This window comes from Aliivibrio sp. S4MY1 (assembly GCF_028765545.1).
In the GTDB taxonomy this organism is placed as follows: domain Bacteria; phylum Pseudomonadota; class Gammaproteobacteria; order Enterobacterales; family Vibrionaceae; genus Aliivibrio.
Window position 1 is genome coordinate 115343 of record NZ_JARACP010000010.1, and the last position, 57671, is coordinate 173013.

A 57671-nucleotide genomic window follows, 5' to 3' on the forward strand; every position below is an offset into this window, starting at 1 on the left:
GTTGATTACTCTTTTGAGTGTATCGGTAACGTAAACGTTATGCGTGCTGCACTTGAGTGTTGTCATAAAGGTTGGGGGGAATCAATCATCATCGGTGTTGCTGGTGCTGGCCAAGAGATCTCAACTCGTCCATTCCAACTTGTGACTGGTCGTGTATGGCGTGGCTCTGCATTCGGTGGCGTTAAAGGTCGTACTGAACTTCCAGGTATCGTTGACCGTTACATGCAAGGTGAGTTCGCTCTTGATGACTTCATCACTCACACTATGGGGCTTGCAGATGTAAACGCAGCGTTCGATCTAATGCACGAAGGTAAATCTATCCGTACTGTTCTACATATGGATAAGTAAGTAAAAGTAAGGGGTTAGATACTCTAGCCCCCTTCTCTACTTTTGATCTCCAAGTGCTTTATATAAAGACAACATGCTTATCTGCGTGGGTGGCGCAATGTATAGATAAGCTTACTGAATGTGTAATTCTTTATTTTAAAGCACTTCAAAATCAACCAGTAGATTTCTATTCAATACAGTGATCTCGCTGATATGAATCAAAATATAAAAGGGCTCATCATGACAATCGAAAATATCAGCCAAGCAAAAGTTGCGGGTGGTTGGCACAAACAATACACACATACTTCATCATCTCTAAACTGCGATATGCGCTTTGCTATTTTTCTACCTGCAAACGCTTCTGAGACAAATCCTGTTCCTGTTTTATACTGGTTATCAGGCTTAACTTGTACTGATGAAAACTTCATGCAAAAAGCGGGCGCATTCAAAAAAGCGGCTGAATTAGGCATTGCGATTGTTGCTATGGATACAAGCCCTCGTGGTGAAGACGTTGCTGATGATGCAGAAGGCGCATACGATTTTGGCCTAGGTGCAGGGTTCTACTTAAATGCAACTCAAGCGCCGTGGAATCGTCATTATCATATGTATGACTATGTGACAAAAGAACTACCATCGTTAATCGAAGAGCACTTCCCTGTATCAGATAAAAAATCAATTTCTGGTCATAGCATGGGTGGCCACGGTGCAATTTCTATTGGGTTAAAAAATCAAGACGCATATCAGTCTATCTCTGCATTTAGCCCTATATCTAGCCCAATTAACTGCCCTTGGGGTCAAAAAGCATTAGGTCTATATCTTGGTGATAATAAAGAGACTTGGAAAGAGTACGATAGCTCTGAGCTACTGAAAAAAGGCTCTAAGTTACCAATTTTAGTTGACCAAGGTGAAGCTGATGGCTTCTTAGAAGAACAATTAAAGCCTGAATGCTTACTTTCTTCAGCTGAGCAATCGGGTGCCGATGTAGAAGTAAGAATGCAGCCTGGCTACGATCACAGCTACTTCTTTATTTCGACGTTTATCGATGAACATCTAGAGTTTCATGCTGCTTATTTAAATAAATAATACTGATTTAAGATAAGCAAAAGCATAAATAGCAAAATCCCAGAGTAGGTTCTCCTTCTCTGGGATTTTTTATGTTTATATATTAATTTTCTATAATTAGATAAACGCTAACACTGGAGAGATACAAAGAAGTATACCCGTCACAATAATTAGATTAGTTGATAAACCTTTGTACTTATGAAGTGTTGGTACTTTATGAACTAGATATGCAGGGATTAAACAACCTACCAAACCAAATACAGGACTACAAATCGAAGTAAATGATAAAATAGGCGCATTTAACGCAACAGCAGACCACGCAAGTAAAATAATAAACACCGTTATTAGTTTATTAACTACCTCTTTATTAATTGCAGACTCATCCATACGTCTTAACAATAAGTTCATTGCAATACCACGACATGCTTCTTGGAATGCCATAAACACACCAAAGAATGAAGTTACGACAGCAAAAATATTAATCACAATACCGGTAACCGTTGCCCAACTTCCTGGGAAGTAATGAGCAATAATCGCTAATGCAGAGATGTTTTTATTCATTGCCTCTGTCGCTTGCTCTTGGCTTATTGCAAAGGTAAATGACACTGCAAAAAAGAACACAACAACGAATAAGATAGCAAAAGCAATATTCATCGCTCTTAGTGATTTATAACGCGCAACTTCGATTGATTTCTCACGTGAACGGTATGAGATAACCATAGGGCTCAGAGATTGAATAAAAAGAATAGACGTTAAGGTAAATGGAAGCGTAATAATCGCATCTTTTAACATTGGACCAAACGATCCCATTGCTGGAATATTAGAAAAATCCCAACGAGAAACCAATAGCAGCCCCATTACAGCAACTAAAGATAAAACCGTGACCGCCATAAAACCAGATAATTTAAATAGCAGTTTTTCACCTTTAGAACCAATAAATGCAAGAACACAAATTAAACCTAAACCATAAAAAACATTGTCATTTAAATGCCCTTCCGTTACACCAAAAGAATGCAAATATGAAGAACTGTCATTAGTTACTGCTAATGAGTAAACTAATACCCAGATAACCAACATAATAAAATAAAGAACACCTAAAGCCACTCCCCAATTCTTACCTAAATAACCAGTAATGACACCAGGGTAATCCGTACATGTTTTTGCTTCTGCAAGAGTATTAATAAAAAGTTTTTGAAACAAATACATGGCTGGATAGCCAATAATTGAAGATAAAAGGAAAACCCAAAGCCCCATAATTCCTACTTGAACAGGTAGAAAAACAATACCCGCACCAATAGCCATACCAATACTAATCACTATCCAACCAATATCAGTGCTGTCAAATTTAGTGGCTTTTTTCCATTCAGAATCAGTCATATTACTTTGATCACGACCAAGTCCTGCTAATGTAGCTGTGTTCATATAAAACTCCATCTTTGTAGGGATCACTATTTTTATAATTTTAAAGCGACAAACCGCCGCCAACTTGCAACTTTTGAAGAATTTACTCTCTAATTTAAAAATAACAATGCAATTTTATTTGAAATGATAGCGAGATCTCAGTTCGTAAAACAAACAAAAACTTACTACAAAGTAATTGCATTCCCTTGAGAATAAGCATAAATTTAACTCACACAAATTAAATGCAATTATTTTTGCATAATTACAGTTAAAACTTAAAATCAACAATAGTTGCAAAAAAGGACAGGACATATGAAGCAAATTATCGTGGCAAAATCAGCACCAGAAGCAATCGGCCCTTATTCTCACGGCACCGCATTTAATGGGCTTATTTTTACATCGGGTCAATTACCTGTTGATGGGTCAACAGGCTCAGTTGTTGAAGGTGGAATTACTGCTCAATCTGAAATGTCTCTTAAAAACTTAATTTCAGTAATTGAAGCAGCAAATGGGGATGTTAATACGGTTTTAAAAACGACCTGCTACCTTGCTAACATCACTGATTTTGCTGCATTTAATGAAGTATATAAAACGGTTTTCCATACAGACTGCCCTGCACGATCGTGCTTTGCTGTAAAAGATCTTCCACTTGGTGTACTTGTTGAAGTAGAAGCAATTGCACATCAAAAATAATAATTAGATAAAGGTGAACAAAATGAACTCTACCTGGAAGCAATACATCACTATTTTAAAAAATGTTGTGAAACCAGCTCTTGGATGTACTGAACCTATTTGTGCAGCCTATGCTACAAGCGTAGCAACGCAGATGCTTGGAGAAAAACCAGAAACTATTGATGTTTTTGTCTCTGATAATTTGTATAAAAATAGTATGGGTGTTTTTGTTCCAAGAACAGGTAGAGTTGGCCTTGCCATTGCTGCAGCTACAGGAGCTACTGGCGGAGATCCAGAAGCCGGGTTGGAAGTACTAGCAAAATTAAACGAATCTCAACTCAATGAAGCTCAGCAGCTGATTGATGCAGGACACGTTCAAGTAAAACGAGAAACCACAGATGAATTTATCTATTGTCGCGTTATCGTTAAAAGTTCACAACAGCGTGCAGAAGTAACGATCAGCGGAGGTCATACGCTAATTGTTGAAAAACGCCTAAATGGTAATATCATTTTTTCCCTTGATTCTTTATTACCAAAAGCCTCTACTGCTTCTATTTGTGATGGCGTAGATATCACAATATCATCGATTTATAACTTTGCTACTCAGGCTGAGTTTGATGACATTAAATTTATTCTTGAAGCCAAAGACCTCAATATTGCACTCGCTCAAGAAGGATTGGATAATCCATACGGCTTAGAAGTCGGTCGAACTTATCAAAAGAACATAGATAATGGCCTGCTTTCAAAAAGCTTAGACAGTGATATTTTAATTTACACCTCTGCTGCATCTGATGCTCGAATGGGCGGTGCTACCTTACCGGCAATGTCTAATTATGGCAGCGGTAATCAAGGTATAGCAGCAACAATTCCTGTCGTTAAAATGGCTGACTTTTATAACGCCGATGAAGAGACGTTAGCGAGAGCATTTATTATGAGTCACCTTGGGGCTATTTATATCAAATCTCATTACCCACCACTATCAGCATTTTGTGGCAACGCTGTAACCTCGGCTGCCGCCGCTATGGCGATGGTTTATTTAGCTGGTGGGACATTCGAACAATCTTGCTCTGCGATTCAGAATACTATTAGTGATACGAGTGGAATGATCTGTGATGGAGCGAAATCAACGTGTGCAATGAAAGTAGGAAGTAGTGCTCAATCAGCCATGAAATCATCTCTTCTTGCTTTAAATGACCATTGTGTAACGAAGCAAGGTGTTATCGCAGAAGATGTAGAAAAAACCATTAAAAACATAGGTAGAATGATAACAACAGGCATGCCGAATATTGACCATGAAATCATTGAAATAATGGCATCATAATGAAAAGATGTCACTATTAGCTAGTGACATCACTTCCCACTAACATAAGAGTATCTATGCTACATAAACTATCTACAGCCGATAAGCTAATTCTTCAATCAACCTTTAGTATCGTTGATGGCATTGCTGCTATGTTTGGAAAACATGTCGAAGTAGTATTGCACTCTTTAGATTCAGACAATCCATCAATCATTAAAATTGCTAATGGGCATGTCACGGGTCGTGGTATTGGTGCACCTATAACCAACTTAGCATTAGAAAAGCTAAAAGCGGGTTCTGATGTATCAACCCCTTATTTCACACGAACAGATAAAGGCGAATTAATGCGTTCTGTTACTTCGATGATTCGAAATGAGGCAGGGATACCTATCGCTTTACTTTGTATGAACTCTAACCTTGACGTTCCAATGAACAGTTTCTTTATGGATCTGTTTCCTCAATCAGCTCAGTTAGCAGCGTCACCAGAAACCTTTGCAAAGGACAGTATAGAAATGCTAACGGATTCGATTTCAAGAATACAGAGTGAAGTGTTAGAAGATGAAAGTATTGCCGTCTCTCGAAGAGTCAGAACCATTGTTGAACGTTTACACCACCAAGGTGCATTCAATATCAAAGACGCCACTCAGATCACAGCTAATATTCTTAATGTGTCGAAAGACTCTGTGTATCGTTATCTAAGAAAATTTAAGTAATCCCCCTCCTCCTTCTTCACTTTCATAAAAAAGCCCTGAGAACTTACTATTCTCAGGGCTTTATTTTTTACTAATACAAATTAACCTGGCAGGTTATATGTATATGGTGCTTGGATACCTAGAGGAATGCCTAGCGCCCAGTAAGCAAGTAGGAATACTGTCCAACCAATTAGCATAGCAATAGAAAAAGGCATCATTAAAGAAGCCAATGTACCGATACCCGTTGATTTAACATAGCGTTGGCAGTAAACCACTACTAATGGGAAGAATACCATTAATGGTGAGATGATATTTGAAACAGAATCACCTACACGGTATGCCGCTTGAGAAAGCTCTGGAGAGATACCAACACCCATTAACATTGGAACAAGTACAGGGCCAATTAGAGCCCATTTAGCTGATGCAGAACCAATAAGCAAGTTAACGAATGCCGTTAGTAAGATCATACCAATAATCGTTAATTGACCAGGAAGCTCTAATGCTTTTAAGAAATCAGCACCGTACATAGCTAAGATAGTACCAATATTTGATTGACTGAAAGCAACTAGGAACTGTGCACAGAAGAATGACATAACCATGTATGCACCCATAGTACCCATTGTTTCTGACATTGCTTTAATTACATCATTGCTGCTTTTAAATGTGCCAGATACACGTCCATAAACGATACCAGGAATGATAAACAGAATGAAAATAAGCGGTACAATTGACTGCATTAAAGGCGCTGAGAATGATGTAATTTGGCCATCAGGAGAGCGCAGTGCTGAATCTTCAGGATAAATAAGTGCGATTAATAGTGCGATACCTGCAACCATTGCCCAGCCAGCGAACTTAAATGCTTTCGATTCAATCTCTGTAAAAGAGCCTAAATCTGGTGCTGTTTCTGCATCTTCATCAACTGGAGTATTTGCTAAACGTGGTTCGATAATCTTATCAGTTACATACCAACCAATAACAACAATTAGAATTGAAGAAAGGCCTGTAAAGTAAATATTTGCCAATGGGTTAACAATGTAAGTCGTATCTAGTACTTGTGCTGCTGTTTGTGTAAAACCAGCTAGTAATGGATCGATTCCCGATGGGATAAAGTTTGCAGAGAAACCGCCAGATACACCCGCAAATGCAGCAGCGATACCCGCTAATGGATGACGACCTGCTGCGTGGAAAATGATACCACCTAGTGGAATAACTAAAACATAACCTGCATCTGCTGCTGTGTGTGAAACGATAGCAACAAGAATAAGCATTGGTGTTAATAGTTTAGCTGGTGTGAAGTTCAGCATTTTCTTTAGGCCAGTTTGAATAAAACCTGAAGAGTCAGCAACACCAACACCTAACATCGCAACTAATACGATACCTAATGGAGCAAAACCTGTGAAGTTCTTCACCATTGTTGCTAAAAAGTTTGCTAATGAATCACCAGTTAAAAGGTTTTTCACTTGGACTGCATCTTGAGTAACAGGATGAATCAAGTCAAATTGTACTTGTGATAATAGCGCTGAAAGACCCCAAACAATTAAAAGGCCCCAGAAAAACAGTAGTGCAGGATCTGGGATCTTGTTACCTACTCGTTCGATTGTATTTAGAAAACGATCCATACCACTTGGCTTAGATGCTTTCTCTGCTGCTTGGTTACTCATCCGTAACTCCATCTATTATTAATGTTGTATTTTCAGAAAAGAATTTGGAAATTATGTGACTTCTCTTAACTTTTCTTTTGCTGAAACAGTGTAAACCACTTAAGAAAGAAATAGAGCATTTAGTTGAATAATTTAGAAGTGCAAACATATATTTTGTAAGATAAGTTTTCATTGAAACATATAACTAACAATATAAATTACTACACTTTACAATTGAAACAAAAAAAGCGCCTTTCGGCGCTTTCTTAAATTAAATCAGATTCATTGAATCAGAGATTATTCCCATTCGATTGTTGCTGGTGGCTTACCAGAAATATCGTAAACAACACGAGAAATGCCACTAACTTCATTGATAATGCGGTTAGATACTTTACCTAAGAAATCGTATGGTAAATGTGCCCAATGCGCTGTCATAAAGTCGATAGTTTCTACTGCACGTAAAGAAACAACCCAATCATATTTACGACCATCACCCATTACACCTACAGAACGTACTGGTAAGAATACCGTGAACGCTTGAGATACTTTGTGGTAAAGATCCGCATTGTGCAGCTCTTCAATGAAGATAGCATCAGCACGACGCAATAAGTCACAGTACTCTTTCTTAACCTCACCAAGAACACGAACACCTAAACCAGGCCCAGGGAACGGGTGGCGATAAAGCATATTGTATGGAAGACCTAATTCTAAGCCAATCTTACGCACTTCATCTTTAAATAGCTCACGTAATGGCTCAACAAGACCCATCTCCATGTCATCAGGAAGACCACCAACATTGTGGTGAGATTTGATAACGTGCGCTTTACCTGTTTTCGATGCTGCTGATTCGATAACATCTGGGTAGATAGTACCTTGAGCTAACCATTTTGCATTTGATAGTTTCTTCGACTCTTCATCGAAGATATCTACAAATACGTGACCAATGATCTTACGTTTCGCTTCAGGATCTGATTCACCTTCAAGTGCATCTAGGAAACGCTTTTCAGCTTCAACATGAATGATCTTAAGACCAAACTTGTTACCGAACATTTCCATTACCTGCTCTGCTTCATTTAAACGAAGTAGACCATTATCAACAAATACGCACGTTAGTTTGTCACCGATTGCACGGTGAGCAAGCATAGCGACTACTGATGAATCTACACCACCAGATAAACCAAGAATCACTTCATCATCGCCTACTTGCTCTTTAATTCGAGCAACGGCATCTTCAATGATTGATGCTGAAGTCCACAGACCTTCACAGCCACATACATTAAGAACAAAGTTCTCAAGCATTTTTAGACCGTTTTTAGTATGAGTTACTTCTGGGTGGAATTGAACACCGTAGTATTTTTTCTCTTCGTTCGCCATTGCAGCGTAAGGACAAGTTTCTGTCTCTGCAATTTTTACGAAATCAGATGGGATTTCAACAACTTTATCACCGTGGCTCATCCAAACATCTTGAGTCGCTTCAAGATCTTTAAACAGCACTGATTCACCTGTTACTTGTACCGCAGCATAACCAAATTCACGCTCAGTAGACGTTGCTACTTTACCGCCAAGTTGTTCTGCCATTGTTTGCATGCCGTAACACACACCAAATACAGGAACACCAGAATCAAATACATATTGAGGAGCACGAGGAGAATTTGCTTCAGTAACACTTTCAGGACCACCAGATAAGATGATGCCATCTGGGTTAAAATCACGGATGTCAGATTCTTCTACATCCCAGCTCCAAAGCTCACAGTAAACACCAATCTCACGGATACGACGCGCAACAAGCTGCGTGTATTGAGAACCAAAATCTAAAATAAGAATGCGTTGATCGTGGATATTAGTCGTCATTAGTCTTTCTCAAAAAGTCATTTATTTAGTGTGGCTTCACTATAAAACCACACGCTTAAAATTGAATTTGGTACAAAGTTTTTTCTTTATATTTCACAGCAGAATCATGCGAGTTCTAGGAAAAGGCACGGAGTTTACAAGTGTAAATGAGTACCTTTGACAACGAAATCGGAAGATTCTGCAAAGAAAATTAAGAAAAATTAGCCTAGGCGCTTCTTTTAACCCAAACGATAATTAGGTGCTTCTTTCGTGATTTGAACATCATGTACGTGAGACTCTTTCATCCCTGCACCTGAAATACGAACAAATTCAGCTTTAGTACGCATGTCTTCAATCGTTGCTGAACCTGTTAAGCCCATGCTTGAACGTAAACCACCCATTTGTTGGTGAACGATCTCTTTTAGACGACCTTTGTATGCGATACGACCTTCGATACCTTCAGGAACAAGCTTGTCCGCTGCATTATCAGATTGGAAGTAACGGTCTGAAGAACCTTGAGACATAGCACCAAGAGAGCCCATGCCACGGTAAGATTTGTATGAACGACCTTGATAAAGAATAACTTCACCCGGTGCTTCTTCTGTGCCAGCAAACATTGAACCAACCATTACACATGATGCGCCAGCTGCGATTGCTTTACATATATCACCAGAATAACGGATACCGCCATCAGCGATAACTGGAATACCATGAGCCGTTGCAACTTCTGCTGCATCTGAAATAGCCGTAATTTGAGGAACACCCACACCTGTAACGATACGAGTTGTACAAATTGAACCAGGGCCTATACCTACTTTCACAGCACTTACACCAGCATCGATTAATGCTTTAGCGCCTGAACCAGTTGCTACGTTACCACCAATGATTTGTAGATCAGGGAATGAAGCACGAGTTTCACGAATACGTTGTAAAACGCCTTCTGAATGACCGTGAGATGAATCGATAAGTAGAACATCAACGCCGGCTTCAACAAGAGCAGCAACGCGCTCTTCGTTACCAGCGCCAGCACCAACAGCAGCACCAACACGTAGACGACCACGCTCATCTTTACATGCGTTTGGTTTACGTTCTGCTTTATGGAAATCTTTTGCAGTGATCATACCGGTTAGTTGGAATTCATCATTCACTACCAATACTTTCTCTACACGCGCTTCATGCATTTTCTCTTGAACTTCTTCACGAGTTGCACCTTCTTTAACAGAAGCTAGGCGTGCCTTTGGTGTCATAACAACGTCAACTTTCTTAGATAGATCTGTTACAAAGCGAACATCACGACCAGTAATGATACCAACAAGTTCGTTAGTTTCAGTTACTACAGGGAAGCCTGCAAAACCGTGTTTTTCAGTCAGATCTTTCACATCTTGGATAGTTGCGTCAGGACGAACGGTTACTGGAGCAGAAACAACGCCAGCCTCAAAGATTTTTACTAAGCGAACTTGTTCAGCTTGCTGTGCAATAGACATGTTCTTGTGGATAAAACCGATGCCACCCTCTTGCGCTAATGCAATAGCAAGGCGCGCTTCTGTCACTGTATCCATTGATGCTGAAATCATAGGGATATTTAGAGAGATAGTCTTCGTTAACTGAGTGCGAAGATCAGCGGTGTTAGGAAGAACTGTGGAGTGTGCTGGGACGAGTAAAACGTCATCGAAGGTTAAAGCTTCTTTTGCGATTCGTAGCATTTGCAATATCTCACAACATAAGTGTTTAAAGGAATAAATCCCACTTTATCGTTTCGCATAATAAAGTGTTTTGGATTTGATATTGCAGACGGATTATACGCACGGCGCAATCGCTTGGCTACACATTTATTTATTTTTAATTTGCATTATCCCCCTTGCTATGTATTATATTGCCGCTAATTCCTATAGCCATGTCTAAGGCATTATCATGTCTCTCGATTCTAATCCTCGCATCTTTACAGTCTCACGTCTTAACTCTGAAGTTCGCCTATTATTAGAAAATGAAATGGGCATTGTTTGGCTTGTTGGGGAAATATCAAACCTTACTGTTCCCGTCTCTGGGCATTGGTATCTCACGCTTAAAGACAGCCAAGCACAAGTCAAATGTGCGATGTTCAAAGGCAATAATCGTCGGGTTACTTTTAAGCCTCAAAACGGTAAACAAGTTCTTGTTAAAGCTCGCCTTTCTTTATACGAACCCCGCGGCGACTATCAACTAATTATTGAAAGTATGCAGCCCGAAGGTGATGGTCGCCTTCAACAAGAGTTTGACCAGCTTAAAATGTCACTTGCTGCAGAGGGTCTCTTTGCACAAACCGCTAAACAGCCTTTACCTGAACAACCAAAACGTGTCGGTATAATTACCTCGCAAACAGGCGCTGCTTTATTTGATATTTTAAACGTATTGAAACGACGAGATCCTAACCTACCCGTAGTAATTTACCCAACCATGGTTCAAGGTGCAGGTGCGGCAATTCAAATTGCACAAGCGATTGGGCGTGCAAATAGTCGTAATGAGTGTGATATTTTGATCGTCGGTCGAGGCGGAGGCTCATTGGAAGATCTTTGGTGCTTCAATGAAGAGATCGTCGCAAGAACCATTGCGGCAAGTGAGATCCCAATAGTGAGTGCGGTTGGCCATGAGATCGACGTTACCATTGCCGATTTTGTCGCAGATGTTCGAGCACCAACACCTTCTGCAGCGGCTGAATTGGTAAGTCGTGATTTGTCTTCTCAACTGCAAACGGTTAGCCATCAGAAACGACGATTAAACAGTGCAATGGATCGCTATTTATCAAAACAGCAGCGTCAACTATCAACTCTTCAGCATCGTCTTGAAAAACAGCATCCACAAATGCAGTTAAACAATCAAAGCCAAAAGCTCGATGATTTGAATCAACGTTTGATGACGTATATGCAGCAACGTTTACAACGTCACCAATACAAGGTTGAGAACCTAACTTTACGCTTAAGTAATCTATCCCCTGCCAAAAAAGTATCTCAAGATAAATTACGAATAGAGGAACTAAAGCGCCGTTTACTCGATTCAATGGACAGAAATCTATTAATGCAGCGTCATCACTTAGCATTAGCAGCAGAGAAGCTCGATACCGTTAGTCCATTAGCGACATTACAACGCGGCTATTCCATTACTCGTAATAACAAAGGAGCGGTTGTCACTTCAACAAAACAAGTTGAAACTGGTGAAAGCATAACCACTCATTTTGCTGATGGCGAAATTACCTCAACAATAATTAACTAGCCTGAACTCAGGCTAGTTGGATCTCATTTCTACAAAGTCGGTTTTCGCACGAGACTTAGATTTCAACTCATTACAATCATGACAAAAATAGCTTGCTGCACCACACGCATTAAGCTTTTCCATCTCCTTATTGCAATCAGGACAATAAGCCACTTTTTTAAAATCGATCTGACAAAAATCACAATGATATCCTTCTCGTTGCCAGCGTAATTCAGACTGACATTTTGGACATTCGTTTGTTTGCATCACTTTTTTCCTTCTTAATCTATTTCAAATAAACACAGTATCTCTGTACGCATTTAAAAGTGTGGATCTTTATGCTTATAGGGATCTGATCAGCGATCATGCCCTTTAAGAACATTTATATAACCACACCCCGAAAGCATTAGTTACATATCCTGTTTTTCAATTTTAAACGATATAAAACTTCGATATCGCTCATTAAAAACAGAAGATCCAGCACATCAATCAGTATTAACCTTTTCACTTCAACCGAAAGCATGAAAATAATACCAAATACAGAAAAAGAGTTACATCTTATGTAATTTCGACTTTACACTCGCTTAATAGAGCGAGTTAACATTAATAATTCTTGCTCATCTTGTGCGTTAAGCTGAACGTTAATCTCTTGATATTCTTTAAAAGAAGAGACATGCGTTCCACCACAAGGAAGCTTAGCAATACCATCTATACCAAAGTCAGCTATCCAGTAACGTGAATCAGTTAACGCTTTGCCTTCACACTCAATAGAAACTTCATTTTCTAAGGCAAGCCACACACTAATCTGTTGATTCACTTGCTCTGCAATACTCTCAAGATCCGACATCATCTCTGCACTATTCAACCCTCGTTTACGTAATGTTTTACCTAAACGATATACATCTTCGCAATGATCTTCTGTAACAAAGCTAGTTTCTTGAGCATAGCTATTGAAATTGTAATGACCCAGTTCATCTTTTCTATCTGCATCTTTACGCCAGTAATTAGCATGAAGCACTTTGTTTAATGCCAAATAAGCGATATGACCAGCACTGTGTCCACGACTCAATGAATCTTGGTATTCTTTATCAACCTTTAGCTCAACAGTATTTTCTACTGCTATATCGGCATCTTTAGATATTAAATGCGAAACAACAAAAATCCAGCCCTCTTCTCCACGTTTAATTGGAATATCTTTACCAATATAAAGCTCACCTGTAGATAGTTCGACGGCACCTGTTTGGCAAGTAAGTACAGGGTATTCAATATTATTGATTTGAAGTACACCTTTGTCCTCTGGGTGATCTGGCCAAATATGGCTTACAGGATGAAAAGGCGTTTCTTTAGTAACTATCCACTTTCCTTGCTCTGTTTCTTTAATAAGTTTCACAATGGAATTAGATTGCCACGTGTTATGACAAAATAAAATCTCTGTTGCTGATAACTGAGTCATGATTTTTACCTAAAAAAAACGCCCAACAAATAGGTGGGCGTTTTATTATTGAATAATATTAGTAAAGTAGCTCTAGGTTACTTCTTATTACGGTTTTTCACAGCGCCAACTAGGCGCTTACGTTGACGCTCTTGAGATAGAGTCAATTTACCACCGCGATCTTCAAATGGGTTTTCACTATTCTGGAATTGAATACGAATAGGGGTGCCCATAATTTCTAATGACTTACGGAAATAGTTCATTAAGAAACGCTTGTAAGAAGAAGGTAGTTCTTTTACTTGGTTACCGTGAATAACGATAAGCGGTGGGTTATAGCCACCTGCGTGAGCGTATTTCAATTTCACACGACGACCACGAACCATTGGCGGTTGGTGATCTTCTTGAGCCATTTTCATAATACGAGTAAGAACAGACGTACCTACACGCTTAGTTGCAGACACATATGCTTCTTGTACTGATTCATATAAATGACCAACACCAGTACCATGTAGAGCTGAAATAAAGTGAAGACGAGCAAAGTCAACAAAGCCTAAACGACGATCTAGCTCAGACTTTACTTTTTCTTTCACATCGTTATCTAAACCATCCCATTTGTTCACCGCAATAACTAATGAACGGCCTGCATTTAATGCAAAGCCAAGTAAGCTTAGATCTTGATCGGAAATATTTTCACGCGCATCGATAACCAAAAGAACAACGTTAGCATCTTCTACTGCTTTTAGAGTTTTGATTACAGAGAATTTCTCAACAGTTTCATTAATACGACCACGACGACGAACGCCTGCTGTATCGATTAATACATACTCTTGACCTTCACGTTCCATAGGAATGTAAATAGAATCACGAGTGGTGCCAGGCATGTCATAAACAACCACGCGCTCTTCACCAAGAATACGGTTAATTAGTGTTGATTTACCTACGTTAGGACGACCAATAATGGCTAGTTTTATTGGTTGATCTTGAAGACGAGAAAAATCTCTTTCTGCATCTTCTTCAGTTAGATCTTTTTCTTCTTCTTCGAAATCTTCAAATTCAGTGAGATCAGTCATCTCACCATTTTCATCTTTCAAAGACTCTTCAACAAGCTCTTCCATAAAAGGAGCTAGAGCAAGTTCTAAAAGTGATGTAACACCACGGCCATGTGAAGCTGCAATTTGATAAACCTTGTTCATGCCTAGCTGCCAGAATTCAGCACTTGCTGCATCTGCATCAATACCATCAATCTTATTTACTACTAAGAAAGTTGGTTTTTCACGTGAACGTAAGTGTTTTGCGATAGCTTCATCAGATGATGTTAAACCAGCACGGCCATCAACCATAAATAACACAACATCAGCTTCTTCAATCGCAGCTAATGACTGTTCTGCCATTTTGGTTTCTACACCTTCTTCTGTTCCATCAATACCACCGGTATCGATAAGAATGAATTCTTGCTCTTCTAACTTAGCACGGCCGTATTTACGATCGCGAGTTAAGCCAGGAAAATCAGCAACTAATGCATCCCTTGTGCGTGTAACACGGTTAAACAGCGTCGATTTACCAACATTTGGACGCCCTACCAGAGCAACAACAGGAATCATACATACCTCTTTATTTAATCATAGGCATAGCGCGAGCTAATACCAATTTGATGATGGTTTTAACGGATTTATCAAGTAGTAAAGCCATCACCAAATTGGATTATCTTTCACTATCTAAAAACAATAAAAGGCTCCAAAGCCAAAGGACTTGGAGCCAATTCACAATTATAGCAAATAAAACTTATTTAATTCGCATTTTTTTGATATCGCCTTCGCGAGTCACAATAACAAAGCTATCTTCCACCAAAATTGGGGATACTGAGATACCATCACTGTCAATCTCTTGCTGAGACATAAACAGCCCTGTATCTCTATCCAACCAATGTAGGTAGCCTTCACTATCAGCAACCACGATGTAATTATCAATAATCGTTGGCGATGTTAACTGGCGGTATTCAAGCTCTTCATTATTCCAAAGCTCGGTACCACTTCGTGCATCAACAGCGACAACATGATCTTTTTCTGTCACTAAGAAAAGTCGCTTTCCATCTGATGACATATTCATCGCTGATGAGTAATTACGCTTCCAAACAGGTTGCCCTGTACGAAGATCTAATGCGATTAACTGACCATTGTAGCCAATGGTATATAAGCGCCCACCTAAAATAAGTGGAGATGCATCAACATCAACGAGGCGATCAATTTCTGTTGCCCCTTTTGGTGTACCTACTGGTTGTTGCCATAATAGCTGACCTTTAGAGATCAAAGCGGCTGCTAAACGACCATTAGACATTCCCCAAAAAACACCACCAGAGATACTCACAGGTGCACTGTCACCACGAAGGGTTAAGTTAGGCACTTCACTGTTAATTTGCCATTGTTCTACACCCGTTTCAGCATCAAAAGCAACCAATGCTCCACGACTTGTATGAATAATAACATAACCTTCATCAGCTAATGGTTTTGCAAGTACTTCACCATCCACTTTCTCACGCCATAATTCTTCACCCGTCTCTGCATCAAGAGTGATAAGCTCACCATTCTCAGAACCAATAAATACCTTGCCGTATGTCAGTGTTAAGCCGCCAGATAATCGAGCGGTATCATCTTGCTCTAAATCTTGCTCCCAAATTGTTTTACCATTTTCAGGATCAAGCGCTTTAACCAAACCATCTCGACTTGCAACATAAACTTTTTGATAAGCGTAAACAGGCGTTAAACGAGAAAAATAATGCCCAACGCCATCTCCAATTGAACTTGTCCATTCCGTAGTCGGTTCAAATTGATTTTGAACAACAGGAACCGGTGCCATTACGATTGTATCTTCTTCACTCGCACAGCCAAAAAGCATCGAGAAACCAAAGGTACATAATGCCGCTTTTTTTAACACCTTACGCATTCAGTTGTCCTTACTCTGCTAAATCATCCAGTTTCATTTGAACCGCTTGGTTCATGCCAGCTTGCAGTGCTTCTGTATAAGCCGTGCGTGCTGTTGCTATATCACCTTGACGAAGTGCAATATCACCTTTAACCTCAGCAACACGTGCAGCCCAACTTACAGGTTTCACAGTTGATAATGTTGTTAGTGCTGCATCAAATTGTTCTTGTTGTGCTTGAATACGAGCAATTCGAACTTGTGCAGTAGCAATCAAAGACTCATCTTTGCTGTTACTTGCAATCCAATTTAACTGCGTTATTGCATTATCAAGTTGGCCAGCTTCTACTTGTACTTTTGCTAGCTGAAGAGCCGCTAAAGTAGCGTATTCGCTTTTTTCATTTGCATTAATAAACGCTTGAGTTGACTCAGCGCCTTCTGCACCAGATGCTTGCAATGCCGTTAATGTTTTCTCATAAGACATTGACGCTGTATCTTTTGCTTCAATTTGCGCTGATTGGTAATATTTCCAACCTAAAATAGCACCAATACCAACAACGCCACCAACAACGACTGCCTTGCCATTTTCTTTCCACCAACTTTTAATGGCTTCAACTTGTTGTTCTTCAGTTTCGTAGGCTTCCACGTCCTATCCTCTTAAATCAAATCAGCTAATTTTGCGAATACTTCTGTTTGAGCTAAAGTTTCTTGCTCACCAGTTCGTAAATCTTTTACGTTAACTGTCTGCTCTGCAACTTCACTCTCACCTAAGATAAGAGCAACTGCTGCACCGGCATTATCAGCACGTTTAAATTGTTTTTTAAAGTTACCGCCACCAAAGTGGCACATTACGCGTAAGCCTGGTACTTGTTCACGTAGGGACTCAGCCAGTTTCATGCCAGCCATTAATGTACCTTCGCCAGACGTCACCATGTACACATCAACTGAACGGCGTACGTCAGTTAATTCTAATGTTTCCATTAGTAATACTAAACGCTCTAGACCCATAGCAAAACCAACAGCCGGTGTTGCTTTACCGCCTAGTTGTTCAACTAGACCATCATAACGACCACCGCCACATATGGTACCTTGAGCGCCTAAACTTTCAGTAATCCACTCAAAAACAGTACGGTTATAATAATCCAATCCACGAACTAAACGTTCATTAACTTGATATTGGATACCAGCAGCGTCAAGTAGTTCACATAATCCAGAAAAATGTGTTTTTGAATCATTATCTAAGTACTCAGATAACTTAGGCGCATCACCTAAAATTGCTTGTACATCTGGATTCTTTGTATCTAAAACACGCATTGGATTGGTGTGCATACGACGCTTACAATCTTCGTCTAATACATCTAGGTGTTGTTCTAAGAAAGCAATGAGTGCAACACGGTAGTTAGCACGCGCCTCTAATGAACCAATCGAGTTTAACTCTAAGCGAACGTGTTGATCGATGCCTAATTCACGCCATAAACGCGCTGTCATCATAATCAATTCAGCGTCAACATCAGGACCGTTCAAACCAAATACTTCAACACCCACTTGGTGGAATTGACGGTAACGACCTTTTTGAGGACGCTCGTGACGGAACATTGGGCCCATGTACCATAAACGTTGCTCTTGGTTGTACAGTAAACCATTTTCAATTCCTGCACGAACACAACCCGCAGTCCCTTCAGGACGAAGCGTTAAGCTATCACCATTACGGTCTTCAAACGTGTACATCTCTTTTTCAACGACATCAGTAACTTCACCGATAGCTCGTTTAAAAAGATTCGTTTGCTCAACGATAGGCATACGAACTTCGTTATAACCGTATGCACTGATAACGCGTTTTACGCTATTTTCAACTTTGTGCCACAATGGCGATTGTGTTGGAAGGCAGTCATTCATGCCTCGAATTGCTTGGATTGCTTTAGCCACGTTCACTTCCCAATGGGTTTGTTTATATCTACAATTAATCAGTCTATCTGATTAATATCAATTTGGTTTTCTTTTGATAACGTTGCTGCTTTAGCACGAATTTTTGCTTCTAATTTATCCACAATATTATCGTTATCAAAACGCTCTTTCTGACGTACGCCATCTTCATAGAATGCACTTTTGCGGTTACTTCCCGCAATCCCAATATGTGAAACTTCAGCTTCACCTGGGCCATTTACAACACAACCAATAAGAGATACATCCATTGGTGTGATTAAATCTTCTAAACGCTGTTCAAGCTCATTCACCGTTGCGATCACATCAAACTCTTGACGAGAACACGTAGGGCAAGCAATAAAGTTAATGCCACGAGAACGAATACGCAATGATTTTAGGATATCAAAACCAACTTTGATCTCCTCAACAGGATCTGCTGCCAAAGAAATACGTAATGTGTCACCAATACCTTCAGATAATAATAACCCTAAACCAACGGCTGACTTTACAGAGCCTGCGCGTGCACCACCAGCCTCAGTAATACCTAAATGTAATGGTTGAGCGATTTGTTTTGCTAACAAGCGGTATGAATCAACCGCGAGAAACACATCGGATGCTTTTACACTCACTTTAAATTGATCAAAGTTCATTTTGTCCAATATATCAACATGTCGCATTGCTGACTCAAGTAACGCTTCTGCTGTTGGCTCTTTATATTTAGCTTGAATGTCTTTTTCTAATGAGCCGCCGTTAACACCAATACGAATTGGAATATTTTTATCTCGAGCACAATCAACAACAGAGCGAATACGTTGCTCATTACCGATATTACCCGGATTAATACGTAAGCAATCTACGCCATACTCGGCAACTTTTAAAGCAATACGATAATCAAAATGAATATCAGCAACCAAAGGAACGGAAACTTGTTGTTTAATTAGCTTAAACGCCTCAGCAGCGTCCATTGTAGGCACTGAAACACGAACAATGTCGGCACCGACTTTCTCAAGTGCTTTAATTTGAGCAACTGTCGCCGCAACATCAGTCGTTAACGTGTTTGTCATTGACTGAACTGCGATCGGAGCGCCATCTCCAATAGGAACATTACCCACATAAATGCGAGTAGATTGACGGCGTTTAATTGGGGATTCTGTATGCATGGAATCAACTCATTATTGAGGTAGGGTTAATCGTGCAACTTTACCAGCAGGGTATGCAGATAAATCAACAGGTTTACCTTTATAAATCAGTGTTACGGCACTTGGAGCACCAATAACTAGTTTATAAGGCGCTTTACCTGTCAGTTTTAGTGTTTGATTTGCTTTTTTTACGCCAGAGTACAAACGATTGTTTGAAGCGTCCTGAACTTGTAGCCAACAATCATCATTAAAGGTCATTAGTACATCTTCAGTAATCGCTACAGGCTCTACTACTACGACTTTCTCTTCAGCTTTTGCTTCTGAAGTTGCATCTACTGCTTCATTGGTACTTACGTCTTCTGCAATAGGTGTTTCAAGTTCTTCAGGTCTTGTTTCTAATTCTGAAAGCTTAGTATCAACCTCAAGAGCATTAGTCTCATTAAGCACTAAACGTTCATCTGTAGCGCCATCTTCACCAATAGTGCTTTCTGTAACTTGGGTTGGTGCTTCAGGTGTTACTTCTGTAATTAATTCTGCGTCTTGTTTGCTCTCTAATTGAGCTTGTTCTTGCCACCACCACAAAACAGACATACTAAGAATTAACGAAAAAATAACCCATGTCAGTTTCATTATGCGGTTATCATGTTTTTCTCTTTTCGTTTTACGAGAAAAACTCTGCATATCATGCTCTTCTATCAATGCTTTACCTAATTGGTCTAAAGCATTTAATACTTTGATTTCAGGCACATTGACAATTTTGGCATAAGAACGATAGTAACCACGAGTAAACGTCGCTAATTTTCCCATATCAAATTGATCGGCTTCAATTTGCTGTAATACTTCTACGCGTAAACGTAAACGTGATGAGATATCTTCAAGTGATAATCCTTGCTCCTCACGCGCTTCTTTAAGTAACAAGCCTGGAGCGACTAATGTTTCTACTTTTTCTTCAATATGTTCAATCGTCATAATTTATATAATTCTGATATTCTGTTGAGTCTGGATACTCTTTCCCGAGAATATTTACGTATTTTTTAACCAAATGCGTATTGCCTGCTTTTTTTTCTAATTCTATGAGTAAGCTTAGGCTAACGGGTTTGTATCCATACTTCTTAGTAAATTTAAACAGCGCAATTCTCGGTTCTGAATAGTTACCTTCATCAATATTCAATTTAGCCAATTGAAGGGTGGAACGAACTCGATTCGGATCATGAGCCAGTGAGCGCTCAAAATACGTTTTTGCTGTCACTTTATCCCCACTACTTAATGCGCACATGGCTGCATTTTCATAACTTGCCGAAACAAGGTAATAGTAAGGTTGGTCTATTGCTTGAGCAAACTTCTGTTGAGCTTCCTCATAACGGCCATTTTTACAAAGAAAAACGCCGTAGTTATTTAATACATTACCATTTTTTGATGAAGAACGTAATGCTCGTTTGTAAGCCTTTTCAGCTAATCCATCTTCATCTACTTGTTGGTAATAGTAAGCGAGGGAAGTTTGAGAGCGGTAATAGTCGGGAGCGTATTGTACAGCCAGTTCCAAATTTTCACGGGCTTTGATCATGTTGCCCGCATTTAAATAGCTTAATCCAAGGGTAATTCGAGCTTCAGCAGCTCGAATTATCTCTTCTTGGGTCATGTCATCGGCTTCATTTACCGTGACACAACCAGCACTGATTAACACTCCAATTGTTAATAGTGCCGCACTCCATTTTCTCATACTGCCTTCCCTTGCTGTTATACATCAAGGTTAAACAGTTTTAACAGGGATAGCCTCACCTTGCTGTTTAACTTGAGTACGTTTAGTTCTATCGATTACATCACCCACTAATTGACCACAAGCAGCATCAATATCATCACCACGAGTTTTACGAACGGTTACCGTAAAATCGTATTCCATTAGTGTCTTCATGAATCGATCGATACGTGAATTACTTGGCTTTTTATATGGTGACCCAGGATATGGGTTAAATGGAATCAAATTAATCTTTGCAGGGGTATCTTTTAGTAATTCTGCGAGTTGTCTTGCATGATTCATATCATCATTAACATGGTCTAAAAGGACATACTCTACCGTTACACGACCACGGTTAGCATTTGATGATGCAATGTATTCGCGAACGCACGATAAAAATGCATCAATATTCCAACGATCATTGATTGGCATAATTTCGCTACGTAGTTCATCCGTTGGAGCATGAAGAGAGATCGCTAATGCTACATCGATTTTCCCAATCATTTGCTCTAAGCCAGATACAACACCTGACGTCGATACCGTTACACGACGCTTAGATAAACCAAAACCTAGATCATCAAGCATAATTTCTAATGATGGGATTAAGTTTTTCATATTAAGCAGCGGTTCACCCATGCCCATCATTACAATATTTGTAATTGGACGACGACCCGTTTCTTTTTCTAACCCAATTTCACGAGCAGCACGCCAAATTTGGCCTACAATTTCAGAAACTTTAAGGTTACGGTTAAAGCCTTGTTGAGCAGTTGAACAGAATTTACATTCCAATGCACAACCTACTTGAGAAGATACACATAATGTAGCACGGTCACCATCAGGGATATAAACCGTTTCAACATCTTGATCGCCTACTTTCATCGCCCATTTGATGGTGCCATCAACCGAATGCTGAGCTTCTGATACATAAGGGGCGCGGATCTCACACTTGTGCTTTAGTTTTTCACGAAGTTTTTTGTTGATGTTGTTCATTTGATCGAAGTCATCACAACCAAAGTGATACATCCACTTCATGATTTGATCGGCTCTGAATGCTTTCTCTCCTAATTCCTCAGAAAAAAATGCTCGAAGTCCTTTACGATCAAAGTCCAGTAGATTGATTTTAGCTGTAGTCATGTTGCCTCTCTGATAAATAACATCACCGCGAATATCGGGCGCAGAATTGTACAAGTTTTGAGAGGATATTACTAGTGATTAGAGGCAGGCGAAAAGTCAAAGAGTAGAGACTATATGCACTTTGTGCCTAGATTCTATAAGAGCAGATTCCCATCAGAGTGAGATGAACTACTCTTATAGAGAGCGAAATGGTTTATTTTCTAATTAATATAGAAATCTTAACTTCGCTTACTTTTTATTATGGATTTATTCTGCTGGACGTGGACAGATTTCATCTTCAGCAAAGAAGTAAGCAATCTCACGAGCCGCAGATTCTGGGCTATCAGCCCCATGAACTGAGTTGTAACGCATACTGATTGCATAATCTGCACGTAGTGAACCACAAGCAGCTTCTGCTGGGTTAGTTTTACCCATTAATTCGCGGTAACGAACAACGGCATTTTCACCTTCCAATACCTGAACCATTACCGGACCAGACATCATATAAGCGACAAGCTCATTAAAGAACTCTTTGCCTTCATGCTCTGCATAAAAACCTTCAGCTTGCTCTTTAGTTAAACGCAGCATTTTAGCCGCAACAACTTGCATACCTGTCTTTTCAATACGGCGGTAAATAGCACCAATAAGATTACGTTTAACTGCATCTGGTTTTACAATTGAAAAAGTACGTTCTATTGTCATTTTACTTTCCTTTAAGTTTCTTTTACTTCTCTTGAAGCTATTATTGTTATAAGAAAAAAGACCGAGTTTATGGCTCGATCTCTTATTCGTTATTTAGTAAGTAGGTTCGCTAACGTTCTTACACCTACACCGGTTGCACCGGCTGACCACTTATCTGAAGGAGCTGTACGGTAAGTTGCAGAGCAATCCATATGTAGCCACCCTTTCTTATAATCATCAACAAAGTAAGAAAGAAAACCAGCGGCCGTACTTGCACCTGGCGAGTATGGGCCTGAACCAATATTTGCCAAATCAGCAAAGTTTGATGGTAGCATATTACGATGAAATTCCATTAATGGTAAACGCCATAGCCCTTCATTTTCTTCTTGAGCGGCAACTAGCGCTTTCTGGCTTAACTCATCATCAAAGCTCAATAATGAATGGAAATCATTACCCACAGCCATTTTTGCGGCACCTGTTAATGTTGCACAGTCAATGATAAGTTCTGGGTTTTGTGCTGAGGCAAATTGAAGGCCATCAGCTAAAACTAAGCGACCTTCTGCATCAGTATTTAAGATCTCTACTGTTTTACCATTTTTATAGGTAATGATATCGCCTAGCTTTAATGCTCGCCCAGAGATCATATTTTCAGCACAGCATAAAATCAATTTAACACGCTTATCTAAACCACGAAGAATCGACATTGCAAGACCAGCCGTTGCTAGCGCAGAGCCTCCCATGTCAGCTTTCATTGACGCCATGCCGCCAGAAGGTTTAATGCTGTAACCACCAGAGTCAAAGGTAATACCTTTACCTACAAGGCATGCAAAAACAGGAGCATCAGCATCACCAGTAGGATTGTAATCTAGCTGCAGCATCGCAGATGTGCGCTCAGAACCACGACCTACCGCGTAAATACCAGTCCAACCTTCCGTTAGTAAGTCTTTATCTTTAATTATTTTAGCCGTTACCGTTCCGGCTGGTGCAACTGATTTAATAAACTCAGCAGCCATTGTGGTAAGTTGACGAGGTGCGACTTCTTCCGCCGTTTTATTGATGACTTCACGAGTCCAGTTAGTCGTTAATATCCGATCATTCAGCTCTTTTTCATCCGCCTCAACAAGTGCGGTCCAAGTAACGTCATTATTGCTTTTTGAATCACGGAAACCTTGAACAAAAGACCAAATAGACTCTAAGTTCCACTCAGAACCTTGCAGTTCAACAGCAACAAGCCCTTGAGTTGCTAGCTTTCGAGCAGCACGCTGAATTGCGCTATAAACATCACTATCAGTACAGTGGATCACTGCGCCCTCTGCAGTAAACGAAAGCGGTGCATTTTCACCCCAATGAGCAAGTGCAGCGATTGATGAAAGTTGTACTGTCATCTTTTGTGACATGATGAATCTCCTTTAAGCACGCAATAACTCCATACAATCATGTAGGTGAATTCTACTGATTACTTATATTGCGCTAATACTATGGGTATACTCGAACAAAATGTTCTTTTTATCTAATTTGCCTACTTTATACAGGCGATACAAGGCATTTCACCAAAATCTAAGAGATCGATCCAACCACTCGATGGGAATTTAAGCGTTATTGGTAAAATACTGATTAACTAAAAATATCTTTAATCCCTCTCATCCATCCAGCGCAGGATAATCGCTTCCAATACCTTTTCACCTGAATGCTTAGGGTCGTCATCGAAGTCTTCCAAATCTAATACCCATTGGCGCAAATCAGTAAATCGAACGGTTTTGGGATCAGTATCAGGGTACTTCTCTGATAACTCAATTGCGATATCTCTAGAATCTATCCATTTTAAACTCATCATAAACTCCTTTTTTATGTGGCTACTAACAAGCAATAAAAAGGGCAAGTTTGAGGAGGTAATTACTTACGTCTCAACACTTGCCCTCTTAATCTATTTTAGAATCGAAAGATTAATGATCTTCTGATGCTAAGTTTAGTGTGTATTTTGGAATTTCTACCACTAAGTCTTGCTTAGCCATTCTTGCTTGGCAACCAAGACGAGACTCTGGCTCTAGACCCCACGCTTTATCCAGCATGTCATCTTCAAGCTCATCACTCTCTTCAAGTGAATCAAACCCTTCACGAATCACAACATGGCACGTTGTACATGCACATGATTTTTCACATGCGTGCTCAATAGCGATGCCATTTTTAAGAGCAACGTCTAAAACCGTTTCCCCTTCATTTGCTTCAAGTACCGCCCCTTCTGGGCATAACTCATCGTGTGGTAGAACAATAATCTTTGGCATTTCTATACCTCATCAATAGATTGACCGGCCAATGCAGCGCGAATAGAGGCATCCATTCGACGCGCGGCAAACTCTTGGCTTGCTGCATCAGCTTGTTTTATTCCATCTTCAATTGCTTGCGTATCTGTACCTTGACGTACGACGATTAACGCCTCAATTGCTTTTAAAATTTCTGTTTGTTCTTCTTTTGATAACAATGCATCACCATCACTATTCAAAGCAACAACCAACCCTTCAATAACACGATCGGCTTCTACCTGTTGCTCTGCTAATGCTCTCGCTTGCATGTCTTCTTTGGCGAATGTCATCGAGTCTTTCAACATATTTGCGACTTCATCATCGCTTAAGCCATAAGAAGGTTTAACTTGGATATGAGATTGAACGCCAGTGCTTTTTTCCATTGCGGTAACAGATAAAAGCCCATCAGCATCAACTTGATAAGTCACTCGAATATGTGCAGCACCCGCAGTCATCGGTGGAATACCTTTCAATGAGAAGCGAGCAAGTGAGCGACCATCTTCTACCATTTCACGTTCACCTTGAACAACGTGAACCATCATGCCTGTTTGACCATCTTTAAAAGTGGTGAACTCTTGCGCTTTCGCGACAGGGATGGTGGTATTACGTGGAATGATTTTTTCAACCAAACCACCCATGGTTTCAATCCCTAAAGACAGCGGAATAACATCAAGCAATAACATTTCAGCATCTGGTTTATTACCCACTAAAATATCCGCTTGAATAGCTGCACCAATAGCTACCACTTGATCAGGGTCGATACTGGTTAATGGGGTTTTATTGAAGTACTCACCAATAGATGTACGTACAAATGGAGTGCGAGTTGAACCACCAACCATTACTACTTCCATTACTTCTTCAGTGCTAATATCTGCGTCTTTTAATGCACGACGACACGCCATTAGTGTTTTCTTAACTAAAGGTTGAATCAATTGGTTAAATTCAGAAACAGCAATTGTACCTGACCATTCTTTAAAAGAAATACTCACAGACTCACTATCAGAGAGAGCGACTTTAGTTTCCGTTGCTAACGTTAGCAACTCTCGCTGTTCCTGCTTAGAAAGAGGTGTGTTGATCCCTGCTTGGTCTTTAACCCAATTCGCAATAGCATGATCAAAATCATCACCACCAAGTGCAGAATCACCACCGGTTGCTAATACTTCAAATACGCCTTTAGACAAGCGCAAGATTGAAATATCGAACGTACCACCACCCAGATCATAAACAGCAATAACACCTTCTTGGCCTGAATCTAAACCATATGCAATTGCTGCAGCTGTTGGTTCATTTAATAGACGAAGAACATTTAAACCAGCTAATGTCGCTGCATCTTTAGTACCCGCACGTTGCGCATCATCAAAGTAAGCAGGAACAGTAATAACCACACCTTCCAACTCATCACCTAATGTCTCTTTTGCTCGACGAGAAAGAGACTTTAAGATCTCTGCAGAAACTTGAACAGGATTAACCTCACCTTGAGCTGTTTGAATAACAGGTAAACCATTTTCACTTTCAGTAAATTGATAAGGTAAATCAGGGTAGCGGGCTTGAATATCTTTTAATGAACGGCCCATCAGTCGTTTTACTGAAATAATGGTATTTTGAGGATCAGAAGCAGCTGATGAATACGCATTAGCACCAACACAAATCTTATTGTCTTGATACTGTACAACCGATGGCAGGATAACATTACCTTTCAAATCTGGTAATGTCTTCGCTTCACCACTTCGAACTGAAGCAACCAGAGAATTAGTCGTACCTAAATCAATACCCACCGCCAATTTATGTTGGTGTGGTGCAGCACTTTGTCCTGGTTCAGCAATTTGTAGTAACATGAAAATATCCTTCGTCTATTTGAATTAACCTTTATTGGGTTAACCTAATAATTTGTCTTCTAACTGTTCGACTTCGTGATTCAGTTTATCAATAAACTTCAGCTTTCGTACACTTTGAGCGGCTTCTTGCCAAATTTCACTCTCTAATTGCTGCTGCAATAGCCCTAATTGCTCTTTACGCATAACTGATACGTTCTCAGCAAAATCAAACAATGCACTTTCAGGATCAGAGCTTGATGGTAACGATTCTAACTCCTCACGAAGCTCCATCTGTTGCATCAAAAACACAGGATCTTGCATTGTGGTTTGCTCACCACGAATATCATGACCTTGCTCTGATAGCATGTATTCTGCACGAGTGACGGGGTTTTTAAGCGTTTGATAAGCATCGTTGATTTGCGCTGCTTTTTGAATAGAAAGCAAGCGGTCACGCTCAGAAGCGGTCGCAAAGTTATCAGGATGAAAACGCTTTTGTAATTCTCGGAATTGAAGAGAAAGAAGGCTACCATCCAGTTGAAACTGGTTTGGTAGCCCAAATAATTCAAAATAGTTCATAGTTAACGTGATGCTCTATACGTTGAAACTTTCACCACATCCACATTCACTTTTTACGTTTGGATTGTTGAACTTGAATCCTTCATTTAGACCTTCTTTTGCAAAGTCTAATTCTGTGCCATCCATATAAGCTAAGCTTTTAGGATCAATGATGATCTTTACACCAAACTCTTCAAACACTTGGTCTTCTTCATTTAGTTCATCAACAAATTCAAGAATATATGCCATACCAGAGCAACCAGAGGTTCTTACGCCTAAACGTAAACCAATGCCTTTTCCTCGGCTTTCAAGAAATGTTTGTACACGGTTTGCCGCAGATTCGGTTACTGAGATGGCCATACTACAACCTTTACTATATTTGTTTTGTGGTCATGGAGGTCATTAGTAAATAATGACTTAATTTAATAATAAAGCGCCGTATTTGTACCTATAAGTACAAATTGACGCTTTATAAAACAACTCTAATCTTAGTGCTTGTTACGGTAATCAGATACCGCAGCTTTAATCGCATCTTCCGCTAAGATTGAACAGTGAACTTTTACAGGTGGAAGTTCAAGTTCTTCTGCAATTTCAGCATTTTTAAGTGCTGCAGCTTCGTCAAGAGTTTTACCCTTAACCCACTCGGTAACCAGTGAGCTTGACGCGATTGCTGAACCACAACCATATGTTTTGAATTTTGCATCTTCAATAATGCCTTCAGGAGACACTTTGATTTGCAACTTCATTACGTCACCACAAGCAGGAGCACCAACCATACCGCTACCTACTGACGGATCATCTTTTTCAAATGAACCTACGTTACGTGGATTTTCGTAGTGATCGATTACTTTTTCGCTATAAGCCATGATAAATACCTCTAAATTCTGGAACGTCCGTGTTAGTGGTGTGCCCACTCAACTGTGTTTAAGTCGATGCCTTCTTTGTACATATCCCATAATGGAGACATATCACGCAGTTTGTTTACTGCTTGGCTGATTTGTGCAATAGCGTGATCAATTTCTTCTTCTGTCGTGTAACGACCAAATGAGAAACGAATCGAGCTGTGTGCTAATTCATCATTTAAACCTAACGCACGTAATACATACGATGGCTCAAGGCTTGCTGATGTACACGCTGAACCTGAAGAAACCGCTAAGTCTTTCAGTGCCATTAACAGTGATTCACCTTCAACAAACTCGAAACTGATATTTAAGTTATGTGGTACACGCTGGTCTAAATCACCATTAATGTGTACCGCTTCCATATCTTTAACGCCATCAAGCAGACGATCGCGCATCGCTAAACAATGGTCATAATCTTTTTGCATGTCTTCTTTTGCGATACGGAATGCTTCACCCATACCCACAATTTGGTGCGTTGCTAATGTACCAGAACGGAAACCACGTTCATGGCCACCGCCATGCATTTGTGCTTCTAAACGAATGCGTGGTTTACGACGTACGTATAATGCACCAATACCTTTAGGACCATATACTTTATGTGCTGATAGTGAGATTAAATCCACTTTCATTTCTTGTACATCAAGAGGGATTTTACCCGCTGATTGCGCCGCATCAACATGGAAAATAATCTTACGTGAACGACACAGTTCACCAATCGCAGTGATGTCTTGAATCACACCAATTTCATTGTTTACATGCATGATAGAAACAAGCACGGTATCTTCACGCATCGCAGCTTCTAATTTTGCTAAATCAACAATACCGTTTGATTCTGGCTCAAGGTAAGTCACCTCATAACCTTCACGCTCAAGCTGACGGCATGGATCAAGAACCGCTTTATGCTCTGTCTTACAAGTAATGACATGTTTGCCTTTCTTGTTATAGAAATGCGCAGCACCTTTAATTGCAAGGTTATCTGATTCTGTAGCGCCAGATGTAAATACGATCTCACGTGGATCGGCATTCAATAAAGCCGCAATATTATCACGAGCTGTATCTACCGCTTCTTCAGCCTGCCAGCCGTAACGGTGTGAACGTGATGCAGGGTTACCAAAACATCCATCCATTGTCATATGTTGAACCATTTTATTCGCTACACGCTCATCAACAGGACACGTAGCCGAATAATCAAAGTAAATTGGCAGTTTCATTTTCATCTCCGATAATACAGACGTTTGACCGTCAAAGGCGGACATTAACACCCACAGAATTTGTTAATTTTGAACTCGTTACTAGCCCATGATTTAAGGCTGCATCGATGTTTTGTCTATCTGATACTTGTTGAACTTCATTATCTATCATGAGTTCACCAAGTGTTATTCCATCTAAAAAGCTACTGATGCGTGAGCTTAAGTCACGCCATAGTGTGTGCGTTAAACAACGCGTCCCACCTTGACAGCCTTCTTTACCATGGCATTTAGTTGCATCAACCGATTCATCAACTGCTGAAATAACCATTCCAACCGCAATTTCTTCTGGTTTTAACCCTAAGCGATAGCCACCGCCTGGGCCTCTTACGCTAGCAACTAAACCAGCTTTACGTAATCGAGAGAATAACTGCTCAAGGTAAGATAATGAAATCCCTTGTCGCTCCGAGATATCTGCAAGTGGCACTGGCCCTTCTTGCGCATGCAGTGCAACGTCTAGCATTGCTGTTACTGCATATCTTCCTTTCGAAGTTAATTTCATACGTCACCTCATATCCACACTATTCGTATGGAATGAGTCTCCCATACCTGACTGTTTTGGTCAAGTATTTATCCGACTATTTTAGTCAGGTATTATTATTTGCTTATATTTTCGTCTTTCATGCTTCTTTCTACCGCGGTTAAGATCCCACGTAAGGTACGCAATTCATGCGTTTCAGGTCGGCAACGGTTAAACATTCGACGCATTTTATTCATCACCTGACCTGGATGCGCCTTATTAATAAAGTCGGTATCCGTCATCACTTTTTCAAGGTGCTCATAAAATAATTCTAGTTCGAAGTTTAAAGGGTATTCCGATTCTTGTGATTCACCTTTGTAAGCCTGGCTATCTAACCAAGCCACGCGAGCTTCATAACTGATAGTTTGAACAGCCATTGCTAAATTTAATGAACTGTATTCAGGATTCGCTGGAATGCACACATGGAAATGACATTTCTGTAGCTCTTCGTTAGTCAGTCCTACTCTTTCTCGGCCAAAAATAAAGGCGATTGGGTGCGATGGCGCTTCCTCAATAGCTTTTACACCAGCTTCTCTTGGCTCAAGCATTGGCCACTCAAGCGTTCTTGAACGCGCACTTGAACCAATCACTAAACCGCAATCAGAAATCGCTTCATCTAATGTATTAACTATGCGTGCGTTATTCGCAATATCACTTGCGCCTGCTGCTAATGCAATAGCTTGGCCGTCAACTTCACATTCAGGAGCCACTAATACCATATTAGTTAAGCCCATCACTTTCATTGCTCGAGCTGCTGAACCAATGTTTCCTGAGTGACTAGTGCCAACAAGGACAATACGAATTTTATCTAACATGTTATTTTTCCATCTGATGAAAAGAGCCGCCGGATACTACCATAAAGCAATCTACCTTGCTTCTTTATATATCCGAGATTTTTAACCTTAACTCGCTTTTTTTATAATAAAGACATCAACTGAACAAAAAATAAACGCTTCCTTTTAATAATTAGTTTGTGTATACTCGCGGCCGATTTCTGTTCTTTAACATCTTTTGGGATATAACTATGCATCCAATGCTAAATATTGCTATACGTACTGCGCGTAAAGCCGGTGACTTTGTTGCTAAATCTTTTGAGCAAACTGACAAAATTGAAACAACAAAAAAAGGCAATAACGAGTTTATTACGAACATCGAAAACGATGCTCAATATATGCTTGTTGATATGATCAAGAAATCTTACCCTGATCACAGCATCATTTCTGAAGAGTCTGGCCTAATCGAAGGCAAAGACGCTGACGTTCAATGGATCATTGACCCATTAGATGGCACGACTAACTTCGTAAAAGGTATTCCACACTTCTCTATCTCTATGGCAGTTCGCATTAAAGGCCGTACAGAAGTGGCTTGTGTATACGATCCAATCCGTAATGAATTGTTCACTGCTCAACGTGGTGCTGGTGCTCAACGCAACAACCAACGTATTCGTGTTAAAGAATTAAAAGACATGAACGAGACAATTCTTGCTACGGGTCTTCCTTACCGTCAAAAACAACACGTTGAAAGCTACTCAAAAGTACTAGGCGCGATGTTTGTTGAATGTTCTGATATCCGTAGCTCTGGCTGTCCTTCTCTAGATTTATGTTACCTAGCGGCAGCTCGCATTGATGGTTTCTTCGCTCTTGGCCTTAAGCCTTGGGAGATGGCTGCAGCAGATCTAATCGCTCGTGAATCTGGCGTTATCTGTACTGACTTCTCTGGCAACACTGAATACATGAAGACTGGCGGCCTAGTTGCTGGTAGCCCACGTGTTGTTAAGTCTATGCTTAAGAAAATCCGTGAAAACGGCAGCGAAGCAATGGCTAAATAATCTTAATTGATTATCAAGATTTGAATTCAAAATCTTAATTAAAAAAGGGAAGTGAGTTTATCTCACTTCCCTTTTTTATTGCCTTTAACGTAATTATACCAATCACAGTAAGTAAGTGATCAGAAATAACGCAGGAAAAATGCTTGAGAACAAGGCGAAATTTTTCGATAAGTAGTTATTCTACAATCAAAAATTTCAACGTAGTTATCAAGCATTTTAACCAGTTAGGATGATCAGTTATTTACTACGATTGGTATTAACTATAACTCAACATCCCAACCAAACTCGGCTATTAATCTCTGCCACGTTTCATCAACGTTTGCTTTTATTACTATATTTTCACTAGTAATTGGATGAGTAAAACTCAGCTCTGATGCATGTAATAACAAACGGTGGCTATCCAAATTATCTTTGAATAATCGATTATGCTTGCCATCACCATGACTCGTGTCACCTACGATAGGATGACGTAAATGAGCCATATGACGACGAAGCTGATGCTTTCTCCCCGTATGAGGCTTAAGCTCCATTAAACAATAACGGCTGGTTGGAAATTTACCCGTTGAATAAGGCAGCTCTACTTTAGCTAATGGTTTGTATTCCGTTATAGCTTCCTTCGCTTCAACTTCTTTTGAGGCTTTTTTATCGGCAATTTTATCCAACTCTTTTTTAAGAGGATAATCAAGCGTATCCGCCTCTTCTATCCATCCACGAACAATCGCATGATAGGTTTTCTTTATTTCTCGACTTGCAAAAAGCGGAGATACTTGTGCCGCAATCTCGCTTGATAAAGCAAAGAATAATATTCCTGATGTTGGCCTATCTAAACGATGCAACGGAAAGACATGCTGACCAATCTGATCGCGTAATGTCTGCATCGCAAATACCGTTTCGTGTTTATCCAGCCACGAGCGGTGCACTAGCATTCCTGCTGGTTTATTAATCGCAATTAAATGCTCATCACGATACACAATTTCAAGCTCTATTGGCTCGACGTGTTCTGCTAATAATTCGCCGTTCACTGCGATATTTTCTTCTGTATTCACTTCATTTACCTAATGCATCAATGGCATGACATAAGCGTACAATCTCGTTATACCCTTCTATCTCTTTTAATGCTTCTTCAATATAGGGCGCAATTGAGAATCCTTTTGGTGTTGGTTGCCCATTCTCAATTAGATAATTCATTTTAGGGATAAAAATCCACTGTAACCACTCTGATGCTGACAAAGTATCAATAGCAAATGGCTCAGTACTTGATAAATCGGCTATGGATGGTGACGTAAGTTGCCAATGCCCATAATGCTCTAATTGCTGAGCTAACCGCTCTAATAATGTTGATAATTCTAACGATGTCGTCATATCCGATAAAACTCGCACTCTATGATACTTTTAATGACAAAGGATACCATCTTATCAAGGCTTGGGTATAATCACGACATTACCCATAGAATAAGACAATCATGGATCAGATTTATACGCTTAGCCAACTTATACAACAATCAAATTGTGAATACACGATTTATGACTTAGGTCGCCGTGTTCAACCTATATCAAATAAACAATTTGAATCTATTGAAGCTGGGCAGCAACCTTATCCTTTTCCGCTACAGCGTCATGCTCATTTAGCTATTGCTTATTGGAATGAGGCTAAACAACCTTGGATTTGGTTTTTAAAACTTCCTTTAGATGAACGCGGTTTATTACAACAAGGCGATATTGGTAACTTTATTAAATATGTTGTTGAAGCGATTGGTGTGTCATTAAGTGGTGATTTAAACGAAGAGCAACAACAAAAATTGGCTAGTAACCCTTATACCTTTAAACCTAAAGACGACAAAATGGCCATGTTTCATAGCTTATTACGTTCTGATTTAAAGCAATCCATGAGTCAGTATTATGAACATGCCCAAACCTACCTTTCTGGTAAGAATGGTTGGAATAACTGGCAGTTTGTTGGTGTTCAGGGCTTAGCTGATGTATGCGCAAACCTAAATAAAGAAAACAATGGCACAGTATTACGCAAAGCATTATCTCATTTACCTACCACCGTTTTATACGCCACTCTTGGTTGTTTAGAGCATGTAGATCTACCAGAAAAATTAGCACAAAAGCAGCTAGATATTGTCACTGTTCTTTGTGCTGATGATAATGCTGACCTATTTTTACTGTCGGCACATATCCGCGCCCTTTCAGGTGCTTCAAATCCTATCTTAACTCAGGCATTAACAAACGTTCTATCAAGCGAACGATTAAGTCATCCAGAAGTATTAGTGGCGGTAGCTGGCCGTTGTTGGGCTGGATTAGAAGATATAGTAACTGCAAATTTATTCTTACTACGTTTAGCTCAAACAGGCGATCAACAACTGTTCAATCAACTGTTTGCTGATTTAGTAATGCAACCGAAGCTTCGTATGTGCATGCTTCAGATCCTTCATGGAGAAGCGGACCCTAAACTTGCAGACGCTTTATTAAAATTACAACAAACCACGAAGAGCTAATATATGGACAATCTACTTGCGATATTGGCATTAACGCTTTTCTGTTTTCTTTTTTGGCAACAAAGAAGACAATCAGAATACGCGCATCAAGCCATTCAGCATTACTGTAAAAAAATGGAATTGCAGCTACTAAGTGTCGCAAGAGGATCGTATGGATTTCGCTTACCAAGTGGTAAGAAACAGTTATATACCATGTATGAATTTGAATTTTCTTCTATTGGTGATGATCACTATACAGGCAAATTGATCATGGTAGGCTTTAAGGCTGCAAAGTTTAATTTACCTCCTTATCGAATGGCTGAGGAATATTAACGAAAACTGAGCAGGCCCTCAGTATTGCAGCCTGCTCAATTCCCCCCTTATTTTAAAATATCGGTATTCTTACCACCACGCTTCCCACATAGCACCAACAGCAAAGGTATCTTGTTTACCCGTTTCTCCACGAGTTAAATCTACTTCGGTGTTCGAATCTCCAACCGTTGCATAAAATCTCAGCATTGGCCGAGCACCAGAGTCCATATCGAAACTAATATTTTGAGATAACGTCACTTTCCAAGCATCGTTTTGTCCGCTTTGGTTATCAAAATCAACCAATGAATAACCTGCCTCTAACCATGTAGAATGAATATTGTTCCATGCATAAGTAGGACGCACAATGGCACTGTAGTTAGCTCGGTCATCTTGACTCGCATTTTTATCTTCTAATGATTGATAACCCACTAGGTATTCAATATTAGTTTGATTGCTCATTACTAACTTACCTTCTAACTGCATTAACAACGTCGATAAGTCTTCTGTTTTATTAAAAATATTGTTATCAACGTTATTACCATAGCGAGTTACAAACTTATTGCTCATAATTCCAACACTATGATTTAATTCAAGCGCCAGTTGATACGAGTCAATATCATCGACATAACATGTTCCATTTTTGTCTATGCCTTTACAGCTTGTATCATCTTCTCGATTTTTTTCAGTATTTTTAGAGGAAAAACCATAGTTAGCATAAAAAGAAAGATCTAATGCGTCCGTTAAATTAATTCCATGTAATTTAGATGTAATGGCATAATTACCACTGTCACCAGTACCACCACCATCAACGACTTGTGCTACCGCAGCCATATCAAATTTCACATTACCAAATTCAAGGTTTTTAATACCTGCACCTTGAGAATCATTCATTATCCAGAAATAATCGTTCAAGCCCGTTTGTGGTCGGTTATGAAAATCTCGCCCAGCCCAAATATAGGCATTAGGTTGAGATTCAAAGACATTCGTCGCCCCCGCATAGAATTTCTTCAAACCAACCTCATCACCCCAATGCTCTAGCATGATAACAACATCCCAAATAGTGCCATTATCAGAGACGAATCCTTTAGCGAACTGAAACTCACCGCCATTACCTTCATTACCTAAACGACCAGCAGCATTACCAATCAATTGACCATCGGCAGATACATACTTTTCAGCATCATCTGAAAAATGAAAACCATAACGAGCATATCCAGAAAAAACAATCCCATCAGGAATATCAGTTTGAGGAGAAATAACGAGTGGTTGTTGATCATCTAATTGGATATTATCTAGTGGATCTGTTTCCGCAAAAATAGAAAATGAAGATAGGGTCGCCGTAACAGCCAGAGCAACAGGTAATAATTTCATTATAATTCCTTAAAATAGTAAAACAGCAAATTAAATTACTCACGAATATTATCGAATTATATTTACGACTTACTCATGAACTAATTAAATTATTCACCTTTATATTGCATTCATTCAATACTTATAAGTGTTAAATATTAAGCTGATCACGCACGTTTTATATTTATATATATTTTACTTTTAGGTTTTAAATGGTTCTACTTTCAATAGATAACATTAAAAGCATCAAATTATGGATGCTTTAAAATGATAAACTATTTAATTATATTTTTTGTAGACTCACGAATTATTAAATTTCCTTTTAATATCTCAGTGGTTGCTTTCACTTCTTTATCAGAAATTAATCTTAATGCTTTATCCATTGCTAACTGCGTGATTTTTTGAATTGGAATATTAATCGTTGTTAATGCAGGAGATAAAAATGCAGAGATTTCATCATTATCTATTCCAACAATTGAAATATCCTCAGGAACGCGGATATTCATCTCTTTTAATGCTTTTATTGCACCTAATGCTAAGTGATCATTAAAACAAAAAATAGCGGTAATATCACTCGATCTTTTTAATAACTCTTTGCAGGCTTGATATCCATCTTCTAACTTACCATTTTTTATAATAGTTAAGTTATCATCATAAGTAATACCATGTTTCTCAAGCGTTTCTTTCGCACCTTTTAATCGAATTTGCCCTGTACTTGACCCCATATTAAGGGTAATCATTGCAATTTTTTTATGGTCTAACTCAACAAGATGTTCGATAGCCATTTGACTTGCATCATATTGATCAAAAGCTACTGCATGTCCTAATCCATCAGGTAACGTCCGGTTAATAACAACAAGTGGAATAGGCAATTTTTTCTGAATTTCACAATAATCATCAGCCGTCATGGTACGGCTATAAATTAAAATAGCATCACACTTTCTTGCGACTAATGAATTAATGGCTTCTATTTCAGTTTCAAGTTGATTATGACCATCTGTAACAATTAACTGTTTCCCTGATTCTTCTGCAATTCTTGTCGCCTCTTTGAGTAAAATACCAAAATAATAACCATCAAAGAACGACACAATAAGACCAATACTATTCGAACTATTTGTTGCCAATGCTTGAGCTACGAGACTCGGTTTATAGTTCAATGTTTCCATTGCATCAAAAATCAGTTTTTTTGTTTCTTCTTTTACCGGCCCTTTCCCATTCATTACTCGAGAAACGGTTGCTTTAGATACACCGGCAAGCTTACATACGTCATTGATTGTTGCCATTGAAGCCCTCAAAAATATGTATATGAAATTAGCGTAATAATAGCTAAGTTATTACGCTAAATACACGTTATTATTTATTTTGCAATGCGCGGTGGATCTCAATTAACTCTTGAATCATTTCTTTAGCAAGCATTGAGGTCATAATATGGTCTTGTGCATGTACCATAATTAAATTAACAGGCACTTTTCCTTCACCTTCGTCCAAACCAATGAGTTGTGTTTGTACATCATGTGCTCTTTTTGAAGCTTCTGCAGATTGTTTTAAAAGTTCATCAACTTTATCCCACTCTCCAGATTTTGCTGCTCGTAACGCTTCCATTGCACATGACTTAGATTCACCTGCATTAATAATTAATTCCATTACTGTGGTTTCTAACTCTTCACCTACTAGCATATTTTTTATTCCTATCTACATTTATTCTGCATTATTAAAAAGTGATATACTGCTCCGATTAATCCACTGTCATTATTGAAAGTGCTTTTTTCAATCGAAACTAACTCTTTAACATTAAAATTATTAATTGAACCTTGACTTTTAATAATTTGATTAAATTTATCTTCAATATTAAAGATTAAATCTTCTCGGCTACTTATTGCTCCACCAATGATTATTTTTTCTGGATTTAAAATAAAGGTAAGATTATATAAACCAATAGCAATATTATTATAAAAATCATCAATTACTTTTATTGCAATGTCATCACCTTTTGATGCTAGACCAAAAATATCTTTTCCTGATAAATTATCAATACTATTAATATTTTTTAAATTCGAATAACGACGTCTTAGTCCTTCTCTGACTGAGGCAGTAAAACTCATACTTGCTGTTGCTTTATCTTCAATATCAAATACGTTTTTTGTAAACATATAACCAAATTCTCCTGCCATAAAGCCATGACCTCGAACCATTTGGTTATTGATATAAATAGCGCCACCGATTCCAGTGCCTATCGTAATACAGATAAAATTCTCAACATTTTGTGCTTTTCCGCGCCATTTTTCAGCAAGGGCTACGCAATTAACATCATTCTCTAACTCAACAGGTAACGATAATCTTTTACTCAGTTCATCTTTAAACTGAAAGCCGTAAAAATCATCGATTGCTCCACCAGTTTTCAAATACCCTGTATTTACATCAACAAATCCAGGAAGAGAGAAAGCCGCACCATCAAACGTATACTTTTTTGACCACTGATCTTTTATATCGACAAGTGTGGCAATGATTTTTTCTCCACAAGTTTCAGTTTTCACTTTTCCTTGTTCAAGGACTTGTCCCTGTTCATTTAACACGCCAAACTTTATGTCTGTTCCACCAATATCAAACGAAATATACGTTGCCATAATACGAACTTCTCCCTTTATTTCAGTTAAATATTTTCACCACGAGTAGCGATAACGTCTTTAAACCAATGGAACGACGCTTTTTTCTTACGTGCTAATCCATTTTGATGATCGACGTAAATAAAGCCATATTGTTTTTTATAGCCATTTAACCAGCTCAATAAATCAATCGCAGACCAAGCGTAATATCCTTTGATATGTACTCCACGACGAACCGCTTCTTTTACTGCACCTAGATGATCTTTGATAAAGTTAATTCGCGGAATATCACACACTTCGCCATCAATAATCGGGTCTTCATCACCTAAGCCATTTTCCGTAATGTACAGTTTGATCTGACCATAATGCTCTTTGATCATTTCAAGCCCAGCAACAAAGCCTTCTGGTGAAATTTCCCAATCCCATTTTGTGTATTTTTTATCGTCCATTTTTACTGTGCGATACACATTATCGTAGCTAGGATTCCCAGGAGATCCTGTTGAGTTTTCGCGAGTAATCGTTCGAGACGCCATACTACCTTCAATTTTTTCAACACGTTGTGGTTGGTAGTAATTCAGCCCCATAAAGTCATTCAAAGGCGCAGCTTCAAAAATAGTTTGTAGCTCTTCATCTGTCCAATCAGGTAGGTTACCTTCTTCTTGCAGTTGTTTAACCACGTATTCAGGGTACTTACCTAATAGAATAGGATCATAAAACCAGTTCATACTAAATTGATTTGCGTGCATTGCGGCAAAGTGACTCGCCTCTGAGTCATTAACACCAAATGCAGGGCTAAATACATGACTCAAGCCAATCTCACCAAACTGATTCAGTTTTTTATACTCAATCACCGCCTTAGCGTGTGCATAAAATACATTATGCGTTGCTTGGAAATATTTCTTAGGATCATTTTGGATACCCGGTGGGTGTGCGCCAGCCATGTAGCCTAATGCACAGAACACAACGGTTTCATTGAAGGTAATGAAATGTTTAACACGATCTCCAAATTCATTAAAACATAACTTTGCAAATTCAACATACGCATCACAGGTGGCTTTATTTAACCATGAACCTTCTTTTTCTAACGTAAGAGGTAGATCCCAGTGATATAAGGTAACAAAAGGAACGATGCCATATTTCAAGCATTCATCAATGACGTTATTGTAAAAGTCGATTCCTTTTTGATTAATCTCTCCGGTACCATTTGGAAAAATACGAGCCCAAGAGATTGAGAAACGGTAAGACTCCAATCCCATTTCAGCCATTAATGCGATGTCTTCTTTATAACGATTGTAATGATCAATTGCGACATCACCATTAGTCCCTTCGAACGTTTTTCCTGGAATTTTAGTAAACTCATCCCAATTTGTTGGGCCTTTTCCGTCTTGATCCCATGCGCCTTCTATTTGGTAAGAAGCGGTTGCGGCGCCTAATAAAAAATCATTTGCAAATTTCATCTCGAATTCCTGCTCTACTGCTGCTAACAAATCGATAGCCAACTGATGTTTGTATTGACCTAAGTCTTCTTAGGCCTAGAATATGATTAACCTAAAAGTACTAATGCACCTTTAAGGATCTTGTCACCTTTCATCATGCCGTAATCCATCATGTCGATGACTTCTACTTTCTTATTTACTTCGTCAGCCAATTTCTGAAGCTCATCTTTCTTAAAGCGGATTTGTGGCCCTAGTAGAAATAAATCATATTCTGCTAAATAATCTTGAATTGTCTCAACACCATGGGCTTCAATATGAATCTCCAACCCCTGCAGTTCCGCCGATTCTCGCATTTTTTTAACAACCATTGATGTAGACATGCCCGCTGCGCATAGTAGTAAAATCTTTTTCATAATAACCTCGATAATAATCTAATAAATTTCAATTAAGCTGTTGCTGTCGTTGTTACAGATTCTGTTTCAGGCACTGCTGATTTCGCTTCTTCTTGCGCCGTTAATTTGTCTAGATATTTAAAGAATGGGAAGTACACACATAACGTCATACAGAAGACTGCAACCTGTAATACTGCGGCACTCCATCCTCCAACAATAAATCCACTCAATACCATTGGTGTTGTCCATGGCACTTGAACTGCCGTGAATGGTCCAACAAATCCCATATTAATTGAGGTATAAACCATAATTGCAGACAGCACTGGTGCAGTAACAAATGGAATGAACATAATTGGGTTAAAGATGATTGGTGTTGCAAAAATTACAGGCTCATTGATATTAAAGATGCCTGGAATAAAAGAGAGACGACCTAGCTGCTTAAACTGAACAGAGCGGGCAAATAGCACCATGCAACACACTAAGCCAAACGTTAGACCTGAACCACCAACAGTAATAAATTGGTCAACAAATTGGTTGGTCACTATCTTTCCATTCTCACCAGCAATAAGTGCTTCGCCTGCATTCACTATAGATTGATTATGAAGTGCATTGGCTGTAACGATAGGTCCCATGATACCCATAACAATGACTGGTCCATGGACACCACACCACCAAAGTAAAGAGATAAGTAAAGCAATACCTACTGCACCAAAGAATGAATCAGACATGCTCTGTAACGGTGTTTGAATAATATGGTAAATGGTTTCAATAAAGGTTCTTTCGAACACCACTTCAAAGAATATGTACGTTAAGAAAGCAAGCGTGATAATAATAAAACCAGGAATCAATGATTTAAAGGCGTTAGATACACCTTCTGGCACGCTATCTGGTAGTTTTATAACCCAGTTACGGTTAAAGGCCATTGAATAAATCATGCCAACAACTAAACCAATAACAATAGCTGCAATCATGCCTTTACCACCTAGGAAGGCTTTTGGTATCACACCACCTATATGCGTCACACCATCAGGAGCAACAACAAAAGCGTTCATTACAATAAGAAGAGACACAATGGCTAATACCCCCGCATTTACGCCATTGTGCCCTTCATATTTAACGTAAGTGTAAGCGATACCAAAAGCACCAATTAGAGCCAAAATATCGAATGTTGCACCTACCACTTGAAATAATGGTGTTGACCAATTAGCACCGAAAATACCAGCCATGAATTCGCCGTAGCCATCGATAGGTACAAACGCAAGTAATAAAAATACTGAGCCAATAATGGTCAGTGGCATAGTCAACATGAAGCCTTCTTTAATGGCTACAATTGGTTTTGAATTAACTACCTTTAAGAGCTTAGGAAGGATTTTGTTTACCTTATCCATTATTGTGCTTTGCATAGTTGCCGCTTGCGTACTCATTTTTCACCCCTGAATTGAATTTTAAACATGCGAATTAAATTAACTTGAAATCAATGTAACCGGTTTCAGTAACCGGTTACATTACATTATTGAACAAATTTGATTCAACTCACGAATATTAATCATTTACAGGTTAAAAATGTGATCTCGATGATTTGATGTTTTTTTATACGAAAGGGCTTGCTTGAAGTAATGTAAATCTAACGAATAGAGAGTCCGATAATTCTTCGTATTTGGGATGGAAACTTAGATAGTTGAGGTAAAAAAGAAAAACCCCATTAAACTCTCGTCTAATGGGGCCATAACTCTACTCGCAGCAGTCCAGCTACTCATGGTGCTCCGTGTATCAAATCCTTGATAGTATGCTGAAATCCGTCAGCTTATCCTTTCATCGCTATCCTAGCGGTGTCCTTTACATCATCCTGATGCTTATCCTTCCTCTATCCTAGAGGTATCCACTGTCTTTCCTTAGTAGCAACCATCCTAGCTACTATTGAATCCATTCAATGTCCAATTTTGCTTTCCATGCCGATTACTCATCCTAAGTAACCGAGTGCCTTATCCTAAAGCATACCAAATCCTTGGCTAGTTCCTGTTCCGTGTCAGCATCCTTCCGACACCAATAAGATTACGCTTTTGACTTTTTTGAACAATGGTCTAGCAGCACTTTTTTTATCTGTTTCTCATTACAATATGCAAAGAAAATATCAATTATCTATAAAAACATAAACTTAAATAAATAAAAGGACATATTTACGATAAAGAAAACGATATTTCTCATCCCTTAAGTGAGAGATCTCGCACACTCTCATTCCCATTTTTCTATTCATCTTTAAAACCCACTATTTAAATAGAGAGATCTAGATCACGTATTTATTCTTATAGTAGAAGTGTACATCTTTAGTTATTATGGACTCAGATGAAATATAGGACGTCACAATGAAAAACGTAACGGATGAACTGCAAAAGATATTGCAAGATTTAACTGATGAAGGAAAAAAGCCGACAACGGCTCTTGTTCGCTCACGATTGACTACTCAAGTACCAATGCCAGCCATTATTACTGCAGTTAAATCTTTTAAATCCACTTCAAGCATTCCTAAGATTGAAGTCAAAGACACCCCATTAACAGCAGATGAACGTATTGCTCAACTTGAACTTCAAGTAAAAGAGTTATCGCAACGTTTAGCCGCTCTGGAGAATAAATAATGCAAATTTGGGTAGATGCTGATGCATGTCCTAAAGTCGTCAAAGAAGTACTTTGTCGCGCCGCTACACGTACTGGTATTCAACTGACTTTTGTTGCTAACCATTACATCCCTGTACCAACTGCTTTAAATATTAAATCAATCCAAGTTGAATCTGGTTTTGATGTGGCTGATGATGAAATTGTAAGACGCTCGGAAGCAGGTGACTTGGTGATCAGTGGTGATATTCCCCTGGCAGCAGAGTTAATAGCTAAGAAAGTGCAAGTATTAAACCCTCGTGGTGAGCTTTATACAGAAGCAACCATTAAAGCACGCTTGAACATTCGTGACTTTATGGAGACCATGCGTGCCAGTGGTATTCAAACTGGTGGTCCTGCTGCTCTATCGCAAACCGACCGACGTGAATTTGCCAATCAATTGGATCGCATTCTTGCTAAGTTTAAAAAATAAATCGCTAAAAAATAGAAAGTTAAAAATAAAAAATGGGAGCTCATAACAAGCTCCCATTTTTTATCGGTATAACAGCTGATTAATATCAGTCTTTAAAATCCCAAGACAGGTTACTAACTAATCGACACTCATCGCATTTAAAATCAAATACTTCATGGATAGGCTCTGCTAACGCCCAATCACCATCACATACTGGACATTTACGCGCTTGTTCTTTTTCTTTGCTTTCACCAGCAACACGGTAAATATATAAGTAAGTTGGGATGCCACTAACCACAGCCATACGACGACATAGATCCCAACCACGCTTAAATAAATGACTTTTACTTGAACTAATTTCATGTAAAGACGGATGCTCAACAACAGAACCATTCATTTGCAATTGATCACAAGCACTCCAATCTTCCTGCCATTTAATAAACTGTTTTTGATCGCCGTTAGCAACAGCAGGTAAACGATAAAGAGGGATTGGCTGAAATGTCTCACCATGACGGATCGGAGAACAGGTATGTAAGTGGCTGGTATAAAGAATTTGCCAACTTACTTTTTCACTCTCATCACTCGGATCAGAATTCATATCTTGACCAACAATCTTAACTTTAGGTTGCAGCAACCCAAATTCACTTAATTGTTTAAATGCCAGTTTTACTTGTGGACTATGATTATCAGGATGGAGTGAATCTTCTTCAGGGCAAACAACTCGAGCAACAAAGTTTGTTCCTTTCATAACAACGGGCAACTCACGACCAATCACTTGTCCATTATAACGCAGACAATCTAAACAATAATTGATGGCCTTTTCTACTGCCGCCATAGAGGTATCGCAATAGACTTCAAAATCTAATTCAGTTACAAACATTAACGCTTCTTTCCTAACATCTTGGGGATTTTATCGATTTACTTAAATCAGTTTACTCAACGACAGGTTCCAGTTTTTCTAAAAACTCAACCATCGTTGCTGCCAATACGGTTCTCTTTTTCGTTCCTACCGTATCTAGAATAATCTCACCCGTTTGATTGCAAATAGAGATCACTTCCATTTCATCATCGGTGACGGCAATAAATAATGTTGGGACTAATTTTAATCGGCGTTGCATCACAAGGTGACCTAGCATATTTCCTTGTAAGCGCTCTAAATCTTCATCACTCCATACTTGAAGTAATTCAATATTTATATCACCAAATTTAGCCATCATATCAGCACTGAATTGGGCACCATAAAAGGCATGAAAATCATCATGCAGATCAAGCTCAATACCTTGTTCGATATTAACTAAGCGAATACTTTCATCACGATTAACAGGCTGCCATGACACTTCTAAATCACGGGTTTCATCAATACAAGGAGAAGCTAATCCCACTAATTCTTCGTTCATCGGAAGGCTATTATGTTTTGATTTCCATGCTTCGACATAACGTTGACTAAAGTTAGCAAGCGCTTGCTCTACCGAAAGTGGCATTCGATTCTCCTAATAAGGTAAAAATTAAAGTAAACTAAGCGATATTAAATGAATAATGACGATTTACTCCGTTATTCTTATTCTAATCTACTTTTGGCATTTTCAATATGACTAAATACACCAACGCTGATGAGCTAAAATCTCTGACTCTTGGCCAAAAAACCGAATACAAACACAACTATGAACCTGAATTATTGCAAGCCGTTCCTCGTAGTTTAAACCGAGATGATCTTGATTTAGGTGATGAACTACCATTTCAGGGTTGTGACGTATGGACGCTTTATGAACTATCTTGGCTAAACCAAAACGGTTTACCTCAAGTTGCCGTTGGTGATGTCACTCTGCCCGCAACCAGCCCTAACCTTGTTGAGTCAAAGTCCTTTAAGCTGTATTTAAATAGCTTTAATCAAACTAAATTTGCATCATGGGATGAGGTTACAAGCACCTTAATTAAAGACTTAAGTGCCTGTGCAGGCGGTGAGGTAAAGGTTAAGATCCATCCCGTTCAAGCTTATTCTCAACAGCCTATTGTTGATATGACTGGTGAATGTATAGATAACCAAGATATCGTTATTGATAACTATGAATTTGATGCTGAATATTTAGAATCAAGTACATCTGATGACGTTGTAGAAGAAACACTGCATAGTCATTTATTGAAGTCTAACTGTTTAATCACCAATCAACCGGATTGGGGCAGTGTTGAGATCAATTATACCGGAAATAAAATAGATCGTGAAAAACTGCTTCGTTATTTGATTTCGTTCCGTCAGCATAACGAGTTCCATGAACAATGTGTTGAGCGTATCTATACTGATATCATGAAATTCTGTAAGCCAAATTCGTTAACGGTATTTGCCCGTTATACTCGTCGTGGCGGTTTGGATATTAACCCATTCCGTAGTTCGCATTTAGAAAAACCAGAGCACAACCTCCGTTTAGCTCGTCAATAAAAATAGCATTCAATTTTGTCTACTAAGTCTATTCTTAGTAGACAAATTCCGCTACATCGCTAGTATGTAACGGTTGCTTTTTAATGGAATATTTACATGTCTCTGCGCCAATGCCTTCTTGTTATTTTTCTTTTTTTCCCGCTTTCATCTTGGGCTAAATTTTTCTCTGCGCCTATATTGAATGACGCGTATCAATTGCTAGATACGAACCCAGAGCAATCACGAACAATTGCTGAGCAATACCTAGAGCAACGTCAAATTTCCCCAGGACAAGATCCAAATAGAATTCACATTAATAATGATTCTGAACGAACCATTAGAACTCCCATTAGTACCGTAGAAGCATTTCAAATTAAAGCACTTGCTAATAAACGCCTTGACCACAATAGAAAGTCAATTAAAGCGATCAAACAAGCTATTTCGTTAGCGAAAGAATTCAATTTAAAATCAGGTTATCTTGAGTCAAAACTTATTTATGCGGGTTTGTGGTGGAACTTAACTCAAAATGTTGATGAAACAAATGCTATTTTGGAAGATATCGCACAAGAATTAAATCAATCCGATAAGCAAATAGCAATTCACCAAAAACTTTACTTCGCGCTTGCATTAATTCACGCAGAAGTTGAATCTAATCAAGGGCATAATAGTAAAGCGCAACAATATTACAAACAAGCTATGTCCCATGGAGCAGCACTTAACGATCCAAGTAGTATGATCTTTTATCATATTTCTTATGGAAAATATTTTTTAAAAAACAAACAATTTGATCAGGCCCTAACCGAGTTATTAAGTGCTTATTGGCAATCGATTGAAGCTGATAGAAGTGGTCAACTAGCGCGCGCTAACTATCTACTTGGCCAGCTATTTTTTCAAAGAAAAGTACTTGATAAAGCGTTAGAACACGCCTCACAATCAGCTGAATTTTATGGTCGCTATAACAACAGTAAACAGCTTTCCAATGTTCTTATATTGATAGCGCAAATACATTTAAAGCAAGGGCGATTTAACTTAGCCTTAGTCCAATACTTCAATGCTCTGGACCAAGAGAAAGAGAAAAACAACGTAAATAAATTAATCTCATTACGTTTAGATATCGCCAATACTTACTTTCTATTATACAACTACGCACTCAGTGAGCATTACTTAAAACAAGCAAATAATCTTAATGAGTATGTAGATTTGCCCAAAGAAAAAGCAAACGCTGCACTATTACAAGCGAAGTTATATCTTGTCCAAAATAAAACAGAGATGGCAATTGAACAAATTCATAGCGCCATCAAATACAGTCAAAAAGACAACAATATTTTATTAAAGCTGCAGTCTCAAAAATTGCTTTCCAAAACCTATGAAAAAATGGGAAAATATCAATTAGCATTGAAGGCTCAGCGAGAATACGAAACCTTAAATTCATCTATTCAAGCGGCACAAAATGAGATTAATGAAGAGGTATTTAGACAACAAAAAAGCATCATTGAGCAATCACTGCATTACCAAGGGTTAGAGCTACAATTAAAAGAGAATAATTTACAAACCCGTAAAATTCAAAAAATTGCAGGCTTTTTACTCATTTTATTAACCGTTATTTCGATCTACGCTTTTAGAAAACAGCAAGTTAATCGTTTCCTAAAGAAGCGTTTGCATCTTCTATTAAATAAATACTATACCCACCCAAGAAGTGGTTTACGAAACTTCCGCTTATTAACGGAAAGACTACCCTCATCATTACAACAAAGTAGCTCAAACATAGAGCAATGGCATTTAGGTGAACTAATTAATGAACCACTAAGCGATAGACTTAGATTTACCTTATTTCATATACCTATGCTACAAAATTTATATTTTACTCATGGGTACCAAGAAGGCTTATCAATTGAAAAAGAATTCGGAGATTACTTGTCGACTGTCGTAAGTTTACCAAATCGTATCTATCATTTTTCTGACGCTAGCTTTCTTTATATTGAACATAAATCTGATTCAACATCAAACTCTCAAGAAATGGCTGAAACAATTCAAGAGTGGATTAATCGTTTTGATTCTAAAGTAATGACAGATAAAACAGTTAACATAGGTATGGTTGAGTATCCTTTCTTACCAAGAGCGTACACCGCAATCAATGACCGTGAACTTATTGATATCCTACTAATGGCAACCAATACTGCTTATAAAATGAGTACAAAAGAAACCAACTGCCATTGGGTACATTACCGAGCAATAGATAATGCACCAGCTGCTAGCTTTGCTAGTAGCAACATACAATTAGCTTGTGAACAAGCAATTAATCAAGGTCTAATAAAAGTAACGACTTCAATACTTTAAAGATAAATCTGGATAACACCTCACAGATTTAAGAATAAACAGACGTAAATATTTAAAAGATAAGAAAATGTTATACTTTTTTTTAGCTTGCTAATTATAAATTTGTTATTATCGCTTTATTGACAATATCAATACTTTGACACATTACATAAATATTGAGTTATCCCCTAGGTTATTATGATTGAAGTTTCCATTGTTGCCTCAGAATTAAATCAGTTAAAACAGCAGCTGAATCAAACACGTCTATCACATCGTGATACTACGCTGAAATCACGCCGCGAAATACTGCTTCTAAAGCGTATTATTTTACGTTTCTGTGCTGCCTGCAAACATCATGACAGTGAGCTAGATAAAGAAATAGTTGATCTAGCAACTCGTATAGAGCAAGTTGAAAATACATCAGATTTAACTATTCAAATAGCGACATTTGAAAGACTCATTAATCGCTACAAGATGAATGTTCAAAAAGAGCACTCGGTAATGGAAGACCATATATCTTACTGTGGAGAAACATTACAGCGAGTGGTTGGATTGCCTGCTGGGCTTAAGCGCGATCTTCGCTCTCTTTTACAATACCCTTCTCACGATGGCAGTAAGCATATTCAACGTATTGTCCGATTAGTTGAGCTTTATGAACGAGCGATTAAATTCATTTCTGTTGGGAAGCTCTCTTCTGAAATTAATAGTAATGAAGTGATTGATAGCGATACTCAAGAACAATTAAGTAATGAACTACAACATCTGATTTCTGAACTGGACTTTAATAATACCTCTGGTACTAAATTATTAGAAATCCGCAGTAAACTTCTTACAGGTACTGATGCAGTATCATTGATTGATTTAGCATTACAAACATTGCAATTAGTTCTAGAAGGCACAAACAACGAGCGTAAAGCATCACAGGCATTCGTTGGTGAAATGAATACTCAAGTCGCACAAATCATCAAAACAAGTGAACAAAATCAAAGCCAAGGCCAATCGTACTTAGAACAGCGCTCTTTACTTAATGAAGAGTATTCACTTCTAATTAAACAAGCTGAAAACCTATTAGATAAGAAAGCCAGTGAGCAAGAACACAAAGCTAAGATGACAATGTTGCTCAATGAGATGAATGACTTAGCAGAACGTAATAGCGCAATGCAAGAGCGTGAAGCAGCACTGCTTGAACGTCATGAATATACTACAAAAAAACTCAATAATTTATATGAAGAAACTCTTGAATACCGTCGCCAGTTAAGTGATCAACAACAACGTGTATTTAGGGATCCACTAACTAAAGTATATAACCGAGCAGCAATGCACGAACGTTTAGATCTAGAATATAAACGTTGGGTTCGTCATCAACACTCTCTTGTTCTAACTATGATCGACATTGACCAATTTAAACGAATCAATGAACGTTTTGGTCATTTAGCAGGCGATAAAGCACTTACTATTATTGCTCGAACCATCGAAAACCAAGTAACAGACACCGACTTTGTTGCCCGATTTAGCGGCGAAGAATTCTTAATTTTATTTACCGAAACCAGTAAAGAAGAACAAGAAAAAAAGCTTAAAGCGATTCAATTAGCCATTTCTAAATTGCCATTTAAGTTTAAAAATGACCACGTTCAAGTCACGGTATCAGTATGCTCCTCTGAGTTTACAAACAGTGATATTCCTGAAAAAGTGATTAAACGAACCATTGATGCTCTTTATAAGCAAAAATCAAAAGGAAAAGAGCAATTCATTTATTTGTAATTATCCTAATTCTTATTATTTTTGGTGTAATTCTTTCAAAAACCTCTCATTTTTATTTTTTTTTCCTCGCTAATCCTTCCATTGCTGTGTAAGTTTAATAATTAAACAATAATAAAAACAGCTAGGGAGGCGCAATATGATTACTCATATTAGTCCTGCAGGTAGCATGGATTTGCTATCACAATTAGAAGTTGACCAATTAAAGAAAACCGCTTCTAGTGATCTTTATCGTATGTATCGGAACTGTACGTTAGCGGTATTAAACTCAGGCAGTCATACTGACAGCTCAAAAGAATTATTAGATAAATATAAGTCATTTGATGTCTCTGTTACGCGTCGAGATCGCGGAATTAAACTTGAGCTAAATAACCCACCAGAACACGCATTCGTTGATGGGACTATAATCAAAGGCATTCAAGAGCACTTATTTTCTGTGTTACGCGACATGGTGTATGTGAATATGCAAATTGCAGATCACAATCGATTAAATCTCACTAAAGCCACTCACCTAACCAACTTAGTATTCAGCATCTTACGTAATGCAAAAGCGCTACATACCGGTATTGAGCCTAACTTAGTGGTATGTTGGGGCGGACATTCAATTAATCCTGTCGAATATCAATACACTCGTGAAGTGGGCCATGAACTTGGTTTACGAGAATTAAATATTTGTACTGGCTGTGGCCCCGGTGCAATGGAAGGCCCAATGAAAGGCGCTGCAATTGGTCATGCTAAGCAACGCTATAACGATAGTCGATTTGTTGGTTTGACTGAACCCTCAATTATTGCCGCTGAGCCACCAAACCCAATAGTCAATGAACTTATTATCATGCCTGATATCGAAAAACGTTTAGAAGCGTTTGTGCGTATGGCTCATGGTATTGTTATTTTTCCTGGTGGCCCGGGAACAGCTGAAGAGTTGCTTTATATCTTAGGGATCATGATGAACCCAGCAAACCGTCAGCAACCGATGCCTATCGTTCTTACTGGTCCAAAAGAGAGCGAAGATTATTTCCGCTCTATTGACACCTTTATTCGTGATACTTTAGGTGAAGAAGCGACTCAATATTATGAGATCGTTGTTGGTGATCCAGAGAAAGCGGCAATTATTATTAATCATGGCATCAAGAAAGTAAAAGAGTACCGTAAAGCAACGGATGATTCCTATAGCTTCAACTGGGCACTAAAAATTGAGCCTGAATTCCAATTACCTTTTGAACCAACTCATGAAGCAATGGCTAGTCTTGATTTGCATCTAAACCAACCGACTGAAAGTCTTACCGCAAATCTTCGCCAAGCGTTTTCTGGTATTGTCTCTGGAAATGTAAAAGCAGAAGGCATTGCAGAAATAGAAAAGCACGGTGTGTTTAAACTTCACGGTGATCCTGACTTAATGAAAAAGATGGATCGTCTATTGCAAGATTTTGTAAAACAGGGCCGAATGAAGCTACCTGGTTCTAAATATGAACCTTGCTATGAAATCGTTGTTGATTAGGGCTGGAATATTTCACCTTCACTAACGTACAATAATAAGCCTATGCACATTGCGTAGGCTTTTTCTTTTTTTATATATAGGAATGAATACGTTATGGCAATTCATCTGGTTATTATTGACGCATTAAACCTCATTCGTCGCGTTCATTCCGCTCAACCGAATCAAGATGACATTCAAGCGGTTATTACCACCACTACTCGCACTATCAACCGCATCTTAAAAGAAACAGAACCCACTCATATCATTGCTGTGTTTGATCATCATCTCCAAGATCGAGGCTGGCGTGCAGAGATCCTCCCTAAATATAAAGAAGATAGAAAACCCATGCCAGAAGCATTGCAAAAAGGCATGGATGAAATTCAAGAAGCTTGGTGGAAATTAGGGATTGATTCACTGCTTTCTGATGGTGATGAAGCGGATGACTTGGTTGCAACCCTAGCCAATAAAGTAGCGGTGCATAATGAGCAAGTTACGATCATTTCTACCGATAAAGGCTACTGTCAGTTACTCTCTCCTACTTTACGTATTCGAGATTATTTCCAACATCGGTGGTTAGATGCTCCTTTTGTAGAAAAAGAGTTTGGTTTAAAGCCTGAACAATTGGCTGATTACTGGGGATTAGCTGGGATCAGTTCCAGTAAAATTACAGGTATTCCGGGAGTTGGCCCAAAAGCCGCGTTAGAAATTCTAACTCAATTCCCAACAATTGAGGCCGCAAATGAGTCTGAAGATCTTCCTAAAAAATACCGTAAGAAATTTGATGAGCATTACGAGACCGCTATTTTATCTCGTCAGGTTGCGGGGTTAAGAACGGATATTGAGCTTGGGTTTAATTTGCAAGATATACGATATGAGAAAGGGACTAGGGACTAGGGACTAGGGACTACCAAGTATCATGAATATAGTGTGCTTTTCTGCAAAAGAAAGATGGCTATATTTGATGTGGTTACCAGAGCGATGACAAACAGTTTTTTTTGCGCCAAAGCACACCATATTCAACATCGTACCTAAATAACCCCAACTCCGAATAACCATTGTTGAAGATAAATAAAAACGCCCGCTGATTATCAACATCAGCGGGCGTTTTTTATTTCTCAATAATTTGGATCACACCAATATTCGAATGAAACAGTATTAGTGTGGAGATATATTTGAAATCGCTTGGATATGAACAGTGATTTCTTCACGGTCATGATACAAATGCTTAGCTTGAAGCTTGTATTGGAAACCGTTTTTCTTTAAGAAATCTTTCAGGTTTTCAATATCTTGAAGAACCTCATCGTAACGACCTTTCATTGGTAATTTAAGGTTAAATAGCGCTTCTTTCGCCCAACCTTTAATTAGCCATTCACCCATAAGGTGCGCAACACGAGCTGGTTTCTCAACCATGTCACAAATTAGCCATGTTACGTTCTTTCTTTGTGGCTCAAACTTAAAACCATCAACCATGTGGTGTTTCACTTGGCCTGTATCCATTAAGCTTTGAGCCATCATGCCGTTATCAATCGCATGAACAAACATAGAACGCTTAACCAGTTGGTAAGTCCAACCACCTGGACACGCACCTAAATCTACGCCCCACATACCAGAAGCCAAACGAGTATCCCACTCATCACGTGGAATAAATACGTGGAACGCTTCTTCCAGTTTCAATGTAGAACGGCTTGGCGCATCAGCAGGGAATTTAAGACGCGGAATACCCATAAAGAACTGAGAGTTATTATTAGTATAAGAATAACCAATGTAGCAGTGACCAGGAGCAATAAAGCAAACATGCAATACAGGGATTCGATTTGAATCTCGTGCTGTAAGCATCTCTTTACCACGTAAAGCTTGGCGCATTGGAACCGTAAATTTACGGCAGAACTTCAATAGCTCTTTTGCTTCATTCGTATCAGGTGTTTCAATACGAATGTCACCACAACAAGGCATTCCTTCAACATCCACTAAAGCTTCAAGAATTGGAGAAATACGATCATCTTTTGGTAGATCGCTTACTTCTGTAGCAACTGCAAACATTTGACGAGCAAAGATTAGCTCATTAAATTTAATCTCACGAATTAAACGGTCTGCATCGCCTTCCTGGTAGCATTCAAATAGCACATAGCCTGTATTATTTTTTAGGCGAGGAAAACCAAACACTTCTAGTTGAGTGGCTTTGTCTTGGATCTCACCTGCACACTCTTTTTCAAAACCAGAGCGACAATAGAACATTACTTGTTTCACTTTGAAACCTCAGTCAAACGATAAGTTGAAACAGCCAGCGTTAACCAACCGATAATAAAACAGAATCCACCTAATGGAGTAATTGGACCGAACCATTTTATTCCAGTGAATACTAACGCATATAAACTTCCACTGAAAAATAGCATTCCAATGGTAAATAGCAAGGCGGCGTATGATACCCCTTTTGAAAATGAATTTCTCAACAAAATTCCACATCCAAACAACGCAAGGGTATGCCACATCTGATATTGCACCGCAGTTTCATACACATCAAGAAGATAAGGTGATAAAACTGACTTTAAACCATGAGCACCAAAAGCACCTAAGCTAACGGTTAGCGCCCCACTAAGGCTAGAAATAAGTAAACATTGACGACTATTCATCATCAACAATTTCCTGCTCACTACGAGCTTTACTTAAAATCCACTCTCTAAAAGTAGCAATTCGGCCTGTATCTGCCTGCTTTTCACTGCATACTAAATAAAATGCATTTTTACTGATTAACACTTCTTCAAATGGAGCGACTAAACGACCTGCATCCAGTTCAGGTTGAGCCAGTACGTTATTACCTAACGCGATACCTTGGCCATGCGCTGCAGCTTGTAACACCATCGTTGAATGACTAAAAATAGGGCCTTGATTTACATTCATTCCCGCTAATTCGAATTGCTTTACAAACAGCTTCCAGTCTTTACGAGAAGTATCGTGTAATAATGTATGGAATCGTAAATCATCAATGGTCGCTAATGGTTTTTCGTTCAGTAACACTTGAGGTGAACACAGTGGCAAAAGCTGCTCTTGATATAAGAGTTCCACACGGAGACCCGGCCAATTTCCACGACCGTAATAGATAGCAACATCAACATCTTCTGTTAATGACCCCTCATCCATATCAACCGCTTTAATGCGCACATCAATATCTGGTTCTTGATTATTAAAATCCGATAATCTTGGTACTAACCATTGAATAGCAAAACTTGGTGGCAAACTAATGGTTAATGCGCCTTTGGCACTTCTTTCCAATACTTTATCTGTTGCTTCTGATAACGAAGAAAAGATTTCTTTAATATCTAGGAAGTAACTTTGACCTTCTTCAGTAAGAAGCAAAGAACGATTACGACGGCGGAATAACTTTAAGCCAAGAAATTCTTCTAACGCTTTGATTTGGTGGCTAACTGCCGCTTGAGTAACAAACAATTCTTCCGCTGCACGAGTAAAGCTTAAGTGTCTAGCTGCCGCTTCAAACACGCGTAAAGAATTTAAAGGTGGTAATCTTCGAGACATAAAAACTCACATTCTGAACCATTAGTTTTTTTAATGTCTGGTATTATAAATTGTCCATTGCCGAACTACCAGATAAAACCTACTATTAGCCCCGTAGTTTAGAGCAAAGACATATATTCCTCCCTGAGTATTTTTTTCATGCCTCTAAACTGCATGTTGTGTTTGCATATTGGCTCGACGATTAGAGCCCGAGTATTGGTTCCAAAGCATTTGTAAACAATACCCAATTATTTCCTGTATTTTTGACCTTTTGGTTAAGAAAATATTAGCACCGTTTAATACGGTGCTTTTTTTTGTCTGTAATTTTGACTTACGAGGCAGAAATCCGCATCATTCCTCTGTTTGCTAACTCCAATGAAGAAAATCCTTATGACTGCATTTAATGTTGAACTTGTTCGCGCTCAATTCCCAGCTCTATTACAAGAAATAAATGAGCAACCTATTGCGTATTTTGATAGTGCGGCAACCACACAAAAACCATTAGCTGTATTAAGTGCAATTCAAGATTATTACCAAAAAAGTAATGCTAATGTGCATCGTGGTAGCCATAGCCTAACTGCGTCAGCTACGCTTCAATTTGAGCAAGCAAGAGAAACCATTCAACACTTCATTAATGCAAAAAGCAGTAAAGAAATAATTTGGACTCGCGGAGCTACGGAAGCAATTAATTTAATTGCTCAAACTTACGCTCGTAGCACATTAAAAGCGGGTGACGAAATTCTAATCAGTGAGTTAGAACACCATGCTAACATTGTTCCTTGGCAAATTGTGGCAGAACAAACGGGAGCAACCGTTGTAAAAATACCAATGAAACCAGATTGCACATTAGATATGGATGCATTTGAGTCATTGGTAACCAAGCGCACAAAAATTGTTGCTGTAGCTCAAGTAACTAACGTAACGGGTACATTAAACCCAGTTGATGACATCATTAAAGCAGCACATTTAGTAGGGGCGATTGTTGTTGTTGATGGCGCTCAAGGAATTGTTCATCATCCTATTGATGTTCAAGCCATGAATGCTGACTTCTATGTTTGCTCTGGTCATAAGCTATTTGCACCAGCTGGGATCGGCGCTTTGTATGGTAAACAACATTTACTTGAATCTATGCCTGTATGGCATGGTGGCGGTAAAATGGTAGAAAAAGTCTCGTTTGAAAAAACTACGTTTGCAGAGCTCCCAGGGAAATTTGAAGCTGGTACACCAAACGTTGCTGGTGCGATTGCTTTTGCTACAGCAATTAACTGGGTTAAGCAATTCGCCCATGATGATCTTAATACTCATATTAATGAACTTCGCCAGATGGCTATTGATGGCATCAAAGGGATTGAAGATTTACGCTTCATCGGTTTACAAGATAACGCGAGTCTATTTTCTTTTGTTATTGATGGCGTCCACCACCAAGATATAGCAACTCTACTTGATCAACAAGGCATTGCCGTTCGCTCTGGTAATCATTGCGCTCATCCTATGTTAGATGCATTAGGGTTAACGGGTACTGTACGCGTTTCATTTGCCTTGTATAATACAAAACAAGATGTTCAACGTTTTATCGATGCGCTAAATAAAGCCGCAGATATGCTATAAGCTCAAATTTAAGGTATTTTATTTATGTCTACATTCCCATCATCACCTTTTGGTTTTGACATTACTCACACCACTGTTCTCGATTTAATGAGTGAAGCTAAAGGTTGGGAAGACCGTTACCGTAACGTGATTCAATTAGGTAAAAAACTGCCTAAAATGCCTGAAGAGCTACAACAGGAAAACGTAACGATCTCTGGTTGTGAAAGTAAAGTATGGTTACAACATCAAGTCATTGATGGCGTTTATTTCTTCTGTGCTGATTCTGATGCAAGAATTGTTCGTGGACTTATCGCATTAGTAATGGCGGTGGTTAATAATAAAACTGCAGAAGAGATTAAGGCTTTTGATATGGATGGGTATTTTGCTCAATTGGGGTTAATTGAACATTTAAGCCCATCACGTGGTAATGGGCTTAAGGCGATCATTGAAACTATTAACGAAACTATACGCTCCGCTAGCTAGAATCTAGAACGCTTCTATAAGAGCAAAAGAGCGGATATGAGCAGTTAAACAATCAACACTGACATACACGCTCTTATAGTCTCTAGTCTCTAGTCTCTAAGAAGAGTGTTTCTCAATCAACTTCTCTACAATTCTCGACACCGCAACAAAACCAAAGGTCGCCGTTACCACCGTAGCTGCACCAAAACCACTCGCACAATCCATACGCTTAGGTCCTTCAGCAGTTGCTTTAGTCGCAC

At 38.9% G+C, this 57671-nt stretch carries 58 protein-coding genes (2 of these 58 running past the window's edge); 18 read left to right on the forward strand and 40 right to left on the reverse strand.

Translation table 11 applies throughout. The annotated features are described in order from the left end of the window. Positions 1-348, forward strand: the 3' portion of a protein-coding gene (locus PVK71_RS12810; protein ID WP_274419197.1) for an S-(hydroxymethyl)glutathione dehydrogenase/class III alcohol dehydrogenase. It extends 801 nt beyond the left edge of the window; 348 of the gene's 1149 nt are visible here — the last part of the coding sequence; its start codon lies off the left edge, out of view; its stop codon occupies positions 346-348. 219 nt (positions 349-567) lie between these two features. Then, entirely contained in the window at positions 568-1410 is an 843-nt protein-coding gene (gene fghA / locus PVK71_RS12815) for an S-formylglutathione hydrolase (protein WP_274419196.1), read from the forward strand. Positions 1411-1506: 96 nt separating this feature from the next. Here the strand turns inward: fghA and PVK71_RS12820 are convergent, their stop codons facing one another. Continuing rightward, the gene (locus PVK71_RS12820; protein ID WP_274419195.1) at positions 1507-2811 is read right to left on the reverse strand and encodes a hypothetical protein; all 1305 of its coding nucleotides are present in this window, start codon (positions 2809-2811) and stop codon (positions 1507-1509) included. A 291-nt stretch (positions 2812-3102) separates the two neighbouring features. Here PVK71_RS12820 and PVK71_RS12825 point away from each other — a divergent pair, with 291 nt between their 5' ends. From PVK71_RS12825 to PVK71_RS12835, 3 genes are read left to right on the forward strand one after another with little or no spacing between them, the layout of a single operon-like run. After that, a complete protein-coding gene (locus tag PVK71_RS12825; RefSeq protein ID WP_274419194.1) occupies positions 3103-3483 on the forward strand; it encodes a Rid family detoxifying hydrolase in 381 nt (126 codons plus the stop codon). A 22-nt stretch (positions 3484-3505) separates the two neighbouring features. Then, positions 3506-4783 carry an L-cysteine desulfidase family protein gene (locus tag PVK71_RS12830; protein WP_274419193.1) on the forward strand — a complete coding sequence of 426 codons (1278 nt, stop codon included), beginning with the start codon at positions 3506-3508 and terminating at the stop codon, positions 4781-4783. Between the two features lie 56 nt (positions 4784-4839). After that, positions 4840-5475, forward strand: coding sequence for a helix-turn-helix transcriptional regulator (locus PVK71_RS12835; RefSeq protein WP_274419192.1), 636 nt, complete (start codon positions 4840-4842; stop codon positions 5473-5475). 80 nt (positions 5476-5555) lie between these two features. On the opposite strand, the gene PVK71_RS12840 is transcribed toward PVK71_RS12835, so the two are convergent. The 3 genes from PVK71_RS12840 to guaB form a co-directional block, all read right to left on the reverse strand. Then, positions 5556-7115, reverse strand: a complete 1560-nt coding sequence (locus tag PVK71_RS12840; RefSeq protein ID WP_274419191.1) for an AbgT family transporter — start codon at positions 7113-7115, stop codon at positions 5556-5558. A 276-nt stretch (positions 7116-7391) separates the two neighbouring features. After that, positions 7392-8945 (reverse strand): glutamine-hydrolyzing GMP synthase, encoded by a 1554-nt coding sequence (gene guaA, locus PVK71_RS12845; RefSeq protein ID WP_274419190.1) that lies wholly within the window; start codon positions 8943-8945, stop codon positions 7392-7394. Positions 8946-9163: 218 nt separating this feature from the next. Next, entirely contained in the window at positions 9164-10627 is a 1464-nt protein-coding gene (gene guaB, locus PVK71_RS12850) for an IMP dehydrogenase (RefSeq protein ID WP_274419189.1), read from the reverse strand. 208 nt (positions 10628-10835) lie between these two features. On the opposite strand from guaB, the gene xseA reads away from it, so the two are divergent. Continuing rightward, positions 10836-12170 carry an exodeoxyribonuclease VII large subunit gene (gene xseA / locus PVK71_RS12855; protein ID WP_274419188.1) on the forward strand — a complete coding sequence of 445 codons (1335 nt, stop codon included), beginning with the start codon at positions 10836-10838 and terminating at the stop codon, positions 12168-12170. 12 nt (positions 12171-12182) lie between these two features. Here xseA and PVK71_RS12860 read toward each other — a convergent pair whose 3' ends face one another. From PVK71_RS12860 to trmJ, 21 genes are all read right to left on the reverse strand, one after another. After that, positions 12183-12416 (reverse strand): zinc ribbon domain-containing protein, encoded by a 234-nt coding sequence (locus tag PVK71_RS12860; protein ID WP_274419187.1) that lies wholly within the window; start codon positions 12414-12416, stop codon positions 12183-12185. A 307-nt stretch (positions 12417-12723) separates the two neighbouring features. Then, positions 12724-13602 carry an alanyl-tRNA editing protein gene (locus PVK71_RS12865; RefSeq protein ID WP_274419186.1) on the reverse strand — a complete coding sequence of 293 codons (879 nt, stop codon included), beginning with the start codon at positions 13600-13602 and terminating at the stop codon, positions 12724-12726. Between the two features lie 77 nt (positions 13603-13679). Further along, positions 13680-15182 (reverse strand): ribosome biogenesis GTPase Der, encoded by a 1503-nt coding sequence (gene der, locus PVK71_RS12870; RefSeq protein WP_274419185.1) that lies wholly within the window; start codon positions 15180-15182, stop codon positions 13680-13682. 181 nt (positions 15183-15363) lie between these two features. Continuing rightward, positions 15364-16521, reverse strand: coding sequence for an outer membrane protein assembly factor BamB (gene bamB, locus PVK71_RS12875; RefSeq protein WP_274419184.1), 1158 nt, complete (start codon positions 16519-16521; stop codon positions 15364-15366). Between the two features lie 10 nt (positions 16522-16531). Continuing rightward, a complete protein-coding gene (locus PVK71_RS12880) occupies positions 16532-17143 on the reverse strand; it encodes a YfgM family protein (protein ID WP_274419183.1) in 612 nt (203 codons plus the stop codon). An 11-nt stretch (positions 17144-17154) separates the two neighbouring features. Next, complete coding sequence (gene hisS, locus PVK71_RS12885; protein ID WP_274419182.1) at positions 17155-18423, reverse strand: histidine--tRNA ligase; 1269 nt, start codon at positions 18421-18423, stop codon at positions 17155-17157. 38 nt (positions 18424-18461) lie between these two features. After that, on the reverse strand, positions 18462-19580 hold the full coding sequence (ispG, locus tag PVK71_RS12890; RefSeq protein ID WP_274419181.1) for a flavodoxin-dependent (E)-4-hydroxy-3-methylbut-2-enyl-diphosphate synthase: 1119 nt from the start codon (positions 19578-19580) through the stop codon (positions 18462-18464). Positions 19581-19592: 12 nt separating this feature from the next. Further along, on the reverse strand, positions 19593-20528 hold the full coding sequence (gene rodZ / locus PVK71_RS12895; RefSeq protein ID WP_274419180.1) for a cytoskeleton protein RodZ: 936 nt from the start codon (positions 20526-20528) through the stop codon (positions 19593-19595). Next, entirely contained in the window at positions 20518-21279 is a 762-nt protein-coding gene (gene pilW, locus PVK71_RS12900) for a type IV pilus biogenesis/stability protein PilW (protein ID WP_274419179.1), read from the reverse strand. The genes rodZ and pilW overlap by 11 nt, the downstream gene beginning before the upstream one ends. 30 nt (positions 21280-21309) lie before the next feature. Further along, the gene (locus tag PVK71_RS12905; protein ID WP_060993652.1) at positions 21310-22428 is read right to left on the reverse strand and encodes a bifunctional tRNA (adenosine(37)-C2)-methyltransferase TrmG/ribosomal RNA large subunit methyltransferase RlmN; all 1119 of its coding nucleotides are present in this window, start codon (positions 22426-22428) and stop codon (positions 21310-21312) included. A 246-nt stretch (positions 22429-22674) separates the two neighbouring features. Further along, positions 22675-23109, reverse strand: a complete 435-nt coding sequence (gene ndk, locus PVK71_RS12910) for a nucleoside-diphosphate kinase (RefSeq protein WP_274419178.1) — start codon at positions 23107-23109, stop codon at positions 22675-22677. An 89-nt stretch (positions 23110-23198) separates the two neighbouring features. Beyond that, positions 23199-24485: an aminopeptidase PepB gene (gene pepB, locus PVK71_RS12915; protein ID WP_274419177.1), complete on the reverse strand. Its 1287-nt coding sequence runs from the start codon at positions 24483-24485 to the stop codon at positions 23199-23201. A gap of 233 nt (positions 24486-24718) precedes the next feature. Beyond that, positions 24719-24919: a Fe-S cluster assembly protein IscX gene (gene iscX, locus PVK71_RS12920; protein ID WP_274419275.1), complete on the reverse strand. Its 201-nt coding sequence runs from the start codon at positions 24917-24919 to the stop codon at positions 24719-24721. Between the two features lie 112 nt (positions 24920-25031). Next, the gene (gene fdx / locus PVK71_RS12925) at positions 25032-25370 is read right to left on the reverse strand and encodes an ISC system 2Fe-2S type ferredoxin (protein ID WP_130046423.1); all 339 of its coding nucleotides are present in this window, start codon (positions 25368-25370) and stop codon (positions 25032-25034) included. 2 nt (positions 25371-25372) lie between these two features. Then, complete coding sequence (gene hscA, locus PVK71_RS12930) at positions 25373-27223, reverse strand: Fe-S protein assembly chaperone HscA (protein WP_274419176.1); 1851 nt, start codon at positions 27221-27223, stop codon at positions 25373-25375. 39 nt (positions 27224-27262) lie between these two features. Further along, positions 27263-27778 (reverse strand): co-chaperone HscB, encoded by a 516-nt coding sequence (gene hscB, locus PVK71_RS12935; protein WP_130046421.1) that lies wholly within the window; start codon positions 27776-27778, stop codon positions 27263-27265. A 15-nt stretch (positions 27779-27793) separates the two neighbouring features. Continuing rightward, complete coding sequence (gene iscA, locus PVK71_RS12940) at positions 27794-28117, reverse strand: iron-sulfur cluster assembly protein IscA (protein WP_130046420.1); 324 nt, start codon at positions 28115-28117, stop codon at positions 27794-27796. Positions 28118-28245: 128 nt separating this feature from the next. Next, positions 28246-28623 (reverse strand): Fe-S cluster assembly scaffold IscU, encoded by a 378-nt coding sequence (gene iscU / locus PVK71_RS12945; RefSeq protein WP_045101377.1) that lies wholly within the window; start codon positions 28621-28623, stop codon positions 28246-28248. 32 nt (positions 28624-28655) lie between these two features. Beyond that, on the reverse strand, positions 28656-29870 hold the full coding sequence (locus PVK71_RS12950; protein WP_130046419.1) for an IscS subfamily cysteine desulfurase: 1215 nt from the start codon (positions 29868-29870) through the stop codon (positions 28656-28658). Positions 29871-29901: 31 nt separating this feature from the next. Next, positions 29902-30408: a Fe-S cluster assembly transcriptional regulator IscR gene (gene iscR, locus PVK71_RS12955; RefSeq protein ID WP_130047260.1), complete on the reverse strand. Its 507-nt coding sequence runs from the start codon at positions 30406-30408 to the stop codon at positions 29902-29904. Positions 30409-30503: 95 nt separating this feature from the next. Beyond that, positions 30504-31241, reverse strand: a complete 738-nt coding sequence (gene trmJ, locus PVK71_RS12960; RefSeq protein ID WP_274419175.1) for a tRNA (cytosine(32)/uridine(32)-2'-O)-methyltransferase TrmJ — start codon at positions 31239-31241, stop codon at positions 30504-30506. A gap of 209 nt (positions 31242-31450) precedes the next feature. Between trmJ and suhB the strand changes: the two genes are divergently transcribed. Continuing rightward, positions 31451-32254, forward strand: a complete 804-nt coding sequence (gene suhB, locus PVK71_RS12965) for an inositol-1-monophosphatase (protein WP_130046416.1) — start codon at positions 31451-31453, stop codon at positions 32252-32254. A 260-nt stretch (positions 32255-32514) separates the two neighbouring features. Here suhB and truC read toward each other — a convergent pair whose 3' ends face one another. Continuing rightward, positions 32515-33300 carry a tRNA pseudouridine(65) synthase TruC gene (gene truC / locus PVK71_RS12970; RefSeq protein ID WP_274419173.1) on the reverse strand — a complete coding sequence of 262 codons (786 nt, stop codon included), beginning with the start codon at positions 33298-33300 and terminating at the stop codon, positions 32515-32517. A gap of 1 nt (position 33301) precedes the next feature. Then, entirely contained in the window at positions 33302-33616 is a 315-nt protein-coding gene (locus PVK71_RS12975; RefSeq protein ID WP_130046414.1) for a YqcC family protein, read from the reverse strand. A 101-nt stretch (positions 33617-33717) separates the two neighbouring features. Between PVK71_RS12975 and PVK71_RS12980 the strand changes: the two genes are divergently transcribed. Further along, the gene (locus PVK71_RS12980) at positions 33718-34755 is read left to right on the forward strand and encodes a DUF3549 family protein (protein ID WP_274419172.1); all 1038 of its coding nucleotides are present in this window, start codon (positions 33718-33720) and stop codon (positions 34753-34755) included. Positions 34756-34758: 3 nt separating this feature from the next. After that, entirely contained in the window at positions 34759-35067 is a 309-nt protein-coding gene (locus tag PVK71_RS12985; protein ID WP_130046412.1) for a DUF3301 domain-containing protein, read from the forward strand. 69 nt (positions 35068-35136) lie between these two features. Here PVK71_RS12985 and PVK71_RS12990 read toward each other — a convergent pair whose 3' ends face one another. The 7 genes from PVK71_RS12990 to PVK71_RS13020 all read right to left on the reverse strand — a co-directional run bounded on the left by PVK71_RS12990 (position 35137) and on the right by PVK71_RS13020 (position 42251). Further along, positions 35137-36417, reverse strand: a complete 1281-nt coding sequence (locus PVK71_RS12990; protein ID WP_274419170.1) for a carbohydrate porin — start codon at positions 36415-36417, stop codon at positions 35137-35139. 254 nt (positions 36418-36671) lie between these two features. Continuing rightward, positions 36672-37679, reverse strand: coding sequence for a LacI family DNA-binding transcriptional regulator (locus PVK71_RS12995; protein ID WP_274419168.1), 1008 nt, complete (start codon positions 37677-37679; stop codon positions 36672-36674). A gap of 70 nt (positions 37680-37749) precedes the next feature. Then, positions 37750-38073, reverse strand: a complete 324-nt coding sequence (locus tag PVK71_RS13000; protein WP_105054122.1) for a PTS lactose/cellobiose transporter subunit IIA — start codon at positions 38071-38073, stop codon at positions 37750-37752. Between the two features lie 11 nt (positions 38074-38084). Further along, positions 38085-39020, reverse strand: coding sequence for an ROK family protein (locus tag PVK71_RS13005; protein ID WP_274419167.1), 936 nt, complete (start codon positions 39018-39020; stop codon positions 38085-38087). A gap of 26 nt (positions 39021-39046) precedes the next feature. Beyond that, complete coding sequence (locus PVK71_RS13010; protein WP_274419165.1) at positions 39047-40456, reverse strand: glycoside hydrolase family 1 protein; 1410 nt, start codon at positions 40454-40456, stop codon at positions 39047-39049. Between the two features lie 86 nt (positions 40457-40542). Then, positions 40543-40848, reverse strand: coding sequence for a PTS sugar transporter subunit IIB (locus PVK71_RS13015; RefSeq protein ID WP_274419163.1), 306 nt, complete (start codon positions 40846-40848; stop codon positions 40543-40545). A gap of 32 nt (positions 40849-40880) precedes the next feature. Then, positions 40881-42251, reverse strand: coding sequence for a PTS sugar transporter subunit IIC (locus tag PVK71_RS13020; protein WP_274419162.1), 1371 nt, complete (start codon positions 42249-42251; stop codon positions 40881-40883). Positions 42252-43190: 939 nt separating this feature from the next. On the opposite strand from PVK71_RS13020, the gene PVK71_RS13025 reads away from it, so the two are divergent. Together PVK71_RS13025 and PVK71_RS13030 are read left to right on the forward strand one after the other, a co-directional pair. Further along, on the forward strand, positions 43191-43460 hold the full coding sequence (locus PVK71_RS13025; protein WP_130046411.1) for a hypothetical protein: 270 nt from the start codon (positions 43191-43193) through the stop codon (positions 43458-43460). Then, entirely contained in the window at positions 43460-43909 is a 450-nt protein-coding gene (locus tag PVK71_RS13030) for a YaiI/YqxD family protein (RefSeq protein ID WP_130046410.1), read from the forward strand. The genes PVK71_RS13025 and PVK71_RS13030 overlap by 1 nt, the downstream gene beginning before the upstream one ends. An 85-nt stretch (positions 43910-43994) precedes the next feature. Here the strand turns inward: PVK71_RS13030 and PVK71_RS13035 are convergent, their stop codons facing one another. Further along, complete coding sequence (locus PVK71_RS13035; protein WP_130046287.1) at positions 43995-44768, reverse strand: Zn-ribbon-containing protein; 774 nt, start codon at positions 44766-44768, stop codon at positions 43995-43997. 52 nt (positions 44769-44820) lie between these two features. After that, positions 44821-45369 (reverse strand): SecY-interacting protein, encoded by a 549-nt coding sequence (gene syd / locus PVK71_RS13040; RefSeq protein WP_130046288.1) that lies wholly within the window; start codon positions 45367-45369, stop codon positions 44821-44823. Between the two features lie 107 nt (positions 45370-45476). Here syd and queF point away from each other — a divergent pair, with 107 nt between their 5' ends. The 5 genes from queF to xni all read left to right on the forward strand — a co-directional run bounded on the left by queF (position 45477) and on the right by xni (position 52746). Beyond that, positions 45477-46322, forward strand: coding sequence for an NADPH-dependent 7-cyano-7-deazaguanine reductase QueF (queF, locus tag PVK71_RS13045; RefSeq protein WP_274419160.1), 846 nt, complete (start codon positions 45477-45479; stop codon positions 46320-46322). 96 nt (positions 46323-46418) lie between these two features. After that, complete coding sequence (locus PVK71_RS13050) at positions 46419-48638, forward strand: tetratricopeptide repeat protein (protein WP_274419159.1); 2220 nt, start codon at positions 46419-46421, stop codon at positions 48636-48638. Between the two features lie 177 nt (positions 48639-48815). Then, a complete protein-coding gene (locus PVK71_RS13055) occupies positions 48816-50378 on the forward strand; it encodes a GGDEF domain-containing protein (protein ID WP_274419158.1) in 1563 nt (520 codons plus the stop codon). 136 nt (positions 50379-50514) lie between these two features. Beyond that, a complete protein-coding gene (gene ppnN, locus PVK71_RS13060) occupies positions 50515-51873 on the forward strand; it encodes a nucleotide 5'-monophosphate nucleosidase PpnN (protein WP_274419157.1) in 1359 nt (452 codons plus the stop codon). A gap of 93 nt (positions 51874-51966) precedes the next feature. Beyond that, positions 51967-52746, forward strand: coding sequence for a flap endonuclease Xni (gene xni / locus PVK71_RS13065; protein WP_274419156.1), 780 nt, complete (start codon positions 51967-51969; stop codon positions 52744-52746). 261 nt (positions 52747-53007) lie between these two features. Here the strand turns inward: xni and rlmM are convergent, their stop codons facing one another. The 3 genes from rlmM to PVK71_RS13080 are packed head-to-tail and all read right to left on the reverse strand — an operon-like array spanning position 53008 to position 55383. Continuing rightward, positions 53008-54099, reverse strand: coding sequence for a 23S rRNA (cytidine(2498)-2'-O)-methyltransferase RlmM (rlmM, locus tag PVK71_RS13070; RefSeq protein WP_130046294.1), 1092 nt, complete (start codon positions 54097-54099; stop codon positions 53008-53010). Further along, entirely contained in the window at positions 54096-54482 is a 387-nt protein-coding gene (locus tag PVK71_RS13075) for a DUF423 domain-containing protein (RefSeq protein WP_443111721.1), read from the reverse strand. Before PVK71_RS13075 ends, rlmM begins: the two co-directional genes overlap by 4 nt. Then, complete coding sequence (locus tag PVK71_RS13080; RefSeq protein ID WP_130046295.1) at positions 54475-55383, reverse strand: transcriptional regulator GcvA; 909 nt, start codon at positions 55381-55383, stop codon at positions 54475-54477. Before PVK71_RS13080 ends, PVK71_RS13075 begins: the two co-directional genes overlap by 8 nt. Before the next feature lie 369 nt (positions 55384-55752). On the opposite strand from PVK71_RS13080, the gene PVK71_RS13085 reads away from it, so the two are divergent. After that, positions 55753-56970: an aminotransferase class V-fold PLP-dependent enzyme gene (locus PVK71_RS13085; protein ID WP_274419154.1), complete on the forward strand. Its 1218-nt coding sequence runs from the start codon at positions 55753-55755 to the stop codon at positions 56968-56970. 24 nt (positions 56971-56994) lie between these two features. Further along, on the forward strand, positions 56995-57432 hold the full coding sequence (csdE, locus tag PVK71_RS13090) for a cysteine desulfurase sulfur acceptor subunit CsdE (RefSeq protein ID WP_274419151.1): 438 nt from the start codon (positions 56995-56997) through the stop codon (positions 57430-57432). A 96-nt stretch (positions 57433-57528) separates the two neighbouring features. Here csdE and tcdA read toward each other — a convergent pair whose 3' ends face one another. Then, on the reverse strand, positions 57529-57671 hold the final stretch of the coding sequence (gene tcdA, locus PVK71_RS13095; protein ID WP_274419150.1) for a tRNA cyclic N6-threonylcarbamoyladenosine(37) synthase TcdA. Its footprint extends 667 nt past the window's final position; 143 of the gene's 810 nt are visible here — the last part of the coding sequence; its start codon lies off the right edge, out of view — the gene reads right to left on this strand; the stop codon is at positions 57529-57531.

Bases quoted from the DNA above. Each gene is read 5' to 3' on its own strand.
- fghA (WP_274419196.1), top strand. From the start codon at position 568: ATGACAATCGAAAATATCAGCCAAGCAAAAGTTGCGGGTGGTTGGCAC.
- PVK71_RS12820 (WP_274419195.1), bottom strand. From the start codon at position 2,811: ATGAACACAGCTACATTAGCAGGACTTGGTCGTGATCAAAGTAATATG.
- PVK71_RS12825 (WP_274419194.1), top strand. From the start codon at position 3,103: ATGAAGCAAATTATCGTGGCAAAATCAGCACCAGAAGCAATCGGCCCT.
- PVK71_RS12830 (WP_274419193.1), top strand. From the start codon at position 3,506: ATGAACTCTACCTGGAAGCAATACATCACTATTTTAAAAAATGTTGTG.
- PVK71_RS12835 (WP_274419192.1), top strand. From the start codon at position 4,840: ATGCTACATAAACTATCTACAGCCGATAAGCTAATTCTTCAATCAACC.
- PVK71_RS12840 (WP_274419191.1), bottom strand. From the start codon at position 7,115: ATGAGTAACCAAGCAGCAGAGAAAGCATCTAAGCCAAGTGGTATGGAT.
- guaA (WP_274419190.1), bottom strand. From the start codon at position 8,945: ATGACGACTAATATCCACGATCAACGCATTCTTATTTTAGATTTTGGT.
- guaB (WP_274419189.1), bottom strand. From the start codon at position 10,627: ATGCTACGAATCGCAAAAGAAGCTTTAACCTTCGATGACGTTTTACTC.
- xseA (WP_274419188.1), top strand. From the start codon at position 10,836: ATGTCTCTCGATTCTAATCCTCGCATCTTTACAGTCTCACGTCTTAAC.
- PVK71_RS12860 (WP_274419187.1), bottom strand. From the start codon at position 12,416: ATGCAAACAAACGAATGTCCAAAATGTCAGTCTGAATTACGCTGGCAA.
- PVK71_RS12865 (WP_274419186.1), bottom strand. From the start codon at position 13,602: ATGACTCAGTTATCAGCAACAGAGATTTTATTTTGTCATAACACGTGG.
- der (WP_274419185.1), bottom strand. From the start codon at position 15,182: ATGATTCCTGTTGTTGCTCTGGTAGGGCGTCCAAATGTTGGTAAATCG.
- bamB (WP_274419184.1), bottom strand. From the start codon at position 16,521: ATGCGTAAGGTGTTAAAAAAAGCGGCATTATGTACCTTTGGTTTCTCG.
- ispG (WP_274419181.1), bottom strand. From the start codon at position 19,580: ATGCATACAGAATCCCCAATTAAACGCCGTCAATCTACTCGCATTTAT.
- rodZ (WP_274419180.1), bottom strand. From the start codon at position 20,528: ATGACGATTGAACATATTGAAGAAAAAGTAGAAACATTAGTCGCTCCA.
- pilW (WP_274419179.1), bottom strand. From the start codon at position 21,279: ATGAGAAAATGGAGTGCGGCACTATTAACAATTGGAGTGTTAATCAGT.
- PVK71_RS12905 (WP_060993652.1), bottom strand. From the start codon at position 22,428: ATGACTACAGCTAAAATCAATCTACTGGACTTTGATCGTAAAGGACTT.
- ndk (WP_274419178.1), bottom strand. From the start codon at position 23,109: ATGACAATAGAACGTACTTTTTCAATTGTAAAACCAGATGCAGTTAAA.
- pepB (WP_274419177.1), bottom strand. From the start codon at position 24,485: ATGTCACAAAAGATGACAGTACAACTTTCATCAATCGCTGCACTTGCT.
- iscX (WP_274419275.1), bottom strand. From the start codon at position 24,919: ATGAGTTTAAAATGGATAGATTCTAGAGATATCGCAATTGAGTTATCA.
- fdx (WP_130046423.1), bottom strand. From the start codon at position 25,370: ATGCCAAAGATTATTGTTCTACCACACGATGAGTTATGCCCAGAAGGG.
- hscA (WP_274419176.1), bottom strand. From the start codon at position 27,223: ATGTTACTACAAATTGCTGAACCAGGACAAAGTGCTGCACCACACCAA.
- hscB (WP_130046421.1), bottom strand. From the start codon at position 27,778: ATGAACTATTTTGAATTATTTGGGCTACCAAACCAGTTTCAACTGGAT.
- iscA (WP_130046420.1), bottom strand. From the start codon at position 28,117: ATGGCCATCTCAGTAACCGAATCTGCGGCAAACCGTGTACAAACATTT.
- iscU (WP_045101377.1), bottom strand. From the start codon at position 28,623: ATGGCTTATAGCGAAAAAGTAATCGATCACTACGAAAATCCACGTAAC.
- PVK71_RS12950 (WP_130046419.1), bottom strand. From the start codon at position 29,870: ATGAAACTGCCAATTTACTTTGATTATTCGGCTACGTGTCCTGTTGAT.
- iscR (WP_130047260.1), bottom strand. From the start codon at position 30,408: ATGAAATTAACTTCGAAAGGAAGATATGCAGTAACAGCAATGCTAGAC.
- trmJ (WP_274419175.1), bottom strand. From the start codon at position 31,241: ATGTTAGATAAAATTCGTATTGTCCTTGTTGGCACTAGTCACTCAGGA.
- suhB (WP_130046416.1), top strand. From the start codon at position 31,451: ATGCATCCAATGCTAAATATTGCTATACGTACTGCGCGTAAAGCCGGT.
- PVK71_RS12975 (WP_130046414.1), bottom strand. From the start codon at position 33,616: ATGACGACATCGTTAGAATTATCAACATTATTAGAGCGGTTAGCTCAG.
- PVK71_RS12980 (WP_274419172.1), top strand. From the start codon at position 33,718: ATGGATCAGATTTATACGCTTAGCCAACTTATACAACAATCAAATTGT.
- PVK71_RS12985 (WP_130046412.1), top strand. From the start codon at position 34,759: ATGGACAATCTACTTGCGATATTGGCATTAACGCTTTTCTGTTTTCTT.
- PVK71_RS12990 (WP_274419170.1), bottom strand. From the start codon at position 36,417: ATGAAATTATTACCTGTTGCTCTGGCTGTTACGGCGACCCTATCTTCA.
- PVK71_RS12995 (WP_274419168.1), bottom strand. From the start codon at position 37,679: ATGGCAACAATCAATGACGTATGTAAGCTTGCCGGTGTATCTAAAGCA.
- PVK71_RS13000 (WP_105054122.1), bottom strand. From the start codon at position 38,073: ATGCTAGTAGGTGAAGAGTTAGAAACCACAGTAATGGAATTAATTATT.
- PVK71_RS13005 (WP_274419167.1), bottom strand. From the start codon at position 39,020: ATGGCAACGTATATTTCGTTTGATATTGGTGGAACAGACATAAAGTTT.
- PVK71_RS13010 (WP_274419165.1), bottom strand. From the start codon at position 40,456: ATGAAATTTGCAAATGATTTTTTATTAGGCGCCGCAACCGCTTCTTAC.
- PVK71_RS13015 (WP_274419163.1), bottom strand. From the start codon at position 40,848: ATGAAAAAGATTTTACTACTATGCGCAGCGGGCATGTCTACATCAATG.
- PVK71_RS13020 (WP_274419162.1), bottom strand. From the start codon at position 42,251: ATGAGTACGCAAGCGGCAACTATGCAAAGCACAATAATGGATAAGGTA.
- PVK71_RS13025 (WP_130046411.1), top strand. From the start codon at position 43,191: ATGAAAAACGTAACGGATGAACTGCAAAAGATATTGCAAGATTTAACT.
- PVK71_RS13030 (WP_130046410.1), top strand. From the start codon at position 43,460: ATGCAAATTTGGGTAGATGCTGATGCATGTCCTAAAGTCGTCAAAGAA.
- PVK71_RS13035 (WP_130046287.1), bottom strand. From the start codon at position 44,768: ATGTTTGTAACTGAATTAGATTTTGAAGTCTATTGCGATACCTCTATG.
- syd (WP_130046288.1), bottom strand. From the start codon at position 45,369: ATGCCACTTTCGGTAGAGCAAGCGCTTGCTAACTTTAGTCAACGTTAT.
- queF (WP_274419160.1), top strand. From the start codon at position 45,477: ATGACTAAATACACCAACGCTGATGAGCTAAAATCTCTGACTCTTGGC.
- PVK71_RS13050 (WP_274419159.1), top strand. From the start codon at position 46,419: ATGTCTCTGCGCCAATGCCTTCTTGTTATTTTTCTTTTTTTCCCGCTT.
- PVK71_RS13055 (WP_274419158.1), top strand. From the start codon at position 48,816: ATGATTGAAGTTTCCATTGTTGCCTCAGAATTAAATCAGTTAAAACAG.
- ppnN (WP_274419157.1), top strand. From the start codon at position 50,515: ATGATTACTCATATTAGTCCTGCAGGTAGCATGGATTTGCTATCACAA.
- xni (WP_274419156.1), top strand. From the start codon at position 51,967: ATGGCAATTCATCTGGTTATTATTGACGCATTAAACCTCATTCGTCGC.
- PVK71_RS13075 (WP_443111721.1), bottom strand. From the start codon at position 54,482: ATGAATAGTCGTCAATGTTTACTTATTTCTAGCCTTAGTGGGGCGCTA.
- PVK71_RS13080 (WP_130046295.1), bottom strand. From the start codon at position 55,383: ATGTCTCGAAGATTACCACCTTTAAATTCTTTACGCGTGTTTGAAGCG.
- PVK71_RS13085 (WP_274419154.1), top strand. From the start codon at position 55,753: ATGACTGCATTTAATGTTGAACTTGTTCGCGCTCAATTCCCAGCTCTA.
- csdE (WP_274419151.1), top strand. From the start codon at position 56,995: ATGTCTACATTCCCATCATCACCTTTTGGTTTTGACATTACTCACACC.